This is a genomic window from Mesorhizobium sp. B3-1-9 (assembly GCF_006439595.1).
GTDB lineage: Bacteria > Pseudomonadota > Alphaproteobacteria > Rhizobiales > Rhizobiaceae > Mesorhizobium.
On record NZ_VFTJ01000017.1, the window covers coordinates 56,108 to 112,177 of the forward strand.

A 56,070-nucleotide genomic window follows, 5' to 3' on the forward strand; every position below is an offset into this window, starting at 1 on the left:
ACCCGAAGGGTTGGGCGATGGGACTGGGCGCGGCCGCATCCTTCGCGGCGCTGGCCGATGGTCCCTTGCAACTGGCGCTCCTGCTCGGCGCCGTGTTCGGCTTGGCAGCGGCCTTTTCGCTGTCGCTGTGGTGCGTGGCGGGAACCCTGCTTGCCCGCCTGCTCAAGACCGAGCGCCAGTGGCGTATGCTCAACCTCGTGCTGGGCCTGCTGCTGGCCGCCTCGATCCTGCAGATGTGGCGGCCGGTATGAACGCTTATTCCTCGCCCCCACCAAAGTGGGGAGAGGTGGCTCGGCGAAGCCGAGACGGAGAGGGGGGCTGGCGCCCAAGGTTGCCAGTTATCCGGTGACGGGATCGCCCTACGAAAGCCCCTCTCCGGCCGCTCCGCGGCCACCTCTCCCCACTTCGTGGGGCGAGGAACTTCAGACCGCGTAGCGCGCCGCCGGCTTGCCTGAGAACAGGCTGCCGAAGAACTGGTCCCGGGCACCGAGATAGGTGGCCAGCCCGGCCGCATCGGCAAGGCCGGGCGCCGTGACGGTCTCGCCCTGGGCGAACCCGGCAAGCGCCGCATCGACCAGATCTTCGGCACTCATGATCCAGTCCGGATTGATACTGTCGAGGCTGATGCCGGAGACGTCCCACAACTCGGTGCGGATCGGTCCGGGCACGACGGACTGCACCTTCACATTGGTGCCGGCGACTTCCTTCTGCAGCGCTTCGGTGAAGTTGGCGACATAGGCCTTGGTGCCGCTGTAGATGCCGCCGACGGCAATGCCATAGGCGACGACCGAGGCGATGTTGATGATGGCACCGCGGTTGCGCGCAAGCAGGCCCGGCAAGACCGCCCTGGTCAGCCTGGTCAGCGCCACGACATTGACCTTGATCATGCGCTCCGCCGTGTCGGCGTCGGCGTCGGCAATCGTCTCCAGGCCGGCCACGCCGGCATTGTTGATCAGCAGCGTCACGCTATCGTCCGTCGCGACCGTCTGTTCGACGCGGCGCAGATCGGCATCGACGGAGAGATCGGCGACGATCGTCTTGACCTTGCGGCCATAGGCATAGGCCAGCTTGTCCGCCACTTCCTGCAGCCGGTCGGCGCGCCGCGCCACCAGCACCAGGTCGTAGCCCTGCCCCGCCAGCCTGTCGGCATAGACCGCGCCGATGCCCGACGATCCGCCGGTGATGACAGCCGTGCCCTTGTTGTCCTTCGTGCTCATAGTCCTGTTCCTTTGTTCGCTTCGCTTGGTCGGCGTCGATGATCACATCATCCGCTGAACCTCTGATTTCAATTAGTGGCATATGCCACTTTCGCCGAAGTAGGTATATGCCACTATCTTGTCAACGGCGGCCGCGAAAACTATTTCTGCGGCAGGCCGGCGCGTCGCCTCGCCGGCAGGAGTGAACATGACCGACGCTCAACAACCCGGATTCAGCCGCTGCAACAACGCCACGCTGCGCCGCGCCGCGCGCAGCCTCGGCCGCTTCTACGACGACGCGCTGGCGCCTTCGGGCTTGAAGGGCACGCAGTTCGGACTGCTCTTTCAGATCCAGGTCAGCAACGAGCCTGCGATGAGCACCGTGGCCGACGCCCTGATCATGGACCTGTCGGCGCTCGGCCACACGCTGAAGCCGCTGATCCGCGACGGCTATGTCGAGACTTTTGCCGACACGAACGACCGCCGCGTCAAGCGTTTGCGGCTGACGCCGCAAGGCCAGGCCAAACTCGACGAGGCGCTCAAGCTCTGGAGCGTCGCGCAGCGGCAATTCGAGGACAAGGTCGGAGCGGAGCAGGCGACGAAGCTGCGCGCGGCGCTGGACGCGGTGGCCGATCTCGATCTTCAAATGCCGGCGGCCGCTCCTTCGCCCTGAAGAAGCGACCGTCGGTCAATTCTTTAGCTGTGAAGACGTGCCGAGATCCAGGTCGGGCTGGGCTCACCTGAATATCGGCACCTCTTATTCGGCCGGCATCGCCACCGGCCGGGCCAACATCCGGCCGGCGAGCACGATGCCCAGGCCAATAATCGGGAACACGGCGGCGATCAGGCCGAGGTCGGCCGGGACGCCGAAGCGCAGCACGGCGGCGCCGACCACCGCGCCCAGCGCGACGCCGAAGTAAAGCGCCGAGGCGTTGAGTGACAAAACAATGGGCGCGGCGTCAGGAGCGATCTTGATGATACGGCTCGCCTGCGCCGGCGGAAAAGCCCAGCCGACGATGCCCCACGGCACCATCATACCCATCAGCGCCGGTCCGGCGAGATGATGCGGCAGGAAGGCCGGGATCAGCGAGAAGGTGGCGAGCATCGCGGCGGAGAGCGCCAGCGACCAGGCGACGGTGCGGGTGGCGCCGAAGCGGTCGGCCGCCTGCCCGCCGGCGATGTTGCCTATGACGGCGCCGACGCCGAAGGCGAGCAGCATGCCCGGCAGCGCGATCGGCGAGAGCCCGCCGCTTTCTATGGCCAAGGGCGCGATGAAGCTGAAGACGGTAAAGGCGCCGACAAGCGCAAGCGCCGTCGTCAGAAGGATCGGCATCACGCCGGGACGCACAGCCGCCGCCAGCCTGCGCTTCAGCGGCAGCCTGGTGCCGACGATGCCGCGCGGCAGCCGCCACCACAGGATCGCGCCGGACAGCGCGCCGAGCCCGGCAATGGCGAAGAAGGTGCCGCGCCAGCCGGCGATCGCCGCGACCAGCGCGCCGAGCGGCGCGCCGACCGCCACGGCCACTGTGGTGCCGCCGACGACGACGGCGATGGCGCGCGCCCGGTGATGGTCGTCGACCAGCGCCACGGCGGTCCCTTGCGCGGTCGCCGCGAACAGGCCGGACGACAGCGCCATGACGATGCGCGCGATCAAAAGCAGCTCGAAGGACGAACTGAGCGCGGCAACGATGTTGCCGATGACGAAGAACACCAGCGTCCACAGGATGACGCGGCGCCGGTCCCATTCGCCGGTCAGCGTCGCCAGCACCGGCGCGCCGATCGCATAGGCGAGCGCGAAGGCGGTGATCAGCGAGCCGGCGAGCGGCACGGATATGCCGGCGTCAGTGGCGATATCGGGAAGAAGGCTCGAGATGACGAAGCCTTCGGTCGAGATCGCAAACGACCCGAGCGCAAGCCAGAAGATCCGCTTGTCCATGGGGAGTTGTCCTTAGTTCAAAAGTTATTGAACAATTGGACATAACAGGGCACGATGTCAACCGAGCCGGGACAAAATAGCTGAACCCTGCTGACAGCCCTGTGTCAGGACCGGGGCCAAAATGGAGAGGCTATGTCCATCGGCAGAAAGGAAGCCGCGTTGAAGTTCGTGCCGTTTGTGCTTAATTCTGAGCCATGACCCTGCCCCATCCAACCGCCGACCAGATCAGCCTGCCGATCGTACTTGCCGTGCTCGGCGACCCGACCCGGCTTGCCATCGTGCGCTATCTGGCGAGCAAGGAAGGCGTGCCGCTGAACTGCAGCAAGTTCCTCGACCTCGCCTCCAAGACCAATCTCAGCTACCACCTCGCCAAGCTGCGCGAGGCGGGCGTCACCCGCAGCGAAGCGGTCGGCACCAGCCGGCTGATCACATTGCGCCGTGACGATCTCGACAGGCGTTTCCCCGGCCTGCTCGACAGCGTGATTGCCGCGGCCGACGGCGACAAGGATCTGCCAGCGGTCGGCACCACCGAAGTCGAGATTTCGGCCTGAACGATCTGCGTGTGCCCTTGGCCTCACAATTCGGCGTAAATTCAGCATGACACCCCGCGGTCTTGCCGACTATAACCCATCGCCTTGCGGTCGGAGCTCGCTTTGGTCCTGGTCGCCACTCAGAAAAATGCAGCCAAAGATGAAGCGCAAAACTACGCTCCGACTGACGCTGAAGGCAATCTTCGCCGTTCCCTTGCTGCTTGCGGCACTGCCAGCACTAGCCCAGGATCCGCCGGGACCGATCATTTCGATTATCGGCGGCCTCGCACCGGACGATCTCCTCAATATCCGTGCCACCGCCTCGCCGAGTGGAAAGGTGGCGGCGCGGCTGCCCAACGGCACGGCCGTCAAGAATTTCGGCTGCAACCTCATCAACGGCTATCCCTGGTGCAAGGTTGAGGATACGCAGGATGCGCATATCGTCGGTTGGGCGCCCGCCCGCTATCTCAGCCCCAACAACCCTGCGCCGGTGCCTGAAGACGCCGCCGCGCCGGCGGTCGCGGCCGTTGCGCCTCAACCTTCCGGGGAGCAGCAGCCTGATATAGCGGCGCGCCTGGGTGGCGGGGAGCCGGCCGAGCCGCCGTCTGCAGCCGAGATCGGCAGGACCGCCATGCAGGACGCGTATGGTCTCGCCTTCGCGGCCTCGGCAAGCGCCGAGTCCGACACCCCTGCCCAAGACGCCAGCATCCCCTGCGCTCGCGATGTCGGCCAGCCAATGACCCGTTGCGAGATCAGCGTCGCGCACACAGGCGCCGACAGCACCGTGACGGTGACCTGGCCGGATGGCGGCAGCCGCGTCATCACCTTCCATGGCGGCAAGCCGAGCGGCTCGGACTCGCCGGACGAATTCCGTTTCACGCGCGAAGGCAGCCTCAACATGATCCGCATCGGCGTTTCCGAACGCTTCGAGATCACGGACCAGCTGGCGTTGGGGAATTAGGGGTTAGGCAGTAGGCAATAGGCAGTAGGGCAATCAAGACCTACTGCCTACTGCCTACTGCCTATTCCGTCATTTTCAGGGTTACATCCGCCAAAACTCTTCCCTATAAGGCCCTCCTAGCCTGATACCAGAATCGCAAGCACAACCGGCCGGGTCCTCCCCGCCCGGTTTTTCGTGCAAGCCGCTCGCCGAACGGATTTTCGAATATGCCAAGACGCACCGACATCAAGTCGATCCTGATCATCGGGGCCGGCCCCATCGTCATCGGCCAGGCCTGCGAATTCGACTATTCCGGCACCCAGGCCTGCAAGGCGCTGAAGGAAGAGGGTTTCCGCGTCATCTTGGTCAACTCCAATCCGGCCACCATCATGACCGATCCGGAGCTGGCCGACGCCACCTATATCGAGCCGATCACGCCCGAAGTGGTGGCCAAGATCATCGCCAAGGAGCGGCCCGACGCGCTGCTGCCGACCATGGGCGGCCAGACGGCGCTCAACACCGCGCTGTCGCTGCGCCGCATGGGCGTGCTCGAGCGCTATCAAGTCGAGATGATCGGCGCCGACGCGCACGCCATCGACAAGGCCGAGGACCGCGCGCTGTTCCGCGAGGCGATGAGCAAGATCGGCCTCGAAACGCCGAAGTCGATGCTGGCCAACGCCACCGACGTCAAGAACGCCGACCGCAAGACGCATGAGGCCGAGCGTGCTGCGCTGAAGGCGGAGAACCCGGAAAACCTCGACGCCGCGCTCGATGCGCTGGAAACCCGCTGGAACCTCGGCGAAGGCGACCGCAAGCAGCGCTATATCAGCCACGGCATGGCGATCGCGGCACAGGCGCTCGACCATGTCGGCCTGCCGGCGATCATCCGCCCCTCCTTCACCATGGGCGGCACCGGTGGCGGCATCGCCTACAACCGCGCCGAATTCTACGACATCGTCCAGTCCGGCCTCGACGCCTCGCCGACCACCGAGGTGCTGATCGAGGAAAGCGTGCTCGGCTGGAAGGAGTACGAGATGGAGGTCGTCCGCGACAAGGCGGACAATTGCATCATCATCTGCTCGATCGAGAACCTCGATCCGATGGGCGTGCACACCGGCGATTCCATCACCGTCGCGCCGGCGCTGACGCTGACAGACAAGGAATACCAGATGATGCGCAACGCCTCGATCGCGGTGCTGCGCGAGATCGGCGTCGAGACCGGCGGCTCCAACGTGCAGTTTGCCGTCAATCCGGCCGATGGCCGGCTGGTCGTCATCGAGATGAACCCGCGCGTCTCGCGCTCATCGGCGCTGGCTTCCAAGGCCACCGGCTTCCCGATCGCCAAGGTCGCGGCCAAGCTTGCCGTCGGCTACACGCTGGACGAGCTGGAGAACGACATCACCGGCGGCGCGACGCCGGCCTCCTTCGAGCCGACCATCGATTACGTGGTGACGAAGATCCCGCGCTTTGCCTTCGAGAAATTCCCCGGCGCCGAGCCGGTGCTGACCACCGCCATGAAGTCGGTGGGCGAGGTGATGGCCATCGGCCGCACCTTCCAGGAATCGCTGCAGAAGGCTTTGCGTGGACTGGAAACCGGCCTGACCGGCCTGGACGAGATCGAGATCCCCGGCCTCGGTCACGGCAGCGCGCCAGCCAGCCACGCCGACGACCGCAACGCGATCCGTGCGGCACTCGGCACGCCGACGCCGGACCGGTTGCGCATGGTGGCGCAGGCGATCCGCATGGGCACCTCGCTCGAGGACGTGCACGCCATGTGCAAGATCGATCCGTGGTTCCTCGAGCAGATCGCCGGCATCATCGCCATGGAGGAACGCATCCGCGAGCATGGCCTGCCGCAGGACGCCGTCAATATGCGCATGCTGAAGGCCATGGGTTTTTCCGACGCCCGCCTCGGATCGCTGACGAAGACCGACGCCGAAGTGATTCAGAAGGCTAGGCAAAAGCTCGACGTTCATCCGGTTTACAAGCGCATCGACACCTGCGCCGCCGAGTTCGCCTCGCCGACCGCCTACATGTACTCGACCTATGAAGTGCCCTTCGTCGGCGAGCCCGCCAACGAGGCGCGCGTGTCGTCGCGCAAGAAGGTCGTCATCCTCGGCGGCGGCCCGAACCGTATCGGCCAGGGCATCGAGTTCGACTATTGCTGCTGCCATGCCGCCTTCGCGCTGCGCGACGCCGGCTATGAAGCGATCATGATCAACTGCAACCCGGAGACGGTCTCGACCGACTACGACACCTCGGACCGCCTCTATTTCGATCCGCTGACGGCGGAGGACGTGCTGGAGATCCTGCGCGCCGAGCAGGCCTCGGGCGAGCTCGTCGGCGTCATCGTCCAGTTCGGCGGGCAGACGCCGCTGAAGCTGGCCGACGCGTTGGAGAAGGCCGGCATCCCGATCCTCGGCACCTCGCCCGACATGATCGACCTGGCCGAAGACCGCGACCGTTTCCAGAAGCTGTTGCACAAGCTGAACCTCAGCCAGCCGAAGAACGGCATCGCCTATTCGGTCGAGCAGGCCCGCCTCGTCGCCGGCGAGCTCGGCTTCCCGCTGGTGGTGCGCCCCTCCTATGTGCTCGGCGGCCGCGCCATGCAGATCATCCATGACGAAGGCATGCTGCAGACCTATCTGCTCGACACCGTGCCCGGCCTGGTGCCGGAGGATATCAAGCAGAAATACCCCAACGACAAGACCGGCCAGATCAACACGCTGCTGGGCAAGAACCCGCTGCTGTTCGACACCTATCTCTCCGGCGCCATCGAGGTCGATGTCGATTGCCTCTGCGACGGCAAGGCGACCTTCGTCTCCGGCATCCTGGAGCATATCGAGGAGGCCGGCATCCATTCGGGCGACTCGGCCTGCTCGCTGCCGGTGCATTCGCTGCCGTCCGACCTCGTCGACGAGCTGGAGCGCCAGACGGCCGCCTTGGCTCGCGCGCTCAATGTCGGCGGCCTGATGAACGTGCAATACGCTATTCAAGACGGCACGGTCTATGTGCTGGAGGTCAACCCCCGTGCGTCGCGCACCGTGCCCTTCGTCGCCAAGACCATCGGCCGTCCGATCGCCAAGATCGCGGCCCGGATCATGGCCGGCGAGACGCTGGAAGACGCCTTCGCCCATTACGGCGCCATGCCCGACCCACGCAATCCCGGCCACATCGCGGTCAAGGAAGCCGTCTTCCCCTTCGCCCGCTTCCCCGGCGTCGACATCCTGCTCGGCCCGGAAATGCGCTCGACCGGCGAGGTCATGGGCCTCGACCGCGATTTCGCGCTCGCCTTCGCCAAGAGCCAGCTCGGCGCCGGCGTCGACCTGCCGCGCTCCGGCACGCTGTTCGTCTCGGTGCGCGACGAGGACAAGAAGGGCATCCTGCCGGCGGTAAAACGCCTCGCCGGCCAGGGTTTCAAAGTGCTCGCCACCTCCGGCACCGCCCGCTTCCTCGCCGAGAACGGCGTGGTGGCCGAAAAGATCAACAAGGTGCTCGAAGGCCGCCCCCACATCGAGGACGCCATCCGCAACCGCCAGGTCCAGATCGTCTTCAACACGACGGACGGCCAGAAAGCGGTGTCGGACTCGAAGTCGCTGCGCCGCGCCACGCTGATGCAGAAGGTGCCGTATTACACGACGCTGTCGGGCGCGGCAGCGGTGGCCGAGGCGATTGCGGCGTTAAGGGCTGGGAATTTGGAGGTGAGGCCGCTGCAGGAGTATTTTGGGTGAGGTACTACTCGCTCAGTTTGCTCGTGCAAACCGGGTAATCGTAATTTTGCACTGCAACATTTCGCTTTTAGAAGCTCCACAAAAGACCCTATTCGCAGCTTCCTCCAGATGAGGATAGAGACTTACTCCGACAGAGCACGTCGGGCTTGCGCTGAATACACTAGCCAACTAAGCTTCCCAGACTTTACAGGGCGGGGGAAGTCATGGGGTTCTTAGAGACTATAGCCACACAGGGCTTCGGCCACCTTCTTACAAAACTAGTTGATTCATACATCCAGAATAAATCAAATCAGATTTCCTCAGATAAAGACGAGATAAAGACCGACCTTGGGCCGCATTTAAGCGCCGCATTTGAGAAATGCACAAAGTTAAAAACCATACTTAGCGACGAGATTATAAATTTTCTTGATATATATTCTGACCAGAACTTTTCTTCAGAAGGATTAAAATTTGATCAGTACGATCTAGTTTCTAAGATACGCGAAAATAGCAGTTCTGTTATCGTAGGAACTGGCGGCGGCGGCAAGTCTATGTTCATGAGATACCTATGGCTGTCCTACTTCGAAGATCCTCGCGGAAAGATACCTTTCTTTTTAGAACTCAGGCAACTAAACAGATTCACTCACGAAAGTATTGAGGACTTTATATTTCATACGATAATTAAGTCCGGATCAAAGATAAGCCAACCGAATTTTCAGAGATCGCTCCACCAAGGTCATTTTATATTATTTCTTGACGGATTCGACGAGATAAACTTCGAGAAAAGGCAACCTATAGAGAATTTGATTATAAATTTGAAAAGCGCTCATCCAAAACTTACTATTATAGTTACAAGTCGCCCGGATGACAGGTTTAGCGGGTGGCACCAATTTCACATTGTTAAAGTGGAACCGCTAGATAAAAAGAAAGCGATTCAGCTACTTGAGAAGGCGCCGTTTGACAACTCCAAGATAGATAAAATAGTCTCAAAAATTAAAACTGATCATCTCTACGATACTCACACAAGCTTTCTTTCGAATCCGCTGCTAGCATATATGATGCTTGTTACGTTTTCGTACAATCCAGATATTCCAAAGAAAATGTTTTTGTTCTACGAGCAAGCGTTTGAAGCTCTTTATCATCGACATGATTTGACCAAAGGTGGATATAGTAGGCAATTTCACAGCACCCTAGATAAACAGGAATTCATCCGGCAGCTGTCGTATTTCTGCCTCACATCCTACTACGATGAAGCTTTCGAATTCCGTGATGAAACCCTACGCCTGTATGTTGAAAGAGCCAAATCTATTGAGGGGTCAACATACGACAGCGGCCGATTTATTAAAGATGTTATGGAAAGCATATGCCTGCTGAAGAAAGAGGGGATAGAGTACGATTTCACCCACAGAAGCTTTCAAGAATATTTTGCGGCGTACTGCATTGCCCGAGTTGCTAGCCGAAATGTCGAGCGTATTTTCGAGAAATTTGCGGCTAGATATAACGACCAAGTACTAGGAATGGTATACGACATAAACAAGGACCTTTTTAGGGAAAAGTATATAATCCCTATGAGAAAGGCATATAAAAAAATTTATGACATGAAGTCTGAAGTTGGGATACCGGAGAAATATTTCAGAGAGATATCAGGACGGTTTACCATAACAAGAGTTGAAAGGAAACTCAGCCCATCTAAATCTAGACGACCGAGAGAAAGAGATTGGCAGATTACACTAAATTCCTCTGGAAATTTCGACGCATTCGATAGGAATATTCAAAGGTTGGCTGACGATTATTTTCCAGAAGAGGAAGACAAAGTCGACAGGGTCGAGGACGAGGCTTTCGCTAGGCGACTTTTCAGGCAAGAGGTGGAGGTTGGGACTACGTTCGATATCTGGAGTGACGGTGCGAAGTTTAATATCGGTTGCCAAGGGCAAGAGATCGTAGGGGGGATAGATAAATTTCGCTGGAAAGAAAGTTATATGTACTATTTCGTGGCGAGCCGCGCGCTAAGGAATTACAACTTCGTGAATCGCGAAAACCAGGAGTACAAAAGCGTAACAACCTCTTTTGCGGATTTTTTCGGCTAAGATCGCAACAGCTGCGCCTTTCACCACCTTTGGTCCTGATACACGATTCCAGGCCTGTGGACTCAGAGCTCGACTTGTCCGCAGGGGCCGAATCCTTGGTAGGCTGCGTCGTCGGTTTATCGCGTGTAGGCCGCTGTCACTGCTTTGCCGTCTACGCAGGCGGGTTGCACCTCACCCGTGCAACTGTAGTAGGAGCCCCCAGCCTTCACCCCACGGCCACGCGCTCAATCTGGATATCGAACTCCGTCTGCCACGACGCCACCGGCACGAAACTCCGCGCCGGCGGGTTCACGCTGAAATACCGCGCATAGACCCGGTTGATGGCGTTGTAGAAGCCGGGGCGTAGATGCGCACCATCACCACCTTGTCCATCGAGCTGCCGGCCGCTTCCAGGCAACGTTTCAGCGCCTTCAGCGACGCCTCGGTCTGGGTTCGCCGCGCACCATCTCGCCGGTCGCCATGTCGACCGGCGGCGTCGCCGAGATGAACACGAAGCCGTTGGCCCGCACCGCCGTCGAGCACGGCAGGCCGAGCGCGCGCACCTTGGCCGACATCACGGGTACTTCGATGACTTTATTATCCATGGTGGTCCTCCCTTTGTTGGGCGCGAGCTTATCGCGGCAGCGAGGGAACGCCAGCGGCGTTCTCTCCTTCTCCAGTGCTTCCAATCGAGGCCGGCGCCGGCCCTCATCTGCCTGCCGGCATCTTCTCCCCGTTGAACGGGGAGAAGGGGCTGGCCGCGATGCCGGCGCCCATCCTGCAATGTTGATGATTGGCGAAAGCGCCGGTGCAGGCCTCTTTCTCCCCGTTTACGCTTACAGGGAGAAATGCCCGGTTCACCCTCCGTAGCTGCAGCGAAGGATGGGCAGGGCAATGAGGGGCAGCGCCTACGCTCGGCAAGTTAGGCTTACGACACTATCGAAGGCCGAGCGACTTCGTGGCGAACGGTCGAACGCCCCTCACTGATGCGCCACCGCCAGTTCCTTCGCATGCTTCTCGTGCATCTTCAGCACCGGCAGCGTCTTCTTGGCGAATTCCTTCATCGCCGGGTCGTCGCCGGAATTGGCATAGGTCGAGAATAGCGCCACCGCGTCCTTATGCGCGTCGGTCTGCATCGTGATGTATTTGGTGTCGAAGTCCTTGCCGCTCGCAGCCTTCAATTCGTCGAGCATCTGCTGCTCCTTGGGCTGCAGTCCCGGCGCGGCAGGCTTGATCGAAGCCGTCGTCTGACCCTGGCTGAGTGCGGCTTTAAACTCCTCGCCGGCCTTGGTGTGGTCCTTGATCATCTGCGCGGCGAAAGCCTTGACATCGGCCGACGCCGACTTTTCCTCGGCCAGCTTGCTCGACTGGATCTCGAATGCGTTGGCGTTGGGCACGGTCGCGACGAAGGTCTGGGTGTCGACCTTGTTCTCGGTCACCATCGGCCCGACCGCATCCGAATTATCCGATTGGGCGAACGCGGCGGGCGCGCCGGCAAGAAGCGCGACGGCGACCAGGGGCAGCAGCGTTTTCATCTCAAATCTCCGATCCGAAACAGCCCCTCCGCCACCCCCAACGCGGCATCGGCCCCAGGGGTTGCGTGGAAAGAAGCGCTCACCGGCCCGCCGTCCTCGGTCCTGCGTCGGCTGTTTCGCCCGCCAGGCGGCCTGAGACCGCGCCGCGTCAGCCCTTCACCCCACCGGCGGTGAGGCCGGACACGATGCGGCGCTGGAAGACCAGCACCAGCGCCACCAGCGGCACGGCGACGATCACCGAAGCGGCCATGATGTTGCCCCACGGGATCTCGAACTGCGAGTTGCCGGAGAGCAGCGCGATCGCCACCGGCACGGTGCGCTGCGTGTTGGTGGAGGTGAAGGTGAGCGCGAACAGGAATTCGTTCCAGGCGCTGATGAAGGCAAGCAGCCCGGTGGTGGCGAGCGCCGGCCACATCAGCGGCAGGAAGATGCGCGTGAGGATGGTCCATGGTCCGGCGCCGTCGAGGATCGCCGCTTCCTCGATCTCGACGGGCAGGTCGCGCACGAAAGTGGTGAGCACCCAGACCGTGAACGGCAGGGTGAAGATCATGTAGGACAGGATGAGCGCCAAGAGCGAATTGTAGAGATGCAGCGCCCGGATGATCTCGAACAGCCCGGCAAGTGCCGCGACCTGCGGAAACATCGACACCGACAGGATGGCCAGCATCAGCGCCGAGCGCCCGCGGAAACGAATGCGCGCCAGCGCGTAGGCCGCGGTGACGCCAAGCAGCAGCGAGATCGCGACGACCGCGCCGGAGACGATCAGCGAATTGACGAGATTGCGCAGGAAGGGACCTTCGGTCAGCACGTTGCGGTAATTGGCAAGGCTGAACGATTGCGGCCAGAGGCCCGCCTGGAACAGCTCTGTTCCCGATTTCAGGCTGGTGACGATTGCGTAGTAGAACGGAAACACCGCGACGAAAACGATCGCCAGGAGCAGCAGGTAGAAGCCGGCGCGCTTCAGCATCTTCATGTCAGCGCCCTCCCTCGAAACTCAGCCGGCCGATGCGGATATAGGCGATGGTGAGCAGGCCGATGATCAGGAAAAGCAGCGTCGAGGCGGCCGAGCCATAGGCGAACTTGTCGAACTCGAACAGGTTCTCGCGCGCGAAGATCGACATCGACTTGGTCTGCACATTGTTCGGCGTCAGCACGTAGATCAGGTCGAAGATGCGCAGCGCGTCGAGCGCGCGGAAGATCACCGCCACCATCACCGCCGGCCGGATCAGCGGCAAGGTCACCCGCCAGAAGATCTGCCACGGGTTGGCGCCGTCGAGCTTCGCCACCTCGAGGATCTCGCGCGGCAGCATCTGCAGGGCCGCCAGGATCAGCAGCGCCATGAACGGCGTCGTCTTCCAGATGTCGACGATCAGCACGGCGATCATCGCGGTGTCGGCATTGGCGGTCCAGGCGATCTTGGTGTCGATCAGGCCGAGATTGAGAAGCGCGACATTGATGATGCCGAACTGGTCGTTGAGCATCCACTGCCACATCTTGGCCGAGACGATGGTCGGGATCGCCCAGGGAATGAGGATCGCGGCCCGCACGATGCCGCGTCCCGGGAATTCCGTGTTGAGCGCAAGCGCCACGATCATGCCCAGCACCGTCTCGCAGGCCACCGACACCACAGCGAAGCGCACCGTGTTCCACACCGCGCGCCACCAGACCGGATCGACGAGCAACCCGTCATAGAGCAAGCGGCCGCTCGGCAGCCGCAACACCGAGAAATAATTGTCGAAGCCCACCCATTGCCTTGCATCGAGATCGGCCAGCGAAGCATCGGTGAAACCGTAATAGACCGTGCGCAGGAACGGCCAGCCGGCGACGGCGGCGAGCACGACAAGCATCGGCGCGAGGAACAGCCAGGCCGTGCGCACGCGTCGGCGCATCAGCGGCGATCGCCTTGCCGCGCTCACCAGCCCTTGCCTTTCAGCCTGGTCAGCCTCGCGCCGAGATCGGCCAGATTGTCGGCGGCGGCGCCCTGGCCGGAGATCGTGTCGTGCACGGCAGTCCAGAACTGGCTCGATGCCTCGTTGTACTTGATCCTGGCGGTTGCCGACGGCCTTGGCTGTGCGTTGAGAAAAATCTCTTTCCAGCGCGGCACGATCGGCTGCTGCCTGGCGATGTCGGGGTCGTCATAGAGCGCCGGGATGGTCGGCAGGTTGGATGTTTTGAGCGTCCGGTATTTCTGCATCTCGGGAGAGGCGATGAACTTGACCAGGTCGATCGCTTCGGCAGGATGTTTCGAATATCTGGAGACCGCAAGGTTCCAGCCGCCGAGCGTGGCGACCGGCCGGCCGCCTTCGCCGGCCGGCAGCGGCGCCACGTCGAACTTGCCCTTGATCGGCGAATTCTCGCTGTTGCCGAGCGCATAGGCATAGGGCCAGTTGCGCATGAAGACGGCATTGCCGGTCTGCCAGACGCCGCGCGCTTCCTCCTCCTGATAGGCGAGCACGCCCGGCGGCGCGATGGTGCCGATCCAGCCCTTGACCATGTCGAGCGCGGCCGCAGCCTTGGGGTTATCGATGGAGATCGTGCCGTCCGGCTCGATGATCCCGCCGCCGCCATTCGACATCACCCATTCGAGCGCGTTGCAGGTCAGCCCCTCATAGGCGTTGCCCTGGAAGACGAAGCCCCAGATGTCCTTGTTGCCGGCCGCCCGCTCTTTGTTCATCACAAGCTTCGCGGTATCGGCGAGCTCCTTCCAGGTGGTCGGCACCTTGGCGCCATATTTGTCGAGCAGATCCTTGCGGTAGTAGAGCGCCGGCGCATCGGTGAAGATCGGCAGGGCGACCAGCCTGCCGTTGACCGTCTGCGACTTGATGATCGACGGGAAATGCTCACCCACCACATCCCTGGTCGCCTCGGTCAGGTCGACCAGCTGGCTGGCAAGCTGCGGCGCCCAGATCACGTCGGTCTGGTAGACGTCGATATCGCTGCTGCCGGCGGCGAGCCAGAGCCGGTATTGGCCGAACTGGTCGGTGGTCGAAGGCGGAATGACGACGATGTCGACCTTGTTGCCGCTCTTCTTCTCGTAACGATCGAGTATCTCGCGCAGCACCTTGATGCCGTTGCCGGTATCGCCCGACACGATCGACAGCTCCACGGCTCGCGCTTGAACAGCGCCAAGCATGATGCCGGCGGCCAGGAATGCCAAAGCAAGTTTCACGGGGTGGCGGACCTCCCTGCCCGACCGGCGACGCACAGGTCGCGGCTCATCAAGGCCCCTGCGTTGAATGCGCCACGCCGCTTAGGGTTCCCGCGCTTGTACTTGCCGACCGAGCCGGCGGGTCGGTGAAGCCGATCTCGGTTGGCTTGACCGCGTCGATGACCCGTTCCGTCCACCTCGCTTCACGCAAAGCGGACGGGCTCCGAAACCCCGCCCCGGAGCCCGCCTGGGAGTGGCTGACGCATGCCGGCACAGCCTCCTCCGACGCCTTGCCCGCGTCGATCCGCCGATCGGCCGCCCGGCACGACGACGAATTAGCATGCCCTAACGTCAGCCTATGTGAAGCCGTTCACAATGCTCGCGCGCAGGTGGTTGCAACGCCGCGCCGGGAGCCTCCAATCCGGCCCGCCGCGCCTTGCGCGTCAGCCTTCTCAGCCGACCGGGATCATGCCGAGCCGTTCGTAGAGCCGGAAGGCCGTGGTGTTCTTCACACTATTGGTCTTGAGATCGACATGCGTCGCCCCGCGCCCGCGAAACGTCAGGAACACCTGCCGCATCAGCGCCTCGCCGAGGCCCTGCCGTCTCGATTCCGGATGGACGGCGAGGTCCTTGACGAAACCGGACGTCCAGCAAAGCGCCGCGCCCGCCAGCAGGCCCTTGCCGTCGATCGCCAGGAAACAGAGAGCGGGATCGAACTCCGCATCGCCGGCAATGCGCGGCCACCATTCGTCGAACGGCCCGTCGGCGCCGTCGTCGAACACCTCTTCCAGCAGCGCGTGCAAAGCCTGCGCATCCCGCTGCTCGAACACGCGCATGACGAAACCTTCCGGCCAGTGCGGCGCGGTAAGCGTATCGTCGAACAGCTTGCGCAGGCGGATGTCGTTGGCAGCCGGCGGGCGAGGCGTTGTGTTTTCATGCATGGCGCTGTCTCGAACGCCGCGCGCGACCTGACCCTCGGCTCAGGCGTCGGGTTGCAGGCGGCGGCGCTTGCGGTCGACGCCAAGGCCCGTCGCCTCGAGCAGGCCCTTGCGCTTGGCGTCGTAATAATAGCCGGTCTGGTAGAGCATGTCGGCCCGCTTGGCGTTGCCGCCCGAAACCAGCCAGGCGCCGCGCAGATATTTCACCGCGTATTTGAGATTGGTCTCGGCGTCGAATAGGCCGGTCGCCGGTCCGTCATAGCCCATGCCGCGAGCCGTCGCGTGCTTGATCTGCATCAGTCCCCAATGGCCGTGATTATAGGCTTTCGGGTTGAAGGTGCTTTCACGATTGACGACATGGCGTACCAGGTCGATCGGCACCTCATAGATCGCCGAATATTTCTCGATCAGCCGTTCGATCTCGCTGCGCGGGCCGCTGGCGTGCTGCTCGGGTTGGCCGGGTGCCGCTAGCAGCGCCGGATTTTCCGGCGCCACATAGGCGACCTGCTGGACGCCGGGCATCGGAGCGACTTTCGCCGACTGGCCGGTGACCGGCATGGCGACGCCCGCGGTCGTATAGACCGCCGCTCGGCTGATGGATCCCGGGCCGGTCGGCGAGCCGCCGGCGGTCAGCACCGGGGGCGGCGGAAACTGGCCGACGAGCGGCGTCGAACCGGCGAAAGCCGCCGGCTGCGTCAAGGCTACTCCGGACTGGGGCGCACCGGGCTGGGCAGGTGGCGGCAACAGCGCGCTTTGCGTCGCGAGCGCGCTTTGCGTCGCTGGCGAGCCTGGCGTGGTTGCCGCCGCAACGGCATCGCCGGTCAGCGCCGCGGTCTGCACCTGCGCGAGGCCGGAAGGTTCTGGCAGCACGGCCACCGTTTCAGGCAGCGCGAGCGTCGGCGCATCGTCCGCGGCGGCAGGCGTCGAGGCTTCCGCAAGCGCGGGCGTGGCCTTCATCTGCGAGGTCGAGGTGCAACCGCTCAGACCAGCAGCGGCAACGAGCACGCCGATCGCGGTGAATATGATTTTAGCGGGCAAGCCGTGCGGATCCGGTTTGTCGGTTGTTAAGGAGTCCTTACACCAGCGATTCACACCCGGCAATCGGGGCCACCCGGCGGTTTTCGGGTGGCGACAACAGGGCGGAAGTGCCATATTGTTCTGGATATGTACTCGTTTTTCGCTGTTTTGCGGAAGGAATACGTCATGAAACCCACATCCCAGATCACGGCCGGCCACGCAGTGTTAGAAACAGTGATCGGCTTCATGGGCATCGCCTGGAGCGAGAAGGGCCTGATCCGGCTTTGCCTGCCGGAGCGCAGCCGCGAAGCGGTCGAGCGCCGGCTGCTTCGCCACCCCGGCGTCTCAGCCTCGACAGACCAGCCGTCCTGGGTGGTCGATCTGATCGCCTCGATCAAGGCCTATGCGGCCGGCGAGGACGTCGACTTCTCCGGCGTGCCGGTCGATCTCGACGGCGTCGACGATTTCCGCCTCGCCATTTATGACGCGGCGCGCAAGCTCCGCTTCGGCGAGACCACCACCTATGGTGAGTTGGCGAAGCGCGCCGGCCATGCCGGCCTTCCGCGCGAAACTGGCGCGGCGCTTGGCGCCAACCCGGTGCCGCTGGTCATTCCGTGCCACCGCATCCTGGCGGCCGGCGGTAAGATCGGCGGCTTCTCCGCGCCGGGTGGCTCGGCCACCAAGGAAAGGATGCTGGCCATGGAAGGCGTGCGCGTCGGCCCGCCGCCGGCCATGCAAGCCTCGTTCGGGTTCTGAGAACACAAGAGCAATTCCAGGAAAAATGCATAGCGGTTGGGCTCGGCGGCTTCGCCGTGGCGTTCCGTCCGGAATTGCGTCAGACAAAGAAGATTAGAGCGGTTCGGCGTTTCCGTGAAACGCCGAACCGCTCTAATCTTGCAGGAACCGGCGGCGGAAGCGCCGGTCGAAATCCGGACGCTTGCAGACATAGACCATGCAGGACCTGGTGTCGGCGCTCGGCACATAGGCGCGCGCCCTCACTTCGCCCGCGTTGCAGAAGCGCTCGTCGCGCACGTAGCGGTCGTAAAGCGGCAGCCCCGGCACGCGCGTCGACTGGTAGCGCAGGATGACGGCGCCCTGTCTGGCGATCGTCGCCTGCACCCGGTCGCAGCTCATGCGCGTCGGATCGTAGCGCGACACCGCCTGCGCCTCGGCCGCCAGCAGCAGGAAGCAGGCGGCAAGCAAAACGGTCTTCATGGTTCCTCTCCATGGAACGGCAAGCATCTCATCCCTCCACAACGCGCGGCCGCTGTCAAAACTTCCATGCAACCGCGAGCAGCGCGCCTGCAACCAGTCTTGTATTCCTTCGCAAACTGTCCTATATGCGGGCCATTGAATTTGGCCGATCGATCGGGCCTCGCGATCCCTCGCGTTTGCTGACGTCTCCAAAATTTCGATACCACCGGCCGGACTTCGGGTCTGGTCAAACGAAAGCAAATGTGGAAGGGCATTTTATATGGCAACTGGTACGGTCAAGTGGTTCAACGCCACCAAGGGCTACGGCTTCATCCAGCCTGACAATGGCGGCGCGGACGTTTTCGTCCACATCTCCGCTGTCGAGCGCGCTGGCATGACCAGCCTCGCTGAAGGCCAGAAAATCAACTTCGAGATCGAGCAGGACCGCCGCACCGGCAAGTCCGCTGCTGGATCTCTTAGCAAGGCAGCCTGATTTGGCTTAAGCATTTTGCAGCCAAGCGGAATCGCTTGGCGTTGCAGAAATGCGGCTAAGCAAAGGCGCGCGCCGGACGAAGGTTCGGGGCGCGCGGCAAGTCACGGATGTACTGACGGTCGCGCGAGAAGCGCGCCGGAGCGAAAAGACCCGACAAGCTGGAACAGCAGATAGCTGCCAGCCCGGACCAGACGTTCCCGATCAGGCTACCGGCAGAGGAAGGCGGGCATTGCCCGCCTTTTTTGTTGCCCGGATTTTTGGGTGGGTTGTTGTCCGGGCCCAGCAGCCCGCGGGTGGCACTTTTGGCCCATCAATGCTACCTTTGATGCATGACCAAACTCGAACAGATCGAAAAATCCGTCGCGGAGCTCAGCCCAGATGAGCTTAAAGCGTTCGCCGCATGGTTCGAAGCGCTGCAGGCTGATTTATGGGACCGGAAGATCGAGGCCGACGCAAAATCGGGCCGGCTGGATAAGCTGGTGGCAGACGCACGTGCCGAAATAGCCGCCGGCAAACTGCGTGACCTGTGAGGCACAGAGCCACCGCTAGCTTCTGGACAAAATACAATTCTTTGCCAAAGGCCGCTCGCCGCGTGGCCGACAAGAATTTCATTTTGATGAAGACCAATCCGCGACATCCATCCCTCCATTTCAAGAAGGTGGGAGAGCTTTGGTCGGCGAGAATAGACGACAATTATCGGGCCTTGGCTCTTGAAAGCGGTGATGGTTTTGACTGGATCTGGATCGGCACCCATGCCGAATATGATCGACTTATCAAATAGCCCTCGCGCTTGTGCTCCAGCGAAAGCGGCTAGCAGACGCTAGATCATTCCTTCCACTCGATCGGCACGTGCCCCTTGTCCGCCTCGACCCGCTTCAGCCAGGCGGCGACCGCCGGATAGGCGTCCAGCTGGAAGCCGCCCGTCTCGGCGGTGTGGGTATAGGCATATAAAGCAATGTCGGCGACGCTATAGGCGTTGCCGGCGAAAAATTCGTTCCGCTCCAGATGCTGGTTCATCACGCCGAGCGCCTTGTTGCCGCGTTCCAGCGTCTGCGCCAATCGTTCCGCCGTCGCGTCCTTCGCCCGCTCCGGGAAAGTCAAAAGCGCCTTGCGCACCGCGATATAGGGCTCATGGCTGTATTGCTCGAAGAACAGCCATTGGTAAGCCAACGCCCGCTCATATTTGTCGGCCGGCAGGAAGCGCGTGCCTTCGGCGAGGTAGAGCAGGATGGCATTGCTCTCGGCGATGCGCCTGCCGTCGTCGAGCTCGAGCATCGGCACCATCGCATTCGGATTCTTGGCGACATAGTCGGGCTTGCGTGTCTCGCCGGTATGCGAGCTCACCTCGACCCGGGTGAAGGGGATGCCGAGCTTCGCCATCAACAGCCGCGGCTTGTAGCAATTGCCGCTGTCGGCCATGTCGTAAAGGATCATGCCTCTTGCCCTCTCGAGTCTCCTGGGAACGCTCTAACGCGCGCGGCTAGGTCCCATCCAGTGATTTGTTTTTGAGACGAAACATCAGCGGCGCTGATACGTCCTTTGGAGTCCCGCATCAGCGATGCTGATGCGTTTTCCTTGGTCGGCATCAGCGATGCTGATGCATTTTCCTTGATCGGCATCAGAGATGCTGATGCAGGGGCACGACCTTGTTGCCGGCGCCGAGCAGGGCGTCGACGGAAAGCGGTTCTTCCTTGAAGATCGTGCCGGCGAGCGCCGGACGGGCGAGATGGAAACCCTGCAAAAGGTCGACGCCACCCTCGAGCGCGACGCGCAAATGCTGTGCGTTCTCGATGCCCTCGACCAGCACTTTGGCGCCGCGCTCGTGCAGCGTCGCCACCAACGGCCGGAAGAAGCGTTCAGCGGCGGCATGGCGGCAGAGCTCGCCAAACCAGGCGCCGTCGATCTTGACGATGTCGGGCGCAAGCAGATCGATGCGCGCCTCGGTCGAATGCCCCGTGCCGAAATCGTCGATGGCGATGCGGATGCCATCGCGCCGCATTTCGCGCACCAGGCTGGCAAGAACCTGGTCGTCGGCTGCCTGCTCCGTGATCTCGCAGACCAGCAGGCTGGGCTCAAGCTCCAGATCGCCGAGATGCCTGGTCATCAGCCGGATCTCGGCGAGCGCCCGTCCGAGATGGTCGTTGATGGTCGGATTATAGTTGAAGAACAGCGTCAATCCCTCGACGCCGATGTTGCGATAATTGCCGAGATGCAGCATCCGGCACATCGTTTCGACAAACAGAAGGTCGGGCGCGGGAATGCCGCCGAAGAAGACCGAAGAGGCTACCGGCTGCGCGACGCGGCGCGGCTCGATCAGCCCCTCGACGGCGACGGCTCTGAGCACCCTGCCCTCCGGCGCGAAAATCGGCTGATAGGCGCTCCACAGCCGGAACTCGCCATAAACGCCGAACTGGAGGCCGATCTCGTCGGCGAAGATCGCCTCGGCGACGTTGCGCCGCCTGTCTGGTTGTCCGCTCATGGCGTGACCTTGCGCCCGAACACCCTTGCCGGCCGTCCGTGCGGCGTTGGAGCCGCCGGGCTTGCGGCGGCCGATGCCTTGCTGTCTCCGGTCGAAGGCTGCTGCGTGCCCTTGTTGAAAACGCGAAAGCTGGTGGGGGCAAGTTCCGGCCGGGCAAGCACATAGCCCTGCACCATGGAGGCGCCAGACCTCTCGGCAAGCTCCAGCTGCCAGCCTTCCTCAATGCCTTCGAAGACGGTGCGGATGCCCTGGTTCTCGAAGCTCTGCACCATCGCCGTCAGCAAGGCAAAGCCCGCGCCGGACTCCATCAGATGGGTGATCCAATGCGCGTCGAACTTGACGATGTCTGGTTTGAGTTCCTTGATCCGGTTGATGTCGGATTCATCGGCGCCATAGTCGTCCACCGCGATGCGGAAGCCGTTGGCCCTCAACGCCTCGACAAAATCGTAGAGTGTTTCCTGCGAGGCCGATTTCTGCTCGGTGACCTCGCAGACGATACGGCGCGGATCGATGCCGGCTTCGTGCAGCACCAGCCGCATGTCGCGCAGGGCCTTGTCGGCGATGCTGCGATCCGTGAAGACCGACGGATCGAAATTGACGAAGATGGACGCCTCTTGTGGCAGGCAGGCGCCGGCGTTCAGAAGATGCAGAGTGCGCGTCAGCGCCTCGATATGCAGCCGGTCGGCCGCCGGGCAGGTACCGAAAAATGTCCCCGGCGACTGCGGCTCGCCGTCGCGGAACGGCCGGATCAGCCCCTCGAAAGCGGCGACCGAAAGCTTGCCCTCCTTGAAGGCGAAGATCGGCTGGAACGCGCTCTGCAGCGTATAGATGCCCCAGACACCGGTCGAGGTGCCGTCATCATGACGGATGAGGTGGGCAAGCCCGATGCTGCGCGACAAGGTTTCTCGCTCCGCGAACAGGCGCAATCCGATCTGCGATCCCGCCAGCCAAGGGTTTACCGGCCGTTGATGAATTTAGCGTTGCCGCTCACGCCTCCTTGACCTCTGGCTCATCGCACAATGCTTGCGCTCCGCGCCACGATGCGACATGAGAGGCGCCGCGGCCGCTCCTGGCCGCTTTCCTAGGAGACGTTTTGTCATGGCCTTTCTCGCCGACGCCCTTTCCCGCGTTAAGCCTTCCGCGACCATCGCGGTGACGCAGAAAGCGCGCGAGCTGAAAAATGCCGGCCGTGACGTGATCGGCCTCGGCGCCGGCGAGCCGGATTTCGATACGCCCGACAACATCAAGAACGCGGCGATCGAGGCGATCCGCCGCGGCGAGACCAAATATCCGCCGGTTTCCGGCATCGTGCCGCTGCGCGAGGCGATCGCCAGGAAGTTCAAGCGCGAGAACAACCTCGACTACCGGCCGGAGCAGACCATCGTCGGCACCGGCGGCAAGCAGATCCTGTTCAACGCCTTCATGGCGACGCTGAACCCCGGCGACGAAGTCGTCATCCCGCGCCCCTACTGGGTGAGCTATCCCGAAATGGTGGCGATCTGCGGCGGCACGTCGGTGTTCGCCGACACCTCGATCGACAACGGCTTCAAGCTCACACCGCAAGTGCTGGAAAAGGCGATCACGCCGAAGACCAAATGGCTGTTGATGAATTCGCCGTCGAACCCCTCGGGCGCCGCCTACACGGAGGCCGAGCTCAGGGCGCTGGCCGACGTGCTGCTCAAGCATCCGCATGTCTGGACGCTGACCGACGACATGTATGAGCACCTGACCTATGGCGACTTCGTCTTCAAGACCATCGCCGAGGTCGAGCCGAACCTCTATGAGCGCACGCTGACCATGAACGGCGTGTCGAAAGCCTATGCCATGACCGGCTGGCGCATCGGCTATGCCGCCGGCCCGGTGCCCCTCGTCAAGGCCATGGACATGATCCAGGGCCAGCAGACGTCGGGCGCCTGCACCATCGCGCAATGGGCTTCCGTCGAGGCGCTCAACGGGCCGCAGGATTTCATTGCCAGGAACAAGGCGATCTTCCAGGGCCGGCGCGACCTCGTCGTCTCGATGCTCAACCAGGCGCGCGGCATCTCCTGCCCCTCGCCCGAAGGCGCCTTCTACGTCTACCCGTCCTGCGCCCAGCTGATCGGCAAGAAGACCAAGACGGGCAAGGTCATCGACAATGACGAAGCCTTCTGCGCGGAGCTGCTCGAGGCCGAAGGCGTCGCGGTGGTGTTCGGCTCGGCCTTTGGGCTGGGGCCGAACTTCCGCATCTCCTACGCCACCTCGGACGCGCTGCTGGAAGAAGCCTGCACGCGCATCCAGCGCTTTACCGCGTCGCTGACCTGATCGACGCCACGTTGTCACATTGGAAAACCCGGCTTCGGCCGGGTTTTTTGTTGGCCTTAGCCGCCATATTGCTCCGGCGTGACCGCTTCCAGCCAGTCGGCATGGACGCCGTCCAGCGCCTCCTGCATGGCGATATGGGCCATGGCGGTTTTCGCCCCGGCGCCGTGCCAGTGCTTTTCGCCCGGCGCGAAGGAAATGACATCCCCTGCCCTGATCTCTTCGATCGGTCCGCCCCAGGTCTGCGCAAGCCCGGCGCCGGAGGTGACATAGAGCGTCTGTCCGAGCGGGTGCGTGTGCCAATGCGTGCGTGCGCCGGGCTCGAAGCTGACCAGCGTCGCCCTGAGCCTTGCCGGCGCCTCCTTCTCGACGATTGGCGTCTGCAGCACCCGCCCGGTAAAGTATTTGTCCGGCGCGGTGACTGTCGGCACTGAGCCGCACGCAATGATCTTCATCGTCCAATCCTTCTCGAATAATGCTTCGCTGGAGCAATTCCAGGAAAAGTGTGAGCGGTTAAGTTCGGCGCCTTCGCCGCAACATTCCGTCCGGAATTGCATAAAAACAAAGAGATGGAGCGTTTCGCCGTTTCCGCGAGACGGTGAACCGCTCCTGCCTCGTCTTACGAAGCAGTTTCACCCCGATGCGCTGTTGACGCAACCGGCCTTTTCAGCCGCCTGACGACCGCGTCGAGGCCCCGCGATAGAGGCTCGTTAGCCGGTCAAAAAACTGTCATAAATCGTTGCTTTTTAACCATAAAACGCCACCGCTCAATCCGGCGCTGATTAATGCCGCGGAACGGTCGCCGAACTCAGTGTTTGTTAACGGCTGAAGCCCTAGCCATGTCGCGTGCTGTGGGGGCGCGGACATGAGTATCTTGGCGACAATCAAGGATCACAGCGGCCGTATCTATCGCGGCATCCAGGCTTTGCTCGTGATGAGCATCGCCGCCACCTGGCTTGCGGCTTTCGCGCTGACGGAGAACGCCTCCCGCGCAGGCGCGCTGGTGGTATCGGTGGCATCGACCTTAATGGCGCTTCTGGTGTTGATGTATATGCGCGCGAGCGTCGTCCAGCGCCTGCAATCGGCGGCGGATGCCGAGGCCGAGAAGCATCGCTTTCTCACCGTCGATGCCATGACCGGGGCCATGACCCGGCGCTATTTCATCGAAGCGCTGGGCGACTGGTTGGGTGGCTTGCGCAACCGTCGCCAGGCAAGCCTGCTTTTGATCGACCTCGATCATTTCAAGCAGCTCAACGACACGTTCGGCCATCAGTTCGGCGATCTGGCGCTGGCGCACCTGGTCGCGGAAGCCCAGCGCATCTTCGAGGACGGCGTCATCGGCCGGCTCGGCGGCGACGAGTTCGGCATCATGGTTCCGCATGGCGACGTCGCCATTATCAACAAGGACGCGCGCCGGCTGCTGGACGCGATGCGTGCCGGCAAGAGGCATGAAGGCAAGATCATTCCCCTGTCGATCTCGGTGGGCGTCGCGCTCGCGCCGTTGCATGCTTCGAACGGCGCTGAATTGATGCTGCTGGCCGATCTCGCGCTCTACGAAAGCAAGGCCGCCGGTCGCGGCCGCATCACTGTTTTCGATGAGGAGATGCTGTCGGACAAGCGTTATCGCCGCCTGGTGGAACGCGAACTGCGCGCCGCGGTCTATCTCGGCGAGCTGGAGCTGCACTATCAGCCGATCGTCAATCCCGACGGCTCGGTCGACGCGCTGGAAGGCTTGATCCGCTGGCGTCACCCGGTGCGCGGTTTGATCTCACCGGCGGAATTCATCCCGATCGCCGAGCGCTCGACGCTGATCGACATGATCGGCGAGTGGGTCTTCAAGCGCGCCTGTGCCGATGTCGGGCATTTTCCCGGACGGCGTATCTCGATCAACGTCTCGGGCGAGCAGTTGAAGCGCGACGAGATCGTGACGATGTGCAACCGGATCCTGCGCGAAACCGGCCGGTCCGCATCGCAGTTCATCATCGAGATCACCGAGACGGTGGCGACGGCCGCGACGCCCGAGGTTCTGAGGCGCCTGGAGGCGCTGCGCGGCCTCGGCTTCCACATTGCGCTGGACGACTTCGGCACCGGCCATTGCGGTTTCAACTATCTGAAGTCGCTGCCCATCGACAGCGTCAAGATCGACCGCTCCTACATCCGCAGCCTCGCCCATGACCAGGTGGCGCAGATCTTCGTTTCCGCGCTTGCCCAGATCGCCCGCATCCAGGACATCGCCATCGTCGCGGAAGGCGTCGAAACCGCGGAGGAATTCGCCCTCGCCAGGACCGCCGGCTGCAGCCGTTTCCAGGGCTATTTCTTCGGCAAGCCCGCGCCGCGCGACAAGGCAAGCGCGTTGTGTGCAGCCGCCCGCGAACCGCTCGCCCTCACAGCCTGACATAGGAAATGGTGGCCTGACGACTCCAAGCCGGCGAACATCCTATTTTTCTTGCCCTCCCGGCGAACCCGTGTGACGATGGCTTTGGGAAGGGGTGGATAAACCCCGCCCGCGACGGCCGAACAGGCCGGCCGCCGCTCTGCACAGGGTGCGATCGGACGCAAAACCGGTTTTCACTTTTGCTGGTCGCTCTCTTGGGAAACGCCTGAGTGGAGGTCAGCCATGGGTACTCGCGCCGGAGGACGACGCACGGGACCGAAATGCATCGCCATAATCGGTCCCTTCGCAAGCGGTAAGACGACACTTCTCGAAGCCATACTCGCCCGCACGGGCGCCATTCCCCGCCAGTCACCAGTTTCGTCGGGCAACACTGTTTCCGATCATTCGCCCGAGGCCCGCGCTCACGCCATGAGCGTCGAGGCGACCTTCGCCACCACCGATTTCATGGGCGAGCAGATCACCTTCGTCGACTGCCCCGGCTCCATCGAATTCGCCTTCGAGGCCGAACCCGTGCTTGCCGCTTGCGACCTCGCTGTCGTCGTCGCCGAGGCCGACGAGAAGAAGATCCCGGCACTCCAGCTCATCATGCGCAAGCTCGACGATCTCGCCATTCCGCGCATCCTGTTCCTCAACAAGGTCGACAAGGCGATCATGGGCGTGCGCGACACGCTGAAGATGCTGCAGCCGGCAAGTTCTGTGCCGCTGCTGCTGCGCCAGATTCCGGTGCGCAAGGACGGTGTCGTCATCGGCTCGATCGATCTGGCGTTGGAACGCGCCTACATCTACCGCGAATATGCCGAGAGCCAGGTCGCCGACATCGCGAACGACGACAAGGCGCGCGAGCTGGAGGCGCGGTTCTCCATGCTGGAGACGCTTGCCGACCATGACGATCACCTGATGGAGCAGTTGCTGGAGGAGATCGAGCCGCCGAAGGATGCGATCTTCGATGATCTCTCGGCCGACCTGCGCGCCGGCGCGGTGACGCCGGTGCTGATCGGCACGGCCGAGAAGGGCAATGGCGTGCTGCGCCTGTTGAAGGCCATTCGCCACGACGCGCCCGATGTCGAGGCAACCAGGAAGCGCCTTGGCGCGCCGGACGGCCAGACGGTGGTGCAGGTGATGAAGACCATCCACACTGCGCATGGCGGCAAGCTTTCGGTGTCGCGCGTGCTTTCCGGCCAATTGGCCGACGCGGCCGAGCTCTTCCTTTCCAATGGCGACACGGCGAAGGTTTCCGGCATCTACAAGATGCTCGGCAAGGACCAGACGAAGCTGACATCCGCCAAGGCGGGCGACACGGTCGCGCTCGGCAAGCTCGACGACGTCAAGACCGGCCAGACGCTGAGTTCGGCCAAGGGCGGCATCCGGCCATTGGTCACGCTGGAACCGCCGCAGCCTGTCTTCGCCTTCGCGCTTCGCCCCAAGGAGCGCAAGGACGAGGTCAAAATGTCCGCGGCGATCCAGCGGCTTGCCGAAGAGGATCCATCGCTCAGCCTGCGCCACAACCAGGATTCCGCCGAAACCGTCCTGTCGGGCCACGGCGAAATGCATCTGCGCGTGGTTCGCGAGCGCCTCGAGGGCAAGAACCAGATCCCGATCGAGGGTCATGCCCCGGCGGTGCCTTACCGGGAGACGATCCGCAAAGGAGCGCAGCAGCGCGGCCGCCACAAGAAGCAGTCCGGCGGCCACGGCCAGTTCGGCGACGTGGTGATCGAGATCAAGCCGCTGCCGCGCGGGTCCGGCTTCCAGTTCTCCGACACCATCACCGGTGGCGTGGTGCCGAAAACCTACATTCAGTCGGTGGAGACCGGCATCCGCGACTACCTGAAGACAGGCCCGCTCGGCTTCCCGGTTGTCGACGTCGCCGTCAACCTGTCGGACGGCTCCTACCATGCCGTGGACTCCTCCGACATGGCCTTCCAGATGGCGGCGAAGCTCGCGATGAAGGAAGGCATGACCGCCTGTTCGCCGGTCCTGCTGGAGCCGGTGATGAAGGTCGAGATCGTCACGCCTTCGGACGCGACCTCGAAGATCATCGCGCTGATCCCGCAGCGGCGCGGCCAGATCCTCGGCTATGATGCAAGGCCCGACTGGCCCGGCTGGGACGTCGTCGAGGCGACCATGCCGCAGGCCGAAATCGGTGACCTGATCATCGAGCTGCGCTCGGCGACCGCCGGCGTCGCCAGCTACAAGGCCGCTTTCGACCACATGGCCGAGCTCACCGGCCGGCTCGCCGACGAGGCGATGAACGCCAACGGCAAAGCCGCCTGAGCAGGTCGCAGACTTCTGTTGAAGATATGAAAACGGCGTCCGGATGATCCGGACGCCGTTCCTATTGCGGACCGTTTTCCTGGGAGGCAACGGCTGGTCCGCCGCATCCGGAAAAATGGTTCGGACGCGGTGCTTGCCTGAGCCCGGTCTTCCGAGTGATGCCCCCATCTCCCGAACCGACCAACCGCGTCCTATCCTCTACTTAAACCATAGAGTTCGTCCGCGACATGTTACCCGATGTTACATGTCACTGTTACGTGGTGGATCCAGTCGTTTTTTTCCCGGCTCGAAGGCACGCGGGCAACAAAAAAGCCGGATCAATAAAGATCCGGCTGAGTTGATTGGAAGTGCCGATTAGGGCTAACCTCCAGAGGGGAACACTCGAGGGCGCTAATGGGAGGAGAACGCGCCCTGGAGATGACACTATATATGTGCTCATCATGCCCAAGAAACAAGCATCTATTTTGCAACACACGCATGCAAAAAGACGCAGGCTGTGGTCCAACCTATTCCTGGAACCCATAGGACCAGAAAAATGGCCGATTCCGGTGCGTTTCCGGCCCTAAAGCGACTGCTTAAATGCAAAATCGAGCTGATTTTTCTCGGAAATATGCGAGTCGGCGAAATGATGTCGATTTCGGCAAGCCGAGTTTATTTTTACGGCAGGAGACCGACGATGCGAACTTTTTCGGCAATCGCCGGCAGCGCGCTGTTCCTTGTGGTTGCGCCCGGCGTCGTCGCCGGCCTGGCGCCGTGGCTCTTGACCGACCACTATCGCGAACCTCTGTCGGCTCTGCCGGGCTTCGTGCCTGCGGGCTCGCTTCTCGTGGTCGGAGCCGCCGCCATCCTGCTTCATGCCTTTGCCCATTTTGCCCTCGAGGGCCTGGGCACGCCCGCTCCCGTGGCGCCGACCGAGAAACTGGTCGTCGGCGGCATCTACCGCCATGTGCGCAACCCAATGTACGTGGCGGTGCTGGCGATCATCCTTGGCCAGGCGCTGATCTTTTCGAGCTGGGCGGTGCTGGTCTACGGCCTGATCGCCGCCGCGGCGATGGTCTCCTTCGTCAAGGTCTATGAAGAGCCGACGCTCGCCAATCGCTATGGCGCGGAATACGAAACCTACCGCCGCGCCGTCCCCGGCTGGCTGCCACGGCTGACGCCGTGGCGCGGGCAATAGTTTCTCGGCCGGGCGCTTTTAGTAAGACCAGCTACGGGCCTTGGCGATGATGAAATCGCGAAAAACGTGCAGCTTCGCCTGGTTCTTCATCGCGTCGGGATAGGCGAAATAGGTATCGAAGGACGGCACCTCGGTCTCCGGCAGCAACTGCACCAGGTTCGAGTCCTTGTTGATCACATAGTCCGGCAGCATGGCAATGCCGGCGCCGCCCTGCACGGCCCGCTTGATCGACAGGATGTCGTTGATCTGCAGCGTCGGCACCCGCTGCGCGCCCTCGAAATCGCCGACGGTCTCCAGCCAGTTCAGCTCCGACAGATGCGATGGCACCGGCACGCCGAAGGTGACGATGCGGTGGTTCCTGAGCTCGGCGATCGAGGCCGGCCTGCTGAACTTGGCGATATAGGACGGCGCCGCGTAAAGGTGGAAATGCACCGTGAACAGCCGGCGCTGGATGAGGTCGGGCTGCTGCGGCTGGCGCAGCCGGATCGCGCAATCGGCCTGGCGCATGGTGAGGTCGAGCTCCTCATTGGCGAGGATCAGCTGCAGGCTGATCTCGGGATAGAGCTCGATGAATTCCTGCACCCGTTCGGTCAGCCAGCCGGCGCCCAGGCCCACCGTGGTCGTTACCCTGAGCACGCCCGACGGCCGGTCCTTGGTCTCGGTCAGCCGCGTCTTGATCGTTTCCAGCTTCATCAGCACGTCATGCGCCGTGCGGAACAGCATCTCGCCCTGCTCGGTCAGCACCAGGCCGCGCGCATGGCGGTGGAACAGCGCGACGCCGACATCATGCTCCAGCGCGCTGACCTGCCGCGAAATAGCCGATTGCGACAGATGCAGCGTCTCCGCGGCATGGGTGAACGACCCAGCCTCCGCCGCTGCGTGAAATACGCGTAATTTGTCCCAGTCCAGCGCCATGATTCCCCTCGCGTTGCCTTCGGCGTCTGAATGAAAAATCAGGCTTTTAAACGGCTTCTTTCAGCCGATCTGTCATTCCGCCGCTTCGCGGTGAACCTCGATGCCCGCCAGATATTTTTCCGCCTCGAGCGCCGCCATGCAGCCAAGCCCGGCCGCCGTCACCGCCTGGCGGTACACGTCGTCGGTGACGTCGCCGGCGGCGAAGACGCCGGGCACATCGGTGCGGGTGGAATCGGGCGCCGTCCACAGATAGCCGTTCGGCTTCTGCTTCAGCTTGCCGGCGAAGAGTTCCACCGCCGGCGCATGGCCGATGGCGACGAACACGCCGTCGACCGGCAGCTTCGATTCCTGGCCGGTCACCACGTTGCGCAGCGTCAGGCCCTCGACCGAGGGCGGCAGCGGCGCCTTGCCCGGCCGTCCGGTGATCTCGTCGACGACCGTGTCCCAGATGACGCGGACATTGTCCTTCTTGAGCAGCCGCTCGCGCAGGATGCGCTCGGCGCGGAAATCGCTGCGCCGGTGGATGACGGTGACGCTCTTGGCGAGGTTCGACAGATAGAGCGCCTCCTCGACTGCGGAATTGCCGCCGCCTACCACCGCGACGTCCTTGCCGCGATAAAAGAAGCCGTCGCAGGTGGCGCAGGCCGAAACGCCGAAGCCCATGAAGGCCTGCTCCGACGGGATGCCCAGCCACTTGGCCTGCGCGCCGGTGGCGATGATCAAGGCGTCCGCCGTGTAGACCGTGCCGGAGTCGCCTGTGGCGCGAAACGGCCGCACATTGAGGTCGACCTCGGTGATGATGTCGTTGATGATGTCGGTGCCGACATGCTCGGCCTGCTTGAGCATCTGCTCCATCAGCCAGGGGCCCTGGATCGGATCGGCGAAGCCGGGATAGTTTTCGACGTCGGTAGTGATCATCAATTGGCCGCCCTGCTGCAGGCCGGCGACCAGCATCGGCTTCAGCATGGCGCGCGCGGCGTAGACCGCCGCCGTGTAGCCGGCCGGGCCGGAACCGATGATAAGAACAGGCGCATGCTTGGTGTTCATGAAAGTCCCCTGCGGCGCGCAGCCGTGGTTGTCGCGCGTAATGTAAGTGTTGCCCGTGGGACCAGCAAGGCAGGTTGGCCTTCGTCCCCGGAAAGCTTCGTCCTCTGCATATCGGGCCATATCGCCGACCGTCATCAATGCATGGCGCCAGAGGTGTGCGCGGCTCTGGGATCACGGCATGCCTCAAAACAGGGAGAAAATCATCGCAAAGCTATGGCCTCCGGCGCGAAACCAAATTACAAAATTGCGAAAGATTCTTGCGCGAAAGCCCTTCATGCCGCTGAAAGCCGATCTCGACGCCATCGACTGGAAGATCCTGCGCGAGCTGCAGGGCGACGGCCGCATGACCAATGTCGAACTGTCCAACCGGGTCGGTATCTCGGCGCCGCCTTGCCTGCGCCGGGTCAGGCGGCTGGAGGAGGCCGGCATCATCCGCGGCTACCGCGCGCTTCTCAACGCCCCGGCACTGGGCATGGATGTCGTGGCCTTCTGCCTGATCGGCCTGCATCATCAGGCCGATGCCGAACTGAAAGCCTTCGCCGAGCGCACGCGCGGCTGGCCGATCGTGCGCGACGCCTGGATGGTGTCGGGCGAATCCGACTTCCTGCTGCATTGCGTGGCAAGCGACCTCGGCACCTTCCAGACCTTCGTCATCGAGGAGCTTGCTTCGGCGCCCAATGTGGACACCGTGCGCACCGCCTTGACCATCCGTCGCGTCAAGGATGAGGGCCTGGTGGCTTTTCCGACTTAATGTGCCGGCTTCCGGAAATTCACCTGCAAAAACAAGCGGTTTAGCTCGGGGCTTTGAATCAAACCGCGATCAGAGCGACCGTATCGCGGTAAGCAGCGCCTCAAGGTCATGAGCGCCGCGCAACGGCAAAACCGAGAGCCCGTCCATCGTCGAGCCTTCGCCGTCGACCAGCCAGCCACGCGCAAGGCCGGCGCGCTGGCCGGCTTCCATATCGGCCGGCTTGTCGCCGACGATCAGCGATCGCTTGAGATCGAGGCCGAGCCGCCGGCCCGCCTCCAGCAGCATGCCCGGATTGGGCTTGCGCATCGGATGGTCGGCAACCGCTAGCGGATCCTTGCCGGCGTCGTGGTAGGCGCAGGCAAGAACCATGTCGACAAACGCGTTTTGTTCAGCCATGAGGCCGAGCACGCGCTCGTTGACCCTGGCGAACGCATCCCAGCCGAAATAGCCGCGTGCGATGCCGGACTGGTTGGTGACGACAACGACCGGAATCCCGCGCCGGTTCGCGGCCTCGATGGCAAGTATGATATCGTCGCGCAGCTCTACATCGGCCGGATTGTCGGGATAGCCAGTATCGACATTGATGGTGCCGTCACGGTCGAGAAACAGCGCCGGTCGGCCGGCCGCAAAGACCTTGCTACCAATCCGCTCCACCCATAGGCCGGGCTTGACGAGCGGAAAGGCGGACTCGCCCTCAGCCATTGCTGAGACGCGCTTCGACCGCCTCGCACAGATGATGATAGAGGCACAAATGCCCCTGCTGGATGATCGGCGTCGAGGTCGACGGCACGTTGAGCAGGATGTCGGTCAGCGGCCTGAGCTTGCCGCCGGTCTCGCCGGTCAGGCCGATCACCGTCATGCCCATCGCCCTCGCCTGCTCGGCCGCGGCAAGGATGCTCGGCGAATTGCCGCTGGTCGAGATGGCCAGCAGCACCGCGCCTTCCGAACCATGCGCCTCGACCTGGCGCGAGAAGACGGTGTCGAAGCCGTAGTCGTTGCCCCAAGCCGTCAGCACCGCGGCGTTGGCCGGCAGCGCGATGACGTTATAGGCCTTGCGTTCCTTCAGGAAGCGGCCGACCAGCTCGCCGGCGATGTGGATGGCGTCGCTCGCCGAGCCCCCATTACCGCAGATCAGCAGCGCCTTGCCTTGCGACAGCGCCTTGACGACGGTCGCGACGGCGCGCTCCATTTCCGCGGTGAGGTCGCGTTCAACCATCGCTGAGATCGCCGCCGCGGAGCGGACAAGATAATCGTTCAAGTCAGACATGAGATCCTCAGTTTGCGGCACGCAGCTTGCCGATCGTGTTCGTCGTGCTCTTGCCGGCGATGAGATCGACCAGCACCACGCGCCCGCCCGCCTTCTGCACCACATCGGCGCCGACCACGGTCTCGACCGTGTAATCCGCGCCCTTGACCAGGATGTCCGGCAAAAGCGCCTCGATCAGCTTCAGCGGCGTGTCCTCCTCGAAGACGACGACCGCATCGACCGAGGCAAGTGCCGCCAGCACGCAGGCGCGGTCATGCTGGTTGTTGACTGGGCGCCCCGGCCCTTTCAGCCGGTGCACCGAGGCGTCGCTGTTGAGGCCGAGCACCAGCCGGTCGCACTGGCTGCGCGCGGCATGCAGCAGGCTGACATGGCCGGCATGCAGGATATCGAAACAGCCATTGGTGAAGCCGACGGTCAGTCCCTCTTCCTTCCAGGCGGCGACCATCCTGGCTGCGGCGTTGAAATCGAGGATGGCATCCTGGTGACCGGTCGGCCCATGTGAGCGGAACAGCGCGCCGGACAGTTCCTCGACGTTCAGCCGCGCCGTGCCGCGTTTTCCCACCACGACACCGCCGGCCGCATTTGCAATGACGGCGGCATGCACCCGGTCGGCGCCGGCGGCGAGCGACAGCGCGAAGCTCGCGATGACCGTGTCGCCGGCACCGGAAACGTCGAACACTTCGCGCGCCTGGGTGGAGATGTGGCGGGCATCCTCGGCGGAGACCACGCTCATCCCCTTCTCGCTGCGCGTGGCGACGATGAACTCGAAGTCATGCGCGGCGATCAGATCGCGCGCAGCGGCTACGATCTCGTCGTCGCCGAACACCTTGCGCCCGACCGCCTCGCCAAGCTCCTTGCGGTTCGGCGTCACTGCCGTAGCACCTGCATAGCGCGCGTAATCGCGCCCCTTCGGATCGACCAGCACCGGCTTGCCGGCATCGCGGCAGATCGCGATCAACTCGCCGGCGACGCCGTCGAGCAGGATGCCCTTGCCGTAATCGGAGAGGATGACGATATCGGCACGGCCAAGCGCGGCCTGGAAGTGATCGATAAGCTTCGCCCGCTCGGCGGAAGTGAGCGGTTTGATCTCTTCCTCGTCGAAACGCAGCACCTGCTGGTTGAGCGCGCTGAAGCGGCTTTTCGACGAGGTCATGCGGTCCTGGCGCTGCAGGAGCCCATCGGTGTCGACGCCGATCTCGTCCAGCATGCGCATCAGATTGTTACCCGCCTGGTCGGCGCCGATCACCGAAACGGGGATGGCGGCAGCACCGAGCGAAACGATGTTGGACACGACATTGCCGGCGCCGCCCATGTTCAGCGACTCGCCTTTGCCATGCAGCACGGGGATGGGAGCCTCCGGCGAGATGCGCTCGATCACGCCGCTGACGAAGCGGTCGAGGATGAAATCGCCCACCACCAGCACGGTGACGTCGCCGAACCGGGCGATGGTGCGATGCAAAGGTTCCGGAGAAGGCGGATTGTGCTTGATCATCTCACTCGAGGTCTGCCTGAAGACGGCCGGACTTGATTAGGTTTCAGCGCCGGAATTGTGGCGTGGGCTGCTCAAGGCGATGCCGATATACCGCAATTCGGGCGAGCGCAACGGCAGGCCTGGTGCAGACCGCAGCCGAAGCCGGCTGGGCAATCAGCTCTTCTGCAGGGCGACGTGGACGCCGAGGCCGACCAGCACGGCGCCACCCGCACGCTGCATCAGCCGCTGCGCTCGGCCCGAGCGCCGCAGCCGGGCGATCATCGCACCGGCCAGGAACACGCAGGCGATGTCGGCCGAGGAAAACATCAGATTGACGATGGTTCCCAGCACCACGAACTGCAGCCAGACCGGCAACGCCGCCGAAGCGTCGATGAACTGCGGCAGGAACGCCATGAAGAAGATCGCCGTCTTGGGATTGAGCACCTCGACGGTGATGCTCTCGAAAAAGGCCCGGCGGGCCGATTTCCGCTCGATCGCGGGCAGCGCCGTCTCGCCATCCGCGCGCTTGCGGAAGAGACAAACGCCGAGCCAGATCAGATAGAGCGCGCCGATGAGCTTGACCGCCATGTAGAGCGGCGGCACGGCGTGGAACAGCACGGACAGGCCAGTGGCGGCAGCGAAGACATGGAAATAGCCGCCGAGATGGATGCCCAGCGCCGCCGTCAGCCCCGACCAGCGCCCGCGCGCCATGGTCTGCGCCGCCGCATAAAGCATGGCGGGGCCGGGTATATAGGCGAAGATCGCCGTGGTGGCGAAGAACGCGATGAGCAGTTCGGTCGACGGCATTCTTGGTCCCTCATGGTACTGCGGGTAGCGAATGCCTACTGAAGCGGGAGCTTTTGCGGCTTCACTGTGATGCACCGGAGCGCCTGCTTTATCGACACTCCCGTCCACCTCCCCTATAAGGGCCGGAATCGGCAACGGAGCAAGGCTGAAAAGCATGATCATTGTCACGGGCGGCGCCGGCATGATCGGCTCCAACATCGTCGCCGCTCTCAACGCCGAGGGGCATGACGACATCGTCGTCGTCGACGACCTCACCGACGGCCACAAGATCGCCAACCTCGCCGACCTGCGCATCGCCGACTATCTCGACAAGGACGATTTTCTCGCCCGGCTCAAGGACGGCGCGCTCGGCCGCATCGAGGCCGTCTTCCATCAAGGCGCCTGCTCGACCACCACCGAATGGAACGGCAAGTTCATGATGGAGGTGAACTACGCCTATTCCAAGCGCCTGCTGCATGCCTGCCTCGGATTGCGTGTCCCGTTCCTCTATGCCTCCTCGGCGTCGGTCTATGGCGGCGGCTCAGAATTTCGCGAAGAGCCGGAGTGCGAGCGCCCCCTCAACGTCTACGCCTATTCCAAGAAACTGTTCGATGACTATGTTCGCCGTAACGTCTTCGACACCGATCATTCGCAGGTCGCCGGCCTACGCTATTTCAACGTCTATGGACCGCGCGAGGCGCATAAGGGCGCCATGGCCTCGGTCGCTTTCCATCTGTTCAACCAGGTCGAACGCGGCGAAAACCCGAAGCTGTTCGGCGCTTATGGCGATTTCGGCCCCGGCGAGCAGAGCCGCGACTTCATCCATGTCGGCGACGTGGCGGAGGTCAATCTGTGGCTGTGGAAACGCGGCGCGAGCGGCATCTTCAATTGCGGCACCGGCCGCGCCCAGCCGTTCCGCGCCATCGCCGAGACGGTCATCGACACACTGGGCAAGGGGGAGATCGAGTTCATCCCCTTTCCCAATCACCTCAAGGGCAGCTACCAGAGTTTCACGCAGGCTGATATGTCCCGCTTGCGCGCGGCCGGCTACAATGGCCAATTCCGTACAGTCGAAACCGGCGTCAGGGACTATGTCGAATGGCTGAAGGCCCAACGATCCTCGTGATCGGCCCACGCTGGGTGGGCGACATGGTCATGGCGCAGTGCCTGTTTGCGGCGCTGAAAGAAAAGCATCCGCACGCCGCCATCGACGTGCTGGCGCCGGCCTGGGCGGCACCGCTGGTCAAGCGCATGCCCGAGATACGCAGCCAGATCGACTTTCCGCTGATGCCGGGAGCGCTCGAATTCCGCAGCCGGCGGCGCTTCGGCCGCCTGCTGCGCGGCCGCTACGACATGGCCTATGTGCTGCCGGGAAGCTGGAAATCGGCGCTGATCCCGTTCTTTGCCCGCATCCCACATCGTGTCGGCAATCTGCGCGAGATGCGCTATGGCCTGCTGACCGATGTCGTGCCGCTGCCCGAAGCGCTGAAACGGCGCACGGCGCGCGCCTATTTCGGCCTCGCGCGCGGCGGCACCTTTCGCGCGCCGAGGCTTACCGTCGACGAGGCCAACCAGGGGGATTTGCTGGCGCGCTTCGGGCTGGCGGGCCAGAAATTCGTGGCGCTCATGCCCGGCGCCGAGTTCGGCCCGGCAAAACGCTGGCCGAGCGATCATTATGCCGGGCTTGCCCGGGACATGATGGCAAAGGGACTGGGCGTCGTCCTGCTCGGCTCGAAGAACGATGCCGATGTGACCGGCGAGATCGCAGCACTTGCCCCGGGCGCCGTCGACCTTGCCGGCAAGACGCGGCTGGAGGACGCCATCGACCTGATCGCCGCGGCGAAGCTTGCTGTGTCGAACGACAGCGGGCTGATGCATGTCGCGGCCGCCGTCGGCACCCCGATCGTGGCCGTCTACGGTTCGACCTCGCCGCAAAACACGCCGCCGCTCAGCGACCGCTCCGAACTGATCTGGCTGCATCTGTCCTGCTCGCCCTGCCACAAGAAGGTCTGCCCGCTCGGCCATCTCAACTGCCTGAAGACGCTCGATGTCGCCCGCGTTACAGCCGCGGCCGACCGCTTGCTCGAGGTTCCGGCGGCCGCATGAAAGTGCTGATCGTCAAGACATCGTCGATGGGCGATGTCATCCACACCTTTCCCGCCGTCGAGGACGCGGTGCGCAACCGCCCCGACATAAATTTCGACTGGTGCGTGGAGGAGGCGTTTGCCGGGATCGTGGCGCTGCACCCGGCCATTGGAGTGATCCACAAGGTGGCGGTCCGGCGCTGGCGCAAGCGGCTTCTCGACGGCGCCACATGGCGCGAGATGGCCGGACTGCGCAAAGCGCTGCGCGCCTCCCGCTACGATCTCGTCATCGACGCCCAAGGCTTGTTGAAGTCGGCCCTGGTCGCCATACAGGCCGGCGCGCCGATCGCCGGCTTCGACCGGGCCAGCGCCCGCGAGCCGTCGGCGACGCTGTTTTATCAGCGCAAATATGCCGTGCCGCGCGACCTGCATGCCATCGAGCGCACCAGGCGGCTGTTCGGGCTGGCGCTTGGCTACCAGCCTGACCTGTCGACGCTCGACTCCGGCATCGTGCCGCCGGCGGGCAATCCGGCCGGCATTGAAGGCAGAACCGCCCTCCTGCTGCACGGCACCAGCCGCGAGGACAAGAAATGGCCGGTCGAGGATTGGATCGAAACCGCGCACCAGCTGGCCGACCGGCAGTTCACGCCGGTGGTCACTTGGTCGAACGAGGCGGAAAAGAAAGTGGCGGAAGCCGTTGCCGGTGCCGTGTCAGGGACCGTGCTGACTGCCAAATCGCCGCTCGCGGACGTCGCCGCGCTCCTCGGCCGCTCGACGCTGGTCATCGGCGCCGACACTGGCCTCACCCACCTCGCCAGCGCCTTCGGCCTGCCGACGGTCGCCATCTTCCTGGCGACGGAACCGGGTCTCACCGGCCCGCGCGGGAAGTTTGCGTCGACCTTGATGGCGCCGGCCAGCGGCAAGATCACGGCGGCTGAGGTGATAGCGGAAGCGGAACGGCTGCTGGCGCTCCGATCGAAGGCGCCAGCCTGAGCTGCTAGATAAACTGCACCTGGACGATCTCGTAGCCTCTGGCGCCACCCGGAGCATTGACCTCGATGGCGTCGCCGACTTCCTTGCCGATGAGCGCCCGCGCGATCGGCGAGGAGATCGAGATGCGGCCGGACTTCACGTCCGCTTCCTGGTCGCCGACGATCTGGTAGGTCTTCTTTTCCTCGGTGTCCTCGTCGACGAGCACGACGGTCGCGCCGAACTTCACCTTGTCGCCGGAAAGCTTGGAGACGTCGATGACCTCGGCCCGCGCGATCAGATCCTCGAGCTCGTTGATGCGGCCCTCATTGTGGCTCTGCGACTCCTTCGCCGCGTGATATTCGGCATTTTCCGACAGGTCGCCATGCGAGCGCGCTTCGGAGATCGCCTCGATGATACGGGGACGTTCCTCCTGCTGACGCCAGCGAAGTTCTTCCTTCAATGACGCGAACCCCTCGCCTGTCATCGGGACCTTGATCATATGCCTGACCTTTCCTGCCGCCACCCCCGCTTTTCGGGAGCAACCTTGTCAAATGGGTACAAAAAGAAAACGGTCCGGCAGCCTCGGGCTAACGGAACCGTTTCACCACAATTTCCCTGAATATAGCGATCTTCGCGCGATTTTCACGCCCAAAAATTGAAGTTCGGCAAAATGATCACCGCTTTCGCGGGCCCGCGGCTGACGGCGAGCAACAAAAACCGGCTGTGAGCAATCACAGCCGGTTCGAGAGACGTCGGGCCCTGCTCAGCTCCTCAGGAAATGATCGATCTGCTCGGACAGCATGCCGTATTCGCGCGAGCCCTTGCCGGTCCGCTTTTCGATTTCCTGGAGCTGCTGCTGGGCGCCGGCGAGATCGCCGATCTGCAGATGCGCTTCGCCGAGATATTCGCGCACCAGCGTGTAGTTCGGGTCGATGCGAAGCGCTTCCTCGTAATAGCCAAGGCCGACCGTGACGCGGCCGGAATGGCGATTCGAATAGCCGAGATAATTGAGGATGCGCGGATCCTGCTTGTTGGCGGCGAGCGTCAGCACCGAGATCGCCTCGTCATAGCGTCCGGCCATCGCCAGATCGTGGCCGGCCTCATAGATGCTGTCGTCATCCAGCATGCCATATTGCGGCACGACGCATTTTTTCTTTTTCTTGTCCCAAACCTCGCCCTTCTTGCAGGTGGTGGTCGTCTGGCCACCGCTGCTGCCGCCTTCACCAGCTGCAAAAGCCGGCGCAACGAACAGCGGCAGCGCCGCAATAGCCATGACCTGAACAAGCAAACGTCTGCGCATCGAAGCCTCCATGAGCGTGACAATGCCAGATTAACGCCGTCTTGGCGCGGTTTCATCCCGAAATGCGGGTGGCTGCCGAACTATTTTGGACGGCCGGACAGAAGCCGTTACCGCCGGACGTGACGCGCGTTTTAATTCCGCTATCATCGGGGCCAAGCGCATCACGTGGAGAAGGATCGTGCAGCAGCGCCTCGAGAAGGAGTGGGACCTTTCGATCGATCCGGACACGGTGCGCCTGTTCATCCTCAAGGCCAAGGCGCTGAGCGCCGCCGTAAACGAGGACTATGACGACGGCGCGGAGCACGAGGTCGAGTTCGACGGCGACACCCATGCCAGCCATCACCATGACGGCCTTGTCGAGGAAGCCTCGGAAGACCTCACCGAGGAGGAATTCCGCGAACTGATCAACGATCTCAATATCGACGAAGCGGCCGAGTTGATCGCGCTCGCCTGGGTCGGACGCGGCGACTATGACGCATCCGAATGGGCGGACGCGGTGGCCGCGGCCAGGGAGCGTCCCAGGAAGCGCACGGCCAAGTATCTGCTCGGCCTGCCGATGCTTGCCGACTGGCTGGAGGAAGGCCTTGAAGCCATCGGCGCGTAACGCGCCGGTAACCGATTGTGATCGGCAAGGCGGGTCGGGCAGGCAACTTCGCGACGCGACCGCCGTTTCCGGGCGATGGCAACGCTGAGCCTTTCACGATTTTGCAGACTGGCGCTGCCTGTGGCGGCTGCGATCCTCCTGGTTACGCCGGCCGCCGCCAAGCATCATCATCGGCATAAGAGGCACCTGCCGCCGGCCGGCCAAAGCGCCGCTCCGGCGCCGCAAACGCCTGCGGCGACACCGGTTCCGGGGTCGCGTCCGCGGGATATGGAGAACGGCGCCGATAGGTCCGGGCGAGACAAAAGCCGCCTCGACAGCAATGACGACTTTCTCAACCAGGACAAGTCGCATCCGAAATGGGATGCCCGCCCGCCACGTTCGAAGGGCGCTCAATCCGGGCCGCGGACGCAATCCGAACCGCAGACGCCGGATGTCGTGCCCACGCCCCCGCAGAAGCCCACCGAACTGGAGCCCGAGCCGCCGGAAACTGGGCCGCAACCATCGGAAAAACCCGAACCGCCGGGCGAGGAAAAGATGCCTCCCGATCCGCGTTCCGCCGAGATGCCGGCCGACAAGATGCCGGCGGAGGAAACCGCATGCCGGGAAAGGCTGAAGGCGCTTGGCATCGAATTCGAGGAGCACAAGGCCGAGCACGACGCGGAAATCGGCTGCTCGATTCCCTATCCGATAATTTTGAAAACGCTTGGCAAATCCATCGGTATCAGTCCCGGCACCGAGCTCAACTGCCAGATGGCGGAGGCGGCCGCGCGCTTCATGGCCGATGTCGTCCAACCCACGGCGAAGGCCGAACTCGGGGCCGACCTGAAGTCGATCAACCAGACTTCGGCCTTTGTCTGCCGGCCGCGCCACGGCACGCGCAAACTGTCGGAACACGCCTTCGGCAACGCGCTCGACATCGCCAGCTTCACCTTGTCGGACGGGAGGACGATCGAGGTCGGGCCGGCGCCGCCGGAGAAGGACGCGAAGTTCCTCAACGCGGTGCGCAAGGCTGCCTGCGGGCCGTTCAAGACGGTGCTCGGGCCGGGCGCCGACGCCGACCATGCGCTGCATTTCCACCTCGACCTGGAACCGCGCCGCCACGGCGGCACTTTTTGCCAGTAAGCGCGATATCGAAAGTCTCGGGTCACATCCGGCAAGAACAGCGCCGCAATTCCGCCCCATGCGTGAATGGGGCCGCTGATCTTTCCTTTACTCTTGGCGATTAATCTTGTGCCATTCGGGGACAAGGACGCCTTTCAATGGCTCGAAGACTTGGCGCCATGCTTGGCTTGGCGCTACAGAACAAGCGTGTGCGCGTCACGATCGCCGGGCTGGCCGCGGGCGTCGCCATCGCGACGATATCGGCCTGTACGACGGGCGACGTCTTTGCGCTGCAGCCGGCCGTCGATGTCGGCAGCCAGACGGCAGCCGTGCCGCAGCCCGACGCGCCGCAATATTCCGGAATGCAGCGCCTCGTTCCGTCCAATCCCTACATGACCGAGGCCGCCTATCCGCGCATGGACGAGCCGATGTCGCCCGGCGAGCAGTTGCCGGCCAGCGAGATCGACTGCCGCAACGAGTTGAAGCGGATGGGCGTCGTCTATCAGGACATCCAGCCGATCCATGAAGGCCAGTGCGGCATCGATTTCCCGGTAAAAGTTTCGGCCATCGGCAGCGTCGCCATGAAGCCGGCCGCAACGCTGACCTGCAACATGGCCGCCACCTTTGCCGCCTGGACGAAGAACGAGCTGCAGCCGGCCGCCCGCTGGCGCTATTTCTCCGGCGTCAAGACGATCCACCAGGGCTCCAGCTATTCCTGCCGCAACATCGCCGGCGAAGGCGTCCTGTCCGAGCACGGCAAGGGCAACGCCCTCGACGTCATGAGCATCGAGCTCAACAATGGCGATGACATCGATGTCCGCAAGCCCGGCCTGTTCGCCTTCCGCACGCGCGGCTTCCTCAACAATGTGCGCGCCGACGGTTGCCAATATTTCACCACGGTGCTCGGCCCCGGCTACAATTACGACCACCGCAACCATTTCCATTTCGACATCAAGAACCGCAAAAGCGGTTACCGCGCCTGCCGCTAGATCAGCCTCGGGCTTCGGTGGCAGCGATGATCTGCCGGGCGACCAGATCCTGGATACGCCAAAGGTTTCTGTCGCGGATCCCGCTTTCCTCCAGTTTGGCGACCGTTCGGAAAAGATATTGCGCCGAGGAGCCCCAATGCCCGGCGGCGCGCGCCAGCGTGTGCGCAACCTGCTCCAGCGCCAGCTTGCCGGCATAGGCCCTTCCTTGGGGTGCGGCGACAAAGGCCAGGGCACGCAGCGGTCCGTCCTTGGTCCGGAGCTTGATCCAGCAGGGCACATTGGTCGGCGGGTTCGCGTCTATTTCGCGACGAAGCAGTTGGACGATTTGCCCAAAATGGTCCTCCGACGGCAGCCGGTAGGCGATGCCGTTGCAACTGCCTCCCCGGTCGAGCGCCAGCATCAGCGCCGGCAACTCTCGCGTTCCGCGCCAACGTGTCAGCGTCAGGCAGAATGAGCGATGCCACCCTGGCGCGGTGGCTGGATGCTGCTCTTCATAGATGAACTCCGGATTCCAGATCAGCGAGCCATAGGCAAAGACCCAGAGCGTCTCAGGCCGATATTGCGCAAGCAGCTGTTCGGCCAGATCGTCAAATTCGGCATCGCTGTGTTCGTCAGTTCCGGGCTCGGGACCGGGATCGGGCTCCATGCGCTCGACCCTCGCGACAAGCTCCGCGGTCAGCGCCATTTTCCCGTGGCTTGTCTTTGTCCGCCCCATTCGCACCCCCCTTTAGCGATAACTAATGATAAATGGTCTCCAGATCGCTGGCCATTGATTTCCCATGATTGTAGCGCAACAGATACCATACGGGTCGGGCGGCATTCATGAGCCAACGAAGCTTAAGACGGCGGGCGGCGATCTGGCTGGTGGCGTTTTGCGCCTTCTATCTGGCGCTCGCCTATCTCGCCGCGCCGGAATTTTGGACCTGGCGGGAGCGCGGCTTCCGCACGCGGCCCTTCGAGATGGTGACGCACACGCCGCAAGGCATCCCCGGCGACCCGATCAATGTCGGCCTGGTCGGCACCGAGAAGGAAGTCGTCCACGCCTTCGCCGTCGCCGGCTGGGATACGGCCGATGCCGTGACGCTGCGGACCGCGATCGACATCGGCGAAAGCGTCTTGTTTTCCCGCCCCTACCCCGATGCGCCGATGAGCCGCCTTTTGTTCGAGGGCCGTGCCCAGGACCTCGCCTTCGAAAAGCCGATCGGAGGCAGCGCCGACCGGCGCCACCACGTCCGCTTCTGGCAGACGGATAGGGTCGGCGACGACGGCCGTCCGCTCTGGCTGGGCGCCGCGAGCTTCGATCGCGGCGTCGGCCTCAGCCACGATACGGGCGCCGTCACCCACCATATCGGCCCCGACATCGACGCCGAGCGCGACTTCCTGATCGGCGACCTGAAGGCCGCCGATCTGCTGGCATCCACCAGCGAGATACCGGGGATCGGCGCCACCAAGACTAGACGCAACGGCGGCGGCGATCCCTATTTCACCGACGGCATGGCCGTGATCGGCGTGCTGAAGACGCCGCAATGACGGCGCGCCCGTCACGCGCGCGCTGACGCCTAAGGTGCGCGTCGTCATCGACGCGCTTGTCGGGCATTTCTCGGCGCCGATCTGGGATGCGGCTTGAACAGCGCGCCTGTCATGTTCCAAAAATACCGACAAGCTATTTTCGAATGCGCTGCAGCAATGCTATTGACCGCCCATGCTTTATGTTGAAATCGCCGTCGTTGCCGTCCTCATCTGCGTGAACGGCCTTCTGGCAATGTCGGAGCTCGCCATCGTCTCGTCGCGGCCCGCCCGCCTCAAGGCGATGATCGACCGCAACGTCAAGGGCGCCGGCCGCGCGCTGGCGCTGGGCTCGAACCCCGGCAAATTCCTGTCCTCGGTGCAGATCGGCATCACGCTCGTCGGCGTTCTTTCGGGCGCGTTCTCTGGCGCGACCCTCGGCGAAAGGCTGGCGCAGTATCTGGCCACGACCGGCATCCGCGAAAACATCGCCGACCCTGTCGGCGTCGGCATCGTCGTCGCAATCATCACCTATGCCTCGCTGATCGTCGGCGAGCTTGTGCCGAAGCAGATCGCGCTGCGCGATCCCGAGCGCGTCGCCGTCCGCGCGGCGCCCGCAATGACCATCATTGCCACCATCTCGGCGCCGCTCGTCTTCCTGCTCGACATTTCCGGCCGCGCCGTTCTGTGGCTGCTCGGCCAGGCCGGCGAGGCGGAAGAGAAGGTCACCGACGAGGAGATCAAGATGCTGGTCGCCGAGGCCGAGCATCACGGCACCATCGAATCCGACGAGCGCCGCATGATCGCCGGCGTCATGCGCCTCGGCGACCGCGCCGTGCGCGCCGTCATGACGCCGCGCACCGAGGTCGACTGGCTGAACCTGCAGTCCGACGAGACCGCCGTCAAAAAGCTTCTGATGGATACCCAGCACTCGCGCCTGCCCGTCGGCGACGGCAATGTCGACGCCATGGTCGGCGTCATCCAGACGCGCGACGTGCTGGCCGCCCTTCTCGCCGGCAGGGTGCTGGATCCGCGCCAGCATGTGCGCGCCGCCCCCATCGTGCATGACCAGGCCGACGCGCTCGACGTGCTGCAGAAGCTTAGGGAATCGGACGTGCCGATGGCGCTCGTTCATGACGAGTACGGCCATTTCGAAGGCATCGTCACGCCGGCCGACATCCTCGAAGCCATCACAGGCGTGTTCCGCTCCGACCTCGAGGCGGGCGAGGAAGAGAACGCCGTCAAGCGCGATGACGGCTCGTGGCTGCTGGCCGGCTACATGCAGGCCGACGAGATGGCTGAGGTGCTGGGCATCGACCTGCCCGAAAACCGCGACTACGAAACCGTCGCCGGCTATGTGCTGTCGCATCTCCACCATCTGCCGACGACCGGCGAGTGCGTCGACGCGCAAGGCTGGCGCTTCGAGGTGGTCGACCTCGACGGCCGCCGCATCGACAAGCTGATCGCCACCCGCCTGCCCGGCGGCCATCGCCCGGTGGCGCGCTGAGTGGCCGGAAAGGTTCGATCGGGCGTCGGGGCGGTTGGCGCGGCAGCCAAGCTTCGCTTCCTCACTTAGGATTGACGGTCAGAAAGCTTTGAAGCGCTGCGAAAGCGTCTATATCGGCAACCATGGATGCATCGAGCGAACACGCGCTGAACGACGAGCTTCTTTCAGACATCCAACGTCTGTCCTTCGACTATTTTCTGAAGGAGGCCAATCCGGTCAACGGCCTGGTCGCCGACCGCAACACCGCGGCATCGCCCGCCAGCATAGCGGCCGTCGGCCTCGCTTTGTCGTCCTATCCTGTCGGAGTCGAGCGCGGTTTCATGACGCGCGCCGCCGCGGTCGAGCGGACGCTCGCCACGCTCCGCTTCTTCTGGAATGCGCCGCATGGGCCGGAGCCCGACGCCACCGGCTACAAGGGCTTCTATTATCATTTCCTCGACATGCGGACCGGACGCCGCGTCTGGAACTGCGAATTGTCCACCATCGATACCGCGCTTCTGCTTGCCGGTGTCCTGACGGCCGGCGCCTATTTCGACGCCGACGACGAGTTCGAACTGGAGATCCGCCGGCTCGCCGATGCGCTCTACCGCCGCACCGACTGGCGCTGGGCGCAGAATGGCGGCGCCACCGTCACCCATGGCTGGCGGCCCGAAAAAGGCTTCCTGCGTTACCGCTGGGAAGGCTATGACGAGGCGCTGATCCTCTACATGCTGGGCCTCGGCTCGCCGACTTTCCCATTGTCGCCCGAGAGCTACGCCGCCTGGTTGTCGAGCTATAGATGGAAGAAGATCTATGGCCGGGACCTGGTCTATGCCGGTCCGCTCTTCATCCATCAGTTCTCGCATATCTGGATCGATTTTCGCGGCATTCGCGATGCCTTCATGCGCAATGTCGGCAGCGACTATTTCGAGAACAGCCGGCAGGCGACCTTTCTCCAGCGCGACTATGCCATCCGCAATCCCAAGGGCTTCACCGGCTACGGGGAGAATTGCTGGGGCCTCACGGCCAGCGACGGCCCGGGCCCGCAACAGAAGCAGGCCGGTGGACGCCGCTTCTTCAACTACCTGGCGCGCGGCGCGCCTTTCGGTCCCGATGACGGCACGCTGTCGCCATGGGCGGCGATCACGTCCTTGCCGTTTGCGCCGGAGATCGTGCTGCCGGCGCTGCGCTACTTCCACGAAATCGACCTGCACGACGGCAATCCCTACGGCTTCACCGCGAGCTTCAATCCAACGATCGCCGCCATTGAAGGCCGGCCTTGCGGCTGGGTGTCGCCGGACCATGTCGGCATCAATCAGGGGCCGATAGTGTTGATGATCGAGAATTACAGGTCCGATTTCCTGTGGCGGCTGATGCGAAGCGTGCCGGCAATTGCCACGGGCCTGCGACGGGCCGGATTTTCGGGCGGCTGGCTGTAAGGATGAGCCTACTCTTCGTATGGCAGGGCAGCGTCCGCACCGGCCTCTGCCGGTTGCGCTCAATGGGCATCCGGCGGCGGCGCCTTCGGCGTCACGTTGGGCAGGAACGGCACCAGCGCCGTGGCGATGACGAAAGCCACCATGATGACCAGGAACGTATCGGCATAGGCCATCGTCGAGGCCTCCCGACTTCCGCAAACCAAAAAAAAGGGCGGCGCAAGCGCCGCCCCTCGGGAGGATAGTCCACGCAGGCTCTTTAAGCGGCCTGGGCTTCGCCGGCGATCGCGTCGGCGGCGCGGGCGGCCTTCAGCACCTTCGCCCACCAGGCGACGTCGTTGACCAGCGCGGCGGCGGCCTGGTTCAGGTGCTCGATGTCCTCGAGCTTCTTCTCGCCCTGGCGGACCGCAAGGAAATCGCCCCAGGCGATATGGACGGCCGACTTGACCGGCGCCATCTGCAGCTCGACGGCGATCAGGCGGAGCTGTTCGACCGCGCGCGCACCGCCGACCGAGCCATAGCCGACAAAACCGGCCGGCTTCTTGTTCCATTCATTGGCAGCATAATCGATGGCGTTCTTCAAGACACCGGTCGGAGCATGGTTGTATTCGGCGGCGGTGAAGATGAAGCCGTCGAACTCGGCGACCTTCTTCTGCCAGCGCTGCGCCACTTCGTTCTGCGACGGCGCCCAGGCGGAGGAAGCGACCTCGTCGAAGAAAGGCAGCGGCCAGTCGCGCAGGTCGACGATCTCGACGTCGATATCGGCGTGCGACTTGGCGATCTTGGCGATCCATTGCGTCGGAACGTCGGCGAAGCGGGCGGCGCGCGTCGAACCGACGACAATGGCGATTTTGGGTTTGGACATAAGGGGCTCTCCTTGCGGGAATTTTTGGTATCGTTTGGATACCGGCGCTATATGTGATACTGACAAATCGGCGCGCAAGGAGGCACGTTTTTGTTACTGAGGCACCCGCACATCACCGAGGACTGCCGCGCCGTGTCGGAGATCCTGCAACGGGTCGGCGACAAATGGACCGTGCTCGTGGTCGGCAAGCTGGGCGACGGGGCGATGCGCTTCAACGAGTTGCGCGCCGCCGTCGGAGGCATTTCGCAAAAGATGCTGACCACCACCTTGCGCGGTCTGGAACGCGACGGGTTCGTGACGCGAAAAGTGTTTCCGACCATTCCGCCACGTGTCGATTACGAGCTGACCCCGCTCGGCCACGAGCTGCTCGTGCCGGTCGGCGCGCTCGGCGAATGGGCGCGCAAGAACACCAATCGGGTCCGCGAAGCGCGCGCGAAATTCGACAGCCAGCAGGCTTGAAACCCTTGTAGTTCAATGGTTTCTGAACCATTGGATGAACCGTGCGGCTCGGCGCCGGCCCTGTCTCGTGTTTCGCTTCGATCAAATCCGCCGCGGCCTCGCCGCTAGCCTCGCTGGCGTCTCCGCGCAACCGCCTCGACAGGATGGCTGTCTTTAGCCGGCCACGCATCAGGCGTTTGGATTGGTGCTGCCGCAACACGCCGTTGAGCAGCGTTCCGATTGCGCGGCCCTCTTGCCGGCCACGGTGCGATCCCGCATGCAGGCGACGCGTGGAAGGTCTTTCCTGACCTCCATATAGGCCGTTACGCCGAGCAGGCAGACCAGAGCAATAAGGGCTGCCACGAGCCAGCCGTTCAGCATATGTTGACGCATTGTTGTCCCCTCGCGACCTCAAAGTGGGGCGCGAAGGCAACCATTGGATGTCGCGACGCGCATCTCCCACGCGGGCGTTGTTACAAAACGGCAAGCCTGGGGAGAATCGGGTATCCCGTCAGATCTCGGCCGGAACCGGCTTTGGCTTGCCTTCGCCGTCGAGCGCGACCATGACGAAATCGGCATGGGTGACCTTCTCCATCAGATCGGAAAGGTAGCGCTGCGCCCAGGCCTCGACCTTGAGCACCATCGAGGTGCGGCCGACGCGCTCGACATGGGTGTAGATGCAGAGCGTGTCGCCGATCTTCATCGGCTTGGCGAAGGACATCTCCTTGACCGCGGCGGTGACCACCCGCCCCTTGGCGCGCTCGGCGGCGCGGATGCCGCAGGCAAGGTCCATCTGCGCCATAACCCAGCCGCCGAAGATGTCGCCGGCCGCATTGGCGTCGGAGGGCATGGCGAGCGTCCTCAAAGTGAGATCGCCGAGAGGTTTTCCGTCCGCGTAATGCACCATGGCGAAATCCTTGGAGGTCGGTTGCTGTTGCGTAGCAATGCGACCGCCATGTCGCAAGCTTTGGTGAAAGCGAAATGCACGCCGCTTCGCCGGTCGCTTTTTTCACAAGCCATGCCGGAAGCCACGGCGACGCCGCGAGCCGGCAATGTCTAGGGTAAGCCTGACATTGCGGAGCCGCCCACACCATCATGCAGACTTATGATTTCATCGTCGTCGGCTCCGGTTCGGCCGGTTCGGTCGTTGCCGACAGGCTGTCGGCGTCGGGCCGCTTCTCGGTGCTGGTGCTGGAGGCCGGCGGAACCGATCAGCGGTTCTACGTCCAGATGCCGCTCGGCTACGGCAAGACCTTCTTCGATCCGGCCGTCAACTGGAACTACAAGGCCGAGCCGGATCCCGGTCTCGCCGGCAATGCCGACCACTGGCCGCGCGGCAAGCTGCTCGGCGGCTCGAGCTCCATCAACGCCATGGTCTTCATCCGCGGCGCGCGCGAGGATTTCGACGCCTGGGCCGCCGCCGGCAATCCCGGCTGGGGCTATGACGACCTCCTGCCCTCCTTCAAGGCGATGGAAGACAATGCGGCCGGCGCCGACCGGTGGCGCGGCGTCGGCGGTCCGCTGCGCGTCACCGACTGCACGAACGCGGTGCATCCGCTGACCAAGCGCTATCTTGCCGCCGCCCAACAGGCCGGACTGCCGTTCAATCCGGACTTCAACGGCGCCTCCCAGGAAGGCGTCGGCGTCTACCAGATCACGACGAAGAACGGCCGCCGCATGTCGGCGGCCCGAGCTTTCCTGCGGCCCGCGATGAAGCGCGGCAACGTCCGCGTCGAGACAAAGGCGCTGGCGACGAAAATCCTGTTCGAGGGCAAGCGCGCCGTCGGCGTCGAATACGAGCAGAACGGCGAAACGAAAACTGTCCGCGCCGGCCGCGAGGTGATCCTCTGCGGTGGCTCGATCAACTCGCCACAGCTGCTGCAGCTTTCCGGCATCGGCCCGTCGGCGCTGCTCGGCAATCTCGACATCCCGGTCATTCACGCCAACGACAATATCGGCGCCAACCTGCAGGACCATGTCGGCATCAACTATACTTTCAAGGGCAAGGTCCCGACGCTCAACCAGATCCTGCGCCCATGGTGGGGCAAGCTGCTGGTCGGCATGCAATACATACTGACACGCTCAGGCCCGCTGTCGCTGTCGATGAACAATGCCGGCGGCTTCTTCCGCACCGACCCGTCGATGGCGCGGCCGAACATGCAGCTCTATTTCCAGGCCTTCTCGACCGTCATCCCGAAGAGCGGCGAGCGTCCGATCCTGACGCCCGACCCCTGGCCGGGCTTCTCGATCGGTTTGTCCAACTGCCGGCCCTCGAGCCGCGGCGAGATCATGATCCGCTCGAACAACCCGCGCGACTATCCCAAGATCACAGCCAACGCCTATTCGACCAACGCCGATGTCGACGAGATGCTGGCGGCGGTGAAGTTCGTGCGCAAGATCGCCGCGATGCCGGCGATGGCAGAGATCATCGAGGAAGAGGTGCTGCCCGGCCCCTCGATAAGGTCGGACGCCGACTTGATCCAGGATTTCAGGAAACGCTCGGGCACCGTCTATCACCCGGTCTCGACCTGCCGCATGGGGCCGGACGCATCGCGCGCCGTGGTCGATCCCCGGCTGAAGGTGCACGGGCTGGACGCCTTGCGGGTCATCGACGCTTCGATTTTCCCCGACAACATCACGGGCAACACCAATGCCGCCTCGATCCTGACCGGATGGAAAGGCGCCGATCTGGTTCTGGAGGACCACAAATGAAAATCACCGACGTGAAGACCTGGGTTGTCGGCAACCCGCCGCCCGGCATCGGCGGCAAGTATTTCATCTTCGTCAAGCTCACCACCGACGGCGGCGTGGCCGGCTATGGCGAAGCCTACAACGCCACCTTCTCCGCGCATGTCACCGCCAGGATGATCGAGGACATGGCCGAACGCTATCTCGTCGGCCGCGATCCGCACGACATCGAGAATTTCTTCCGCCGCGCCTATTCCTCCGGCTTCACCCAGCGCCCCGACGTCTCCGGCATGGGCTGCTTCTCGGCGCTCGAAATGGCCTGCTGGGACATCGTCGGCAAGGAAGCCGGCAAGCCGGTCTACAAGCTGCTCGGCGGCCAGGTGCATGAGACGCTGCGCTCCTACACCTATCTCTATCCGCACACCGGCAGCGTCCATTCGGAAGATGCGCGCGGCAAGAACGTCTACAACGACCCCGACATGGCCGCCGCCTGCGCGCTCGAATATGTCGAGCAGGGCTTCAACGCCGTGAAGCTCGATCCGGCTGGTCCCTACACCGCCTATGACGGCCATCAGCCGCGTCTGATCGACATCGACCTTTCGGCGCGCATGATCAAGGCGATCCGCGAGGCGGTCGGCACCAGGGCCGACATCCTATTCGGCACGCATGGCCAGTTCACCGCATCCGGCGCGCTGCGCATGGCGCGCGCCATCGAGCCATACGATCCGCTCTGGTTCGAGGAGCCGGTGCCGCCGGACATGCCCGAAGTGATGGCGCAGGTCGCCCGCGGCACGTCGATACCGGTCGCCACCGGCGAAAGGCTGACGACGAAGTTCGAATTCGCCCGTGTCATCGAGAACCGCGCCGCCACCATCCTGCAGCCGGATCTCGGCCGCTCCGGCGGCATCCTCGAAACCAAGAAGATCGCCGCCATGGCCGAGGCCTACCACATCCAGGTGGCGCCGCACTGCTATTGCGGTCCGATCGTCGGCGCCGCCAACATCCAGCTTGCGGTGACGCTGCCCAATTTCCTCATCCTGGAATCGCTGAAGCAGTGGGACGGTTTCCACGAAAAACTGCTCAAGAAGAAGATCGAATGGCAGGACGGCAACGTCATCCCCTCGAAAGAGCCGGGCCTCGGCGTCGAGCTCAACGAGGAAGTCTGCGACGCGCATCCCTATAACGGCAAGGACCTGCATCTGCAGATGATGCAGACCCCGTTGATGCCGTGACCCTCGCCTACGCCTTCATCGGGCTTGGCCATCTCGGCGGCAACCTTGCCGCCAGCCTGCTGCGCAACGGCTTTGCCGTCACCGTCGTCGACCGCGACCCGGCGGCGGTCGAGCGGCTGGTCGCGCTTGGCGCCACGGCGGCGGCGAGCCCGGCGGAAGCCGCTGCCCGCGCCGGCAACGCGATCACCTGCCTGCCTTCGCCGAAGGTCAGCGAAGCGGTGCTCGCCGGCCCCGACGGATTGCTCCAAGGCTTGCCAGCCGGCGGCACCTGGATCGAGATGTCGACCAATGGCCGCGACGAGATCCTGCGGCTGGCGGCCCTCGCCTCGGCCAAGGGTATCGAGACGCTCGAATGCCCGGTGACCGGCGGCGTGCATCTGGCGGCGTCGGGCAGGATCACCGCGCTCGTCGGCGGCGACGCCGCGCTCTACGAACGCCATCGACTAGCCATCGAGGCGATGTGCGCGAAGTCGTTCCTGATGGGACCAGTCGGCTCGGCGGCGGTGATCAAGGTCATCACCAACATGCTGGCCTTCATCCATCTCGTCGCCGCCGGCGAGGCGCTGATGCTCGCCAAACAGGGCGGGCTCGACCTCGCCCAGGCCTATCACGCCATCGTCGCCTCATCCGGCAACAGCTTCGTCCACGAGACTGAGAGCCAGCTGGTGCTCAACGGCTCCTACGACATCGGCTTCACCATGGACCTGGCGCTGAAGGACCTCGGCTTCGCGCTGGCCATGGGCAGGGATTTCGGCGCGCCGCTCGATCTGGCATCGCACGTCAACGCGATCTTCGAGGAGGGCAAGCGCGCCTATGGCGGCGATGCCTGGTCGACCCAGATCGTCAAGCTTCTGGAGGATGCGATCGGGACGGAGCTGCGCGCACCGGGCTTCCCGGCCAAGCTGGAACTATAACCCCGCAAAAAACAGCCAGCTATTTCAACCATCTGGCCGTGTCAACGGAATCAAGCTCTCAGCCAGTTGATTTAACCTCGCAGCGTCAGCGCACCGGGCAGGATCTCGAAGGTCGCCGGAATCCGCCCGGGCGACTCGCCGTCTATGTCGACCAGCGCGCCATTCTTCTCGACATCGCCGAGCGGCTCGACCAGCACCTTGCGGCCACGCAGGATGGTGATTGCCGGATGATTGCGATGCCGGCCGCCATAGAGCAGGCGGAGGTCGCGGATCAAGCCGAGTTTGCCGGCGGCCCGCAGGATAACGATGTCGAACTGGCCGTCGGCGAGCTCGGCGTCCGGCGCGATCATCATGCCGCCGCCGAAGAATTTGCCGTTGGCCACCGCCACCAGCGCCATGCGCGCCTCGACCGGCTCGCCGTCGTCGATGGTGATCCGGACGTCCTGGAAGCGGTAGCGGACGAACTCGAGCACCGTGCGCCAGAAGAACAGCGCCTTGGCCGACACCCTGCCCTTGCGCTTGTCGGCATTGACGGCGCGATCCGTCGCGCCGGACAGGCCGAGGCTGGCGATATTGATGAAGTGGCGGCTGGCCAGCGCGCCGTGGTCGTCGATGTAGCAGATGCGGCCGGCGTCGATCTTGCGGCCCTCGGCATCGGCGATTTGCTTGACCGAGGCGCCTATGCCGCGCGGCAGGCCAAGCCCGCGCGCGAAGTCGATGCCGGTGCCGCAGGGCAGAAGCCCAAGCGCGCTTTCGCAGCCGCTCTCTTGCCGTGCCTGCAGCAGCCCGTCGGCCACCTCGCTGGCGGTGCCGTCGCCGCCGGCCGCGATCACCAGGTCGCATCCGCCGGCGGCGAGGTCGATCGCCAGCCGCTCGGCGTCGCCGCAGGCTTGCGTCTCGCGCAGGTCGAAATCGCCGAAATTCGTCTTGAGCGACGCCGCCGCCTCCGCCCAATGCCGCTTGAGCCTGCCGCCTCCGGCAATCGGATTGAGCACCACCCCGACCTTCAAGCCGACCTCCCCGAGGCACGTCGCGCAAAAATGCGCGGCGGAGTCCGCGCTGGCGCCCAAAGTCTTTTGCCGGCCCAAACTCTTTTGCCGACATTGAAACGCGGACCGGGCGGCGGAGCAAGGCTCGAACATCCAAGGTCGTTAAAAAAGCGGGGCAGGCTGTCTAAGGGGTTCGGCCGGCAGCTTCCGAAGCTTTTGCCATTGGTCCCCGATAATCCCGCTATCCACAGGCACGCCGGCATTCCCCAGACCCCTTATCCGGCGTACATTCAACCCATCTCAGGCGGCCACTGAACGCCCCAGCCGAAAGGCAAAAGCGCAAGGCGGATTTCCTGAGGCCCGTACGGCCCAGAACGAGAGCAGGCTTGCCTGTTGGAGGGACGGATGCCGAGACCTACGGGTGCCGCGGAAAGCGTGCCAACGCCGACGGCGGACCGATGCTGCCATGAAGGCCGGTAAAAACCTTCGATGGCACGCTGGGCGAAGCCCGCAAGGGTGGAGATCGGCGTGGTCTGGAACGGGAGCTGCCCTCGGGTGGCGACTGGCAGGACCGTCAAAATCAAGGCTGGCCTGGCGCGACGACTTTACAGGAGTTGCTGCCTTAACCGGTTCCTGATCTGACAGGGAGGCGCTGGGAGAAATCCCAGCGCCAACTGTCTTTTTGGGAATGGCTTTCCAGGCAGTTTGGCGCGATGCCTCGCCAGCGGGGGAGTGCTGCCGGCGGAGATCGCCGGCGCCGGTAACCTGTTTTGCGCTTTGTGCGGAGCCGGGCTGTTCGCCGCGCCAAAATCGGCTAACGTTCAGCGTGACGTGAAGGGGGATGCTTCATGCCGCTGATCCGCAAGCTTGCCGTCGCCAGCATCTTCGCCGACCGTGCCGGCTTATGCATGGCGATATGCCGGCCCCTCGACCCGGGCGCGGCCTGACATGTTCCTGCTGCGTTGGCTGAGACGGCTCATCAAGACAATTCTCTGGCTGGTCGTTATCGTGGTGCTGATCCCAGTCGTCGGGCTTGCCTACGGCTTTCTCACCACCACCACACTCGACAAGATTCCATTGCCCGGCATCACCGACGGTGCTCCGCCGGCACAACTCGCCGCGAAGGTCCGGCAAGCCATACCGGGCTATCAGTCGCCCGCGCCGTCGACCTGGCTCGCTTATCCGAAATGGGCAACCATCCATGCCGCGCACGATTACGCCGCCTTTGTCGGCAAGGATCAGCCCAGCGGCTTTCCCTATTGGGCCTATGTCGGCCATTATTGGCAGGACTACGCAACGATCATCCGCGTGACGTCCGCTCGCCGCATCGACATCCTCGACTACGTCGTGCCGACGCTCATCGGCACCGGCCTGACGGTCGACCACGCCATCCAGTGGGCCTACGAGAACACGGTTGGCCAAGTGACCGAGGCGACCGCCGGCAAGCGCGTCGCGGCCGACATCTACCAGACCAGGGTCGCCGCCGATTACGCCGGCTTTCTCGACAGGGCGCCCTGGTACGCGTTTCCTTATGCCGAAAAGCGCGCTGGCCTGTTTGCCGTCGAACCGGCAACCGGCGACGACTCCATCCGCACCAGCGAACGCAAGCTCGCCTTCGGCCTGGCAGACACGGTCAAGCAATGGTGCGCCGATCTCAGCAAATCGGTGTTGGCCGCCGCCGGCGATCCGAGCCCGCCCGACCTCCATGTCTGGGCCAAGGGCCCGGTCGGCGAGGCGGCGCGCAACGAGCCGGATACGCTTCTCGAGCGCGATCTCGGCGGCGACGGCACCATCTTCGTCACCAGCCGCTCGCAAGCCTTTACCGGGATGGTCCCGCGCCTGATCGACAAGGGAATCTCCTTCGTCGAGATCGGCGGCAAGGACGAGATCATGATCACGGCGACCT

54 protein-coding genes and 1 pseudogene (2 of these 55 only partly in view) are annotated in these 56,070 nt (G+C 63.5%); 28 read left to right on the plus strand and 27 right to left on the minus strand.

The genetic code is table 11. From position 1 onward, the window contains the following. On the plus strand, positions 1-251 hold the end of the coding sequence (locus tag FJW07_RS24250; RefSeq protein ID WP_140859060.1) for a LysE family translocator. The gene continues 349 nt to the left of window position 1, outside the view; the window shows 251 of its 600 coding nt (coding positions 350-600); the start codon falls outside the window, past its left edge; the stop codon is at positions 249-251. Positions 252-422: 171 nt separating this feature from the next. Here FJW07_RS24250 and FJW07_RS24255 read toward each other — a convergent pair whose 3' ends face one another. Further along, positions 423-1,217, minus strand: coding sequence for an SDR family oxidoreductase (locus FJW07_RS24255; protein ID WP_140859061.1), 795 nt, complete (start codon positions 1,215-1,217; stop codon positions 423-425). A 187-nt stretch (positions 1,218-1,404) separates the two neighbouring features. On the opposite strand from FJW07_RS24255, the gene FJW07_RS24260 reads away from it, so the two are divergent. After that, positions 1,405-1,869, plus strand: a complete 465-nt coding sequence (locus tag FJW07_RS24260; protein WP_140859062.1) for a MarR family winged helix-turn-helix transcriptional regulator — start codon at positions 1,405-1,407, stop codon at positions 1,867-1,869. Positions 1,870-1,953: 84 nt separating this feature from the next. Here FJW07_RS24260 and FJW07_RS24265 read toward each other — a convergent pair whose 3' ends face one another. Then, on the minus strand, positions 1,954-3,132 hold the full coding sequence (locus tag FJW07_RS24265) for an MFS transporter (RefSeq protein ID WP_140859063.1): 1,179 nt from the start codon (positions 3,130-3,132) through the stop codon (positions 1,954-1,956). Between the two features lie 194 nt (positions 3,133-3,326). Between FJW07_RS24265 and FJW07_RS24270 the strand changes: the two genes are divergently transcribed. From FJW07_RS24270 to FJW07_RS24285, 4 genes are all read left to right on the plus strand, one after another. Next, the gene (locus FJW07_RS24270) at positions 3,327-3,683 is read left to right on the plus strand and encodes a helix-turn-helix transcriptional regulator (RefSeq protein WP_140859064.1); all 357 of its coding nucleotides are present in this window, start codon (positions 3,327-3,329) and stop codon (positions 3,681-3,683) included. 139 nt (positions 3,684-3,822) lie between these two features. Next, complete coding sequence (locus FJW07_RS24275; protein ID WP_140859065.1) at positions 3,823-4,623, plus strand: SH3 domain-containing protein; 801 nt, start codon at positions 3,823-3,825, stop codon at positions 4,621-4,623. A 206-nt stretch (positions 4,624-4,829) separates the two neighbouring features. After that, complete coding sequence (gene carB, locus FJW07_RS24280) at positions 4,830-8,333, plus strand: carbamoyl-phosphate synthase large subunit (RefSeq protein ID WP_140859066.1); 3,504 nt, start codon at positions 4,830-4,832, stop codon at positions 8,331-8,333. A gap of 203 nt (positions 8,334-8,536) precedes the next feature. After that, entirely contained in the window at positions 8,537-10,399 is a 1,863-nt protein-coding gene (locus tag FJW07_RS24285; protein ID WP_140859067.1) for an NACHT domain-containing protein, read from the plus strand. 205 nt (positions 10,400-10,604) lie between these two features. On the opposite strand, the pseudogene FJW07_RS32395 reads toward FJW07_RS24285, so the two are convergent. From FJW07_RS32395 to FJW07_RS24320, 7 genes and pseudogenes are all read right to left on the minus strand, one after another. Continuing rightward, positions 10,605-10,983 (minus strand): annotated as a pseudogene (locus FJW07_RS32395) (RidA family protein). 375 nt (positions 10,984-11,358) lie between these two features. Then, positions 11,359-11,913 carry a DUF4142 domain-containing protein gene (locus FJW07_RS24295; RefSeq protein WP_140859068.1) on the minus strand — a complete coding sequence of 185 codons (555 nt, stop codon included), beginning with the start codon at positions 11,911-11,913 and terminating at the stop codon, positions 11,359-11,361. 148 nt (positions 11,914-12,061) lie between these two features. Then, a complete protein-coding gene (locus FJW07_RS24300) occupies positions 12,062-12,886 on the minus strand; it encodes a carbohydrate ABC transporter permease (RefSeq protein ID WP_140859069.1) in 825 nt (274 codons plus the stop codon). Position 12,887: 1 nt separating this feature from the next. Continuing rightward, the gene (locus FJW07_RS24305; protein WP_140859111.1) at positions 12,888-13,802 is read right to left on the minus strand and encodes a sugar ABC transporter permease; all 915 of its coding nucleotides are present in this window, start codon (positions 13,800-13,802) and stop codon (positions 12,888-12,890) included. A gap of 23 nt (positions 13,803-13,825) precedes the next feature. After that, positions 13,826-15,082: an ABC transporter substrate-binding protein gene (locus FJW07_RS24310; protein WP_140859070.1), complete on the minus strand. Its 1,257-nt coding sequence runs from the start codon at positions 15,080-15,082 to the stop codon at positions 13,826-13,828. A gap of 431 nt (positions 15,083-15,513) precedes the next feature. Continuing rightward, on the minus strand, positions 15,514-16,002 hold the full coding sequence (locus tag FJW07_RS24315) for an N-acetyltransferase (protein ID WP_140859071.1): 489 nt from the start codon (positions 16,000-16,002) through the stop codon (positions 15,514-15,516). 39 nt (positions 16,003-16,041) lie between these two features. Next, positions 16,042-17,037, minus strand: a complete 996-nt coding sequence (locus tag FJW07_RS24320; RefSeq protein ID WP_140859072.1) for a lytic transglycosylase domain-containing protein — start codon at positions 17,035-17,037, stop codon at positions 16,042-16,044. Positions 17,038-17,202: 165 nt separating this feature from the next. Here FJW07_RS24320 and FJW07_RS24325 point away from each other — a divergent pair, with 165 nt between their 5' ends. Next, on the plus strand, positions 17,203-17,772 hold the full coding sequence (locus FJW07_RS24325; RefSeq protein ID WP_140859073.1) for a methylated-DNA--[protein]-cysteine S-methyltransferase: 570 nt from the start codon (positions 17,203-17,205) through the stop codon (positions 17,770-17,772). Between the two features lie 132 nt (positions 17,773-17,904). Here FJW07_RS24325 and FJW07_RS24330 read toward each other — a convergent pair whose 3' ends face one another. Continuing rightward, the gene (locus tag FJW07_RS24330) at positions 17,905-18,231 is read right to left on the minus strand and encodes a hypothetical protein (protein WP_140703824.1); all 327 of its coding nucleotides are present in this window, start codon (positions 18,229-18,231) and stop codon (positions 17,905-17,907) included. A 259-nt stretch (positions 18,232-18,490) separates the two neighbouring features. On the opposite strand from FJW07_RS24330, the gene FJW07_RS24335 reads away from it, so the two are divergent. The 3 genes from FJW07_RS24335 (at position 18,491) to FJW07_RS24345 (ending at position 19,484) form a co-directional block, all read left to right on the plus strand. Beyond that, positions 18,491-18,703, plus strand: a complete 213-nt coding sequence (locus FJW07_RS24335) for a cold-shock protein (RefSeq protein ID WP_027168154.1) — start codon at positions 18,491-18,493, stop codon at positions 18,701-18,703. Between the two features lie 329 nt (positions 18,704-19,032). Next, positions 19,033-19,233: a hypothetical protein gene (locus FJW07_RS24340; RefSeq protein ID WP_140640750.1), complete on the plus strand. Its 201-nt coding sequence runs from the start codon at positions 19,033-19,035 to the stop codon at positions 19,231-19,233. Between the two features lie 62 nt (positions 19,234-19,295). Continuing rightward, positions 19,296-19,484, plus strand: a complete 189-nt coding sequence (locus FJW07_RS24345; protein ID WP_348639979.1) for a hypothetical protein — start codon at positions 19,296-19,298, stop codon at positions 19,482-19,484. 44 nt (positions 19,485-19,528) lie between these two features. On the opposite strand, the gene FJW07_RS24350 is transcribed toward FJW07_RS24345, so the two are convergent. The 3 genes from FJW07_RS24350 to FJW07_RS24360 all read right to left on the minus strand — a co-directional run bounded on the left by FJW07_RS24350 (position 19,529) and on the right by FJW07_RS24360 (position 22,081). Continuing rightward, positions 19,529-20,137 carry a glutathione S-transferase family protein gene (locus tag FJW07_RS24350; protein ID WP_140859074.1) on the minus strand — a complete coding sequence of 203 codons (609 nt, stop codon included), beginning with the start codon at positions 20,135-20,137 and terminating at the stop codon, positions 19,529-19,531. Positions 20,138-20,321: 184 nt separating this feature from the next. After that, on the minus strand, positions 20,322-21,182 hold the full coding sequence (locus FJW07_RS24355; RefSeq protein WP_140859075.1) for an EAL domain-containing protein: 861 nt from the start codon (positions 21,180-21,182) through the stop codon (positions 20,322-20,324). Further along, complete coding sequence (locus tag FJW07_RS24360; RefSeq protein ID WP_140859076.1) at positions 21,179-22,081, minus strand: EAL domain-containing protein; 903 nt, start codon at positions 22,079-22,081, stop codon at positions 21,179-21,181. Before FJW07_RS24360 ends, FJW07_RS24355 begins: the two co-directional genes overlap by 4 nt. A gap of 199 nt (positions 22,082-22,280) precedes the next feature. Between FJW07_RS24360 and FJW07_RS24365 the strand changes: the two genes are divergently transcribed. Next, positions 22,281-23,483: a pyridoxal phosphate-dependent aminotransferase gene (locus tag FJW07_RS24365; RefSeq protein ID WP_140859077.1), complete on the plus strand. Its 1,203-nt coding sequence runs from the start codon at positions 22,281-22,283 to the stop codon at positions 23,481-23,483. A 56-nt stretch (positions 23,484-23,539) separates the two neighbouring features. Here the strand turns inward: FJW07_RS24365 and FJW07_RS24370 are convergent, their stop codons facing one another. Next, positions 23,540-23,935, minus strand: a complete 396-nt coding sequence (locus FJW07_RS24370; protein WP_140859078.1) for a cupin domain-containing protein — start codon at positions 23,933-23,935, stop codon at positions 23,540-23,542. Positions 23,936-24,345: 410 nt separating this feature from the next. Here FJW07_RS24370 and FJW07_RS24375 point away from each other — a divergent pair, with 410 nt between their 5' ends. The 3 genes from FJW07_RS24375 to FJW07_RS24385 all read left to right on the plus strand — a co-directional run bounded on the left by FJW07_RS24375 (position 24,346) and on the right by FJW07_RS24385 (position 29,323). Then, the gene (locus FJW07_RS24375; RefSeq protein WP_140653723.1) at positions 24,346-25,875 is read left to right on the plus strand and encodes a bifunctional diguanylate cyclase/phosphodiesterase; all 1,530 of its coding nucleotides are present in this window, start codon (positions 24,346-24,348) and stop codon (positions 25,873-25,875) included. 222 nt (positions 25,876-26,097) lie between these two features. Further along, positions 26,098-28,146 (plus strand): elongation factor G, encoded by a 2,049-nt coding sequence (locus tag FJW07_RS24380; protein ID WP_140859079.1) that lies wholly within the window; start codon positions 26,098-26,100, stop codon positions 28,144-28,146. 676 nt (positions 28,147-28,822) lie between these two features. Continuing rightward, the gene (locus FJW07_RS24385; RefSeq protein ID WP_140859080.1) at positions 28,823-29,323 is read left to right on the plus strand and encodes an isoprenylcysteine carboxylmethyltransferase family protein; all 501 of its coding nucleotides are present in this window, start codon (positions 28,823-28,825) and stop codon (positions 29,321-29,323) included. Positions 29,324-29,341: 18 nt separating this feature from the next. On the opposite strand, the gene FJW07_RS24390 is transcribed toward FJW07_RS24385, so the two are convergent. Next, a complete protein-coding gene (locus FJW07_RS24390) occupies positions 29,342-30,238 on the minus strand; it encodes a LysR family transcriptional regulator (protein WP_140640770.1) in 897 nt (298 codons plus the stop codon). A gap of 72 nt (positions 30,239-30,310) precedes the next feature. After that, a complete protein-coding gene (trxB, locus tag FJW07_RS24395; protein ID WP_140859081.1) occupies positions 30,311-31,285 on the minus strand; it encodes a thioredoxin-disulfide reductase in 975 nt (324 codons plus the stop codon). Positions 31,286-31,559: 274 nt separating this feature from the next. On the opposite strand from trxB, the gene FJW07_RS24400 reads away from it, so the two are divergent. Further along, positions 31,560-32,036: an Lrp/AsnC family transcriptional regulator gene (locus tag FJW07_RS24400; RefSeq protein WP_140640772.1), complete on the plus strand. Its 477-nt coding sequence runs from the start codon at positions 31,560-31,562 to the stop codon at positions 32,034-32,036. Between the two features lie 69 nt (positions 32,037-32,105). Here the strand turns inward: FJW07_RS24400 and FJW07_RS24405 are convergent, their stop codons facing one another. From FJW07_RS24405 to FJW07_RS24420, 4 genes are all read right to left on the minus strand, one after another. Beyond that, on the minus strand, positions 32,106-32,738 hold the full coding sequence (locus FJW07_RS24405; protein WP_140859082.1) for an HAD family hydrolase: 633 nt from the start codon (positions 32,736-32,738) through the stop codon (positions 32,106-32,108). Then, positions 32,731-33,303: an SIS domain-containing protein gene (locus tag FJW07_RS24410; protein WP_140859083.1), complete on the minus strand. Its 573-nt coding sequence runs from the start codon at positions 33,301-33,303 to the stop codon at positions 32,731-32,733. The genes FJW07_RS24405 and FJW07_RS24410 overlap by 8 nt, the downstream gene beginning before the upstream one ends. A gap of 7 nt (positions 33,304-33,310) precedes the next feature. Next, positions 33,311-34,795 carry a D-glycero-beta-D-manno-heptose-7-phosphate kinase gene (gene rfaE1, locus FJW07_RS24415; RefSeq protein ID WP_140859084.1) on the minus strand — a complete coding sequence of 495 codons (1,485 nt, stop codon included), beginning with the start codon at positions 34,793-34,795 and terminating at the stop codon, positions 33,311-33,313. A gap of 153 nt (positions 34,796-34,948) precedes the next feature. Beyond that, entirely contained in the window at positions 34,949-35,581 is a 633-nt protein-coding gene (locus FJW07_RS24420) for a LysE family translocator (protein ID WP_140782323.1), read from the minus strand. Positions 35,582-35,735: 154 nt separating this feature from the next. Between FJW07_RS24420 and rfaD the strand changes: the two genes are divergently transcribed. The 3 genes from rfaD to waaC are packed head-to-tail and all read left to right on the plus strand — an operon-like array spanning position 35,736 to position 38,637. Further along, complete coding sequence (gene rfaD / locus FJW07_RS24425; RefSeq protein WP_140859085.1) at positions 35,736-36,686, plus strand: ADP-glyceromanno-heptose 6-epimerase; 951 nt, start codon at positions 35,736-35,738, stop codon at positions 36,684-36,686. After that, positions 36,659-37,666, plus strand: a complete 1,008-nt coding sequence (gene waaF, locus FJW07_RS24430) for a lipopolysaccharide heptosyltransferase II (protein ID WP_140859086.1) — start codon at positions 36,659-36,661, stop codon at positions 37,664-37,666. Before rfaD ends, waaF begins: the two co-directional genes overlap by 28 nt. Continuing rightward, a complete protein-coding gene (waaC, locus tag FJW07_RS24435; RefSeq protein WP_140859087.1) occupies positions 37,663-38,637 on the plus strand; it encodes a lipopolysaccharide heptosyltransferase I in 975 nt (324 codons plus the stop codon). Before waaF ends, waaC begins: the two co-directional genes overlap by 4 nt. Positions 38,638-38,641: 4 nt before the next feature. Here the strand turns inward: waaC and greA are convergent, their stop codons facing one another. After that, positions 38,642-39,115: a transcription elongation factor GreA gene (gene greA / locus FJW07_RS24440; protein ID WP_027168132.1), complete on the minus strand. Its 474-nt coding sequence runs from the start codon at positions 39,113-39,115 to the stop codon at positions 38,642-38,644. 264 nt (positions 39,116-39,379) lie between these two features. After that, positions 39,380-39,916 carry a tetratricopeptide repeat protein gene (locus FJW07_RS24445; protein WP_140859088.1) on the minus strand — a complete coding sequence of 179 codons (537 nt, stop codon included), beginning with the start codon at positions 39,914-39,916 and terminating at the stop codon, positions 39,380-39,382. A gap of 178 nt (positions 39,917-40,094) precedes the next feature. Here FJW07_RS24445 and FJW07_RS24450 point away from each other — a divergent pair, with 178 nt between their 5' ends. From FJW07_RS24450 to FJW07_RS24460, 3 genes are all read left to right on the plus strand, one after another. Continuing rightward, positions 40,095-40,520, plus strand: coding sequence for a DUF3775 domain-containing protein (locus tag FJW07_RS24450; RefSeq protein WP_140782327.1), 426 nt, complete (start codon positions 40,095-40,097; stop codon positions 40,518-40,520). A gap of 75 nt (positions 40,521-40,595) precedes the next feature. Further along, a complete protein-coding gene (locus FJW07_RS24455; RefSeq protein WP_140640792.1) occupies positions 40,596-41,642 on the plus strand; it encodes an extensin family protein in 1,047 nt (348 codons plus the stop codon). A 158-nt stretch (positions 41,643-41,800) separates the two neighbouring features. Continuing rightward, positions 41,801-42,610, plus strand: a complete 810-nt coding sequence (locus FJW07_RS24460; protein WP_140859112.1) for an extensin family protein — start codon at positions 41,801-41,803, stop codon at positions 42,608-42,610. 1 nt (position 42,611) lies between these two features. Here FJW07_RS24460 and FJW07_RS24465 read toward each other — a convergent pair whose 3' ends face one another. Continuing rightward, a complete protein-coding gene (locus FJW07_RS24465; protein ID WP_181182708.1) occupies positions 42,612-43,295 on the minus strand; it encodes a gamma-glutamylcyclotransferase in 684 nt (227 codons plus the stop codon). Between the two features lie 137 nt (positions 43,296-43,432). Between FJW07_RS24465 and FJW07_RS24470 the strand changes: the two genes are divergently transcribed. From FJW07_RS24470 to FJW07_RS24480, 3 genes are all read left to right on the plus strand, one after another. Beyond that, the gene (locus FJW07_RS24470; RefSeq protein ID WP_140859090.1) at positions 43,433-44,140 is read left to right on the plus strand and encodes an LssY C-terminal domain-containing protein; all 708 of its coding nucleotides are present in this window, start codon (positions 43,433-43,435) and stop codon (positions 44,138-44,140) included. 172 nt (positions 44,141-44,312) lie between these two features. Beyond that, a complete protein-coding gene (locus FJW07_RS24475; protein WP_140782332.1) occupies positions 44,313-45,623 on the plus strand; it encodes a hemolysin family protein in 1,311 nt (436 codons plus the stop codon). A 122-nt stretch (positions 45,624-45,745) separates the two neighbouring features. After that, entirely contained in the window at positions 45,746-47,041 is a 1,296-nt protein-coding gene (locus FJW07_RS24480) for a glucoamylase family protein (RefSeq protein ID WP_140859091.1), read from the plus strand. Positions 47,042-47,297: 256 nt separating this feature from the next. Here FJW07_RS24480 and FJW07_RS24485 read toward each other — a convergent pair whose 3' ends face one another. Next, complete coding sequence (locus FJW07_RS24485; protein WP_140647526.1) at positions 47,298-47,903, minus strand: NADPH-dependent FMN reductase; 606 nt, start codon at positions 47,901-47,903, stop codon at positions 47,298-47,300. Positions 47,904-47,993: 90 nt separating this feature from the next. On the opposite strand from FJW07_RS24485, the gene FJW07_RS24490 reads away from it, so the two are divergent. Next, on the plus strand, positions 47,994-48,362 hold the full coding sequence (locus FJW07_RS24490) for a helix-turn-helix domain-containing protein (RefSeq protein ID WP_140647527.1): 369 nt from the start codon (positions 47,994-47,996) through the stop codon (positions 48,360-48,362). A gap of 490 nt (positions 48,363-48,852) precedes the next feature. Here FJW07_RS24490 and FJW07_RS24500 read toward each other — a convergent pair whose 3' ends face one another. After that, positions 48,853-49,248, minus strand: coding sequence for an acyl-CoA thioesterase (locus FJW07_RS24500; RefSeq protein ID WP_140647529.1), 396 nt, complete (start codon positions 49,246-49,248; stop codon positions 48,853-48,855). Positions 49,249-49,436: 188 nt separating this feature from the next. Between FJW07_RS24500 and FJW07_RS24505 the strand changes: the two genes are divergently transcribed. From FJW07_RS24505 to FJW07_RS24515, 3 genes are read left to right on the plus strand one after another with little or no spacing between them, the layout of a single operon-like run. Continuing rightward, positions 49,437-51,053, plus strand: a complete 1,617-nt coding sequence (locus tag FJW07_RS24505) for a GMC family oxidoreductase N-terminal domain-containing protein (protein ID WP_140859092.1) — start codon at positions 49,437-49,439, stop codon at positions 51,051-51,053. After that, positions 51,050-52,261: a mandelate racemase/muconate lactonizing enzyme family protein gene (locus FJW07_RS24510; RefSeq protein ID WP_140859093.1), complete on the plus strand. Its 1,212-nt coding sequence runs from the start codon at positions 51,050-51,052 to the stop codon at positions 52,259-52,261. Before FJW07_RS24505 ends, FJW07_RS24510 begins: the two co-directional genes overlap by 4 nt. Then, entirely contained in the window at positions 52,258-53,175 is a 918-nt protein-coding gene (locus tag FJW07_RS24515) for an NAD(P)-dependent oxidoreductase (protein WP_140859094.1), read from the plus strand. The genes FJW07_RS24510 and FJW07_RS24515 overlap by 4 nt, the downstream gene beginning before the upstream one ends. A gap of 71 nt (positions 53,176-53,246) precedes the next feature. Here the strand turns inward: FJW07_RS24515 and FJW07_RS24520 are convergent, their stop codons facing one another. Then, on the minus strand, positions 53,247-54,185 hold the full coding sequence (locus FJW07_RS24520; RefSeq protein WP_140859095.1) for a diacylglycerol kinase family protein: 939 nt from the start codon (positions 54,183-54,185) through the stop codon (positions 53,247-53,249). Positions 54,186-55,010: 825 nt separating this feature from the next. Next, positions 55,011-56,070: the 3' portion of a hypothetical protein gene (locus FJW07_RS32130; RefSeq protein WP_246680860.1), read on the minus strand. 107 nt of this gene lie beyond the right edge of the window; only the last 1,060 of its 1,167 coding nucleotides appear in the window; its start codon lies beyond the right edge, outside the window; the stop codon is at positions 55,011-55,013.

What these genes read in the sequence shown, in the direction of transcription:
- FJW07_RS24255 (WP_140859061.1), bottom strand. Translation starts at nt 1,217, where the DNA reads ATGAGCACGAAGGACAACAAGGGCACGGCTGTCATCACCGGCGGATCG.
- FJW07_RS24260 (WP_140859062.1), top strand. Translation starts at nt 1,405, where the DNA reads ATGACCGACGCTCAACAACCCGGATTCAGCCGCTGCAACAACGCCACG.
- FJW07_RS24265 (WP_140859063.1), bottom strand. Translation starts at nt 3,132, where the DNA reads ATGGACAAGCGGATCTTCTGGCTTGCGCTCGGGTCGTTTGCGATCTCG.
- FJW07_RS24270 (WP_140859064.1), top strand. Translation starts at nt 3,327, where the DNA reads ATGACCCTGCCCCATCCAACCGCCGACCAGATCAGCCTGCCGATCGTA.
- FJW07_RS24275 (WP_140859065.1), top strand. Translation starts at nt 3,823, where the DNA reads ATGAAGCGCAAAACTACGCTCCGACTGACGCTGAAGGCAATCTTCGCC.
- carB (WP_140859066.1), top strand. Translation starts at nt 4,830, where the DNA reads ATGCCAAGACGCACCGACATCAAGTCGATCCTGATCATCGGGGCCGGC.
- FJW07_RS24285 (WP_140859067.1), top strand. Translation starts at nt 8,537, where the DNA reads ATGGGGTTCTTAGAGACTATAGCCACACAGGGCTTCGGCCACCTTCTT.
- FJW07_RS24295 (WP_140859068.1), bottom strand. Translation starts at nt 11,913, where the DNA reads ATGAAAACGCTGCTGCCCCTGGTCGCCGTCGCGCTTCTTGCCGGCGCG.
- FJW07_RS24300 (WP_140859069.1), bottom strand. Translation starts at nt 12,886, where the DNA reads ATGAAGATGCTGAAGCGCGCCGGCTTCTACCTGCTGCTCCTGGCGATC.
- FJW07_RS24305 (WP_140859111.1), bottom strand. Translation starts at nt 13,802, where the DNA reads ATGCGCCGACGCGTGCGCACGGCCTGGCTGTTCCTCGCGCCGATGCTT.
- FJW07_RS24315 (WP_140859071.1), bottom strand. Translation starts at nt 16,002, where the DNA reads ATGCATGAAAACACAACGCCTCGCCCGCCGGCTGCCAACGACATCCGC.
- FJW07_RS24325 (WP_140859073.1), top strand. Translation starts at nt 17,203, where the DNA reads ATGAAACCCACATCCCAGATCACGGCCGGCCACGCAGTGTTAGAAACA.
- FJW07_RS24330 (WP_140703824.1), bottom strand. Translation starts at nt 18,231, where the DNA reads ATGAAGACCGTTTTGCTTGCCGCCTGCTTCCTGCTGCTGGCGGCCGAG.
- FJW07_RS24335 (WP_027168154.1), top strand. Translation starts at nt 18,491, where the DNA reads ATGGCAACTGGTACGGTCAAGTGGTTCAACGCCACCAAGGGCTACGGC.
- FJW07_RS24340 (WP_140640750.1), top strand. Translation starts at nt 19,033, where the DNA reads ATGACCAAACTCGAACAGATCGAAAAATCCGTCGCGGAGCTCAGCCCA.
- FJW07_RS24350 (WP_140859074.1), bottom strand. Translation starts at nt 20,137, where the DNA reads ATGATCCTTTACGACATGGCCGACAGCGGCAATTGCTACAAGCCGCGG.
- FJW07_RS24355 (WP_140859075.1), bottom strand. Translation starts at nt 21,182, where the DNA reads ATGAGCGGACAACCAGACAGGCGGCGCAACGTCGCCGAGGCGATCTTC.
- FJW07_RS24365 (WP_140859077.1), top strand. Translation starts at nt 22,281, where the DNA reads ATGGCCTTTCTCGCCGACGCCCTTTCCCGCGTTAAGCCTTCCGCGACC.
- FJW07_RS24370 (WP_140859078.1), bottom strand. Translation starts at nt 23,935, where the DNA reads ATGAAGATCATTGCGTGCGGCTCAGTGCCGACAGTCACCGCGCCGGAC.
- FJW07_RS24375 (WP_140653723.1), top strand. Translation starts at nt 24,346, where the DNA reads ATGAGTATCTTGGCGACAATCAAGGATCACAGCGGCCGTATCTATCGC.
- FJW07_RS24380 (WP_140859079.1), top strand. Translation starts at nt 26,098, where the DNA reads ATGGGTACTCGCGCCGGAGGACGACGCACGGGACCGAAATGCATCGCC.
- FJW07_RS24385 (WP_140859080.1), top strand. Translation starts at nt 28,823, where the DNA reads ATGCGAACTTTTTCGGCAATCGCCGGCAGCGCGCTGTTCCTTGTGGTT.
- FJW07_RS24390 (WP_140640770.1), bottom strand. Translation starts at nt 30,238, where the DNA reads ATGGCGCTGGACTGGGACAAATTACGCGTATTTCACGCAGCGGCGGAG.
- trxB (WP_140859081.1), bottom strand. Translation starts at nt 31,285, where the DNA reads ATGAACACCAAGCATGCGCCTGTTCTTATCATCGGTTCCGGCCCGGCC.
- FJW07_RS24400 (WP_140640772.1), top strand. Translation starts at nt 31,560, where the DNA reads ATGCCGCTGAAAGCCGATCTCGACGCCATCGACTGGAAGATCCTGCGC.
- FJW07_RS24405 (WP_140859082.1), bottom strand. Translation starts at nt 32,738, where the DNA reads ATGGCTGAGGGCGAGTCCGCCTTTCCGCTCGTCAAGCCCGGCCTATGG.
- FJW07_RS24410 (WP_140859083.1), bottom strand. Translation starts at nt 33,303, where the DNA reads ATGTCTGACTTGAACGATTATCTTGTCCGCTCCGCGGCGGCGATCTCA.
- rfaE1 (WP_140859084.1), bottom strand. Translation starts at nt 34,795, where the DNA reads ATGATCAAGCACAATCCGCCTTCTCCGGAACCTTTGCATCGCACCATC.
- FJW07_RS24420 (WP_140782323.1), bottom strand. Translation starts at nt 35,581, where the DNA reads ATGCCGTCGACCGAACTGCTCATCGCGTTCTTCGCCACCACGGCGATC.
- rfaD (WP_140859085.1), top strand. Translation starts at nt 35,736, where the DNA reads ATGATCATTGTCACGGGCGGCGCCGGCATGATCGGCTCCAACATCGTC.
- waaF (WP_140859086.1), top strand. Translation starts at nt 36,659, where the DNA reads ATGGCTGAAGGCCCAACGATCCTCGTGATCGGCCCACGCTGGGTGGGC.
- waaC (WP_140859087.1), top strand. Translation starts at nt 37,663, where the DNA reads ATGAAAGTGCTGATCGTCAAGACATCGTCGATGGGCGATGTCATCCAC.
- greA (WP_027168132.1), bottom strand. Translation starts at nt 39,115, where the DNA reads ATGATCAAGGTCCCGATGACAGGCGAGGGGTTCGCGTCATTGAAGGAA.
- FJW07_RS24445 (WP_140859088.1), bottom strand. Translation starts at nt 39,916, where the DNA reads ATGCGCAGACGTTTGCTTGTTCAGGTCATGGCTATTGCGGCGCTGCCG.
- FJW07_RS24455 (WP_140640792.1), top strand. Translation starts at nt 40,596, where the DNA reads ATGGCAACGCTGAGCCTTTCACGATTTTGCAGACTGGCGCTGCCTGTG.
- FJW07_RS24460 (WP_140859112.1), top strand. Translation starts at nt 41,801, where the DNA reads ATGCTTGGCTTGGCGCTACAGAACAAGCGTGTGCGCGTCACGATCGCC.
- FJW07_RS24465 (WP_181182708.1), bottom strand. Translation starts at nt 43,295, where the DNA reads ATGGCGCTGACCGCGGAGCTTGTCGCGAGGGTCGAGCGCATGGAGCCC.
- FJW07_RS24470 (WP_140859090.1), top strand. Translation starts at nt 43,433, where the DNA reads ATGAGCCAACGAAGCTTAAGACGGCGGGCGGCGATCTGGCTGGTGGCG.
- FJW07_RS24475 (WP_140782332.1), top strand. Translation starts at nt 44,313, where the DNA reads ATGCTTTATGTTGAAATCGCCGTCGTTGCCGTCCTCATCTGCGTGAAC.
- FJW07_RS24480 (WP_140859091.1), top strand. Translation starts at nt 45,746, where the DNA reads ATGGATGCATCGAGCGAACACGCGCTGAACGACGAGCTTCTTTCAGAC.
- FJW07_RS24485 (WP_140647526.1), bottom strand. Translation starts at nt 47,903, where the DNA reads ATGTCCAAACCCAAAATCGCCATTGTCGTCGGTTCGACGCGCGCCGCC.
- FJW07_RS24500 (WP_140647529.1), bottom strand. Translation starts at nt 49,248, where the DNA reads ATGGTGCATTACGCGGACGGAAAACCTCTCGGCGATCTCACTTTGAGG.
- FJW07_RS24505 (WP_140859092.1), top strand. Translation starts at nt 49,437, where the DNA reads ATGCAGACTTATGATTTCATCGTCGTCGGCTCCGGTTCGGCCGGTTCG.
- FJW07_RS24510 (WP_140859093.1), top strand. Translation starts at nt 51,050, where the DNA reads ATGAAAATCACCGACGTGAAGACCTGGGTTGTCGGCAACCCGCCGCCC.